62 protein-coding genes and 1 riboswitch (1 of these 63 cut by a window edge) are annotated in these 53,296 nt (G+C 62.6%); of the genes, 35 read left to right on the top strand and 27 right to left on the bottom strand.

All coding sequences use genetic code 11. The features are described from left to right. Positions 1-36 precede the first annotated feature (36 nt). From BM408_RS13520 to BM408_RS13495, 6 genes are all read right to left on the bottom strand, one after another. Positions 37-531 (bottom strand): DinB family protein, encoded by a 495-nt coding sequence (locus BM408_RS13520; protein ID WP_092130417.1) that lies wholly within the window; start codon positions 529-531, stop codon positions 37-39. Between the two features lie 14 nt (positions 532-545). Next, positions 546-755: a DUF1737 domain-containing protein gene (locus BM408_RS13515; protein ID WP_092130374.1), complete on the bottom strand. Its 210-nt coding sequence runs from the start codon at positions 753-755 to the stop codon at positions 546-548. A 70-nt stretch (positions 756-825) separates the two neighbouring features. Then, positions 826-2,139: a D-amino acid dehydrogenase gene (locus BM408_RS13510; RefSeq protein WP_092130416.1), complete on the bottom strand. Its 1,314-nt coding sequence runs from the start codon at positions 2,137-2,139 to the stop codon at positions 826-828. A 226-nt stretch (positions 2,140-2,365) separates the two neighbouring features. Then, a riboswitch (glycine riboswitch) is annotated at positions 2,366-2,454 on the bottom strand. Positions 2,455-2,559: 105 nt separating this feature from the next. Then, entirely contained in the window at positions 2,560-3,042 is a 483-nt protein-coding gene (locus tag BM408_RS13505) for a thioredoxin domain-containing protein (RefSeq protein ID WP_092130373.1), read from the bottom strand. Further along, positions 3,039-3,773: an alpha/beta fold hydrolase gene (locus tag BM408_RS13500; protein WP_092130372.1), complete on the bottom strand. Its 735-nt coding sequence runs from the start codon at positions 3,771-3,773 to the stop codon at positions 3,039-3,041. Before BM408_RS13500 ends, BM408_RS13505 begins: the two co-directional genes overlap by 4 nt. 31 nt (positions 3,774-3,804) lie before the next feature. Continuing rightward, positions 3,805-5,037, bottom strand: coding sequence for a CaiB/BaiF CoA transferase family protein (locus BM408_RS13495; protein WP_092130371.1), 1,233 nt, complete (start codon positions 5,035-5,037; stop codon positions 3,805-3,807). Between the two features lie 315 nt (positions 5,038-5,352). On the opposite strand from BM408_RS13495, the gene BM408_RS13490 reads away from it, so the two are divergent. From BM408_RS13490 to BM408_RS22740, 5 genes are all read left to right on the top strand, one after another. Further along, positions 5,353-5,649, top strand: a complete 297-nt coding sequence (locus BM408_RS13490; RefSeq protein WP_092130370.1) for a hypothetical protein — start codon at positions 5,353-5,355, stop codon at positions 5,647-5,649. Between the two features lie 93 nt (positions 5,650-5,742). After that, positions 5,743-6,702 (top strand): hypothetical protein, encoded by a 960-nt coding sequence (locus tag BM408_RS13485; RefSeq protein WP_092130369.1) that lies wholly within the window; start codon positions 5,743-5,745, stop codon positions 6,700-6,702. Between the two features lie 110 nt (positions 6,703-6,812). Further along, a complete protein-coding gene (locus BM408_RS13480) occupies positions 6,813-7,592 on the top strand; it encodes an RES family NAD+ phosphorylase (protein WP_092130368.1) in 780 nt (259 codons plus the stop codon). A 27-nt stretch (positions 7,593-7,619) separates the two neighbouring features. After that, positions 7,620-8,003 (top strand): DUF1801 domain-containing protein, encoded by a 384-nt coding sequence (locus BM408_RS13475; RefSeq protein WP_254774808.1) that lies wholly within the window; start codon positions 7,620-7,622, stop codon positions 8,001-8,003. Positions 8,004-8,072: 69 nt separating this feature from the next. Beyond that, entirely contained in the window at positions 8,073-8,735 is a 663-nt protein-coding gene (locus BM408_RS22740) for a hypothetical protein (protein ID WP_139237345.1), read from the top strand. 126 nt (positions 8,736-8,861) lie between these two features. Here BM408_RS22740 and cynS read toward each other — a convergent pair whose 3' ends face one another. The 8 genes from cynS to BM408_RS22935 form a co-directional block, all read right to left on the bottom strand. Continuing rightward, positions 8,862-9,305, bottom strand: a complete 444-nt coding sequence (gene cynS / locus BM408_RS13470) for a cyanase (protein WP_092130366.1) — start codon at positions 9,303-9,305, stop codon at positions 8,862-8,864. A 61-nt stretch (positions 9,306-9,366) separates the two neighbouring features. After that, on the bottom strand, positions 9,367-10,230 hold the full coding sequence (locus BM408_RS13465; protein ID WP_371327015.1) for an ABC transporter ATP-binding protein: 864 nt from the start codon (positions 10,228-10,230) through the stop codon (positions 9,367-9,369). After that, entirely contained in the window at positions 10,220-11,086 is an 867-nt protein-coding gene (gene ntrB, locus BM408_RS13460; protein ID WP_092130364.1) for a nitrate ABC transporter permease, read from the bottom strand. The genes BM408_RS13465 and ntrB overlap by 11 nt, the downstream gene beginning before the upstream one ends. 1 nt (position 11,087) lies before the next feature. After that, positions 11,088-12,446, bottom strand: a complete 1,359-nt coding sequence (locus BM408_RS13455; RefSeq protein ID WP_092130363.1) for a CmpA/NrtA family ABC transporter substrate-binding protein — start codon at positions 12,444-12,446, stop codon at positions 11,088-11,090. 128 nt (positions 12,447-12,574) lie between these two features. Next, on the bottom strand, positions 12,575-13,240 hold the full coding sequence (locus BM408_RS13450; protein WP_092130362.1) for a response regulator transcription factor: 666 nt from the start codon (positions 13,238-13,240) through the stop codon (positions 12,575-12,577). Further along, a complete protein-coding gene (locus BM408_RS13445) occupies positions 13,237-14,469 on the bottom strand; it encodes a sensor histidine kinase (RefSeq protein WP_371327014.1) in 1,233 nt (410 codons plus the stop codon). The genes BM408_RS13450 and BM408_RS13445 overlap by 4 nt, the downstream gene beginning before the upstream one ends. A gap of 109 nt (positions 14,470-14,578) precedes the next feature. Further along, on the bottom strand, positions 14,579-16,336 hold the full coding sequence (locus tag BM408_RS13440; protein WP_175541784.1) for a heparinase II/III domain-containing protein: 1,758 nt from the start codon (positions 16,334-16,336) through the stop codon (positions 14,579-14,581). A 118-nt stretch (positions 16,337-16,454) separates the two neighbouring features. Beyond that, positions 16,455-17,015 (bottom strand): hypothetical protein, encoded by a 561-nt coding sequence (locus BM408_RS22935; protein WP_175541783.1) that lies wholly within the window; start codon positions 17,013-17,015, stop codon positions 16,455-16,457. A gap of 167 nt (positions 17,016-17,182) precedes the next feature. Between BM408_RS22935 and BM408_RS13435 the strand changes: the two genes are divergently transcribed. The 10 genes from BM408_RS13435 (at position 17,183) to BM408_RS13390 (ending at position 24,963) form a co-directional block, all read left to right on the top strand. After that, the gene (locus BM408_RS13435) at positions 17,183-17,731 is read left to right on the top strand and encodes a hypothetical protein (protein ID WP_092130414.1); all 549 of its coding nucleotides are present in this window, start codon (positions 17,183-17,185) and stop codon (positions 17,729-17,731) included. 15 nt (positions 17,732-17,746) lie between these two features. Continuing rightward, positions 17,747-19,051 (top strand): MFS transporter, encoded by a 1,305-nt coding sequence (locus BM408_RS13430; protein WP_092130360.1) that lies wholly within the window; start codon positions 17,747-17,749, stop codon positions 19,049-19,051. Then, a complete protein-coding gene (locus BM408_RS13425; protein WP_092130359.1) occupies positions 19,048-19,491 on the top strand; it encodes a PTS sugar transporter subunit IIA in 444 nt (147 codons plus the stop codon). Before BM408_RS13430 ends, BM408_RS13425 begins: the two co-directional genes overlap by 4 nt. Then, positions 19,460-19,729: an HPr family phosphocarrier protein gene (locus tag BM408_RS13420; protein WP_092130358.1), complete on the top strand. Its 270-nt coding sequence runs from the start codon at positions 19,460-19,462 to the stop codon at positions 19,727-19,729. Before BM408_RS13425 ends, BM408_RS13420 begins: the two co-directional genes overlap by 32 nt. Beyond that, positions 19,726-21,495: a phosphoenolpyruvate--protein phosphotransferase gene (gene ptsP / locus BM408_RS13415; RefSeq protein ID WP_092130357.1), complete on the top strand. Its 1,770-nt coding sequence runs from the start codon at positions 19,726-19,728 to the stop codon at positions 21,493-21,495. The genes BM408_RS13420 and ptsP overlap by 4 nt, the downstream gene beginning before the upstream one ends. 135 nt (positions 21,496-21,630) lie before the next feature. Then, a complete protein-coding gene (locus BM408_RS13410; RefSeq protein ID WP_092130356.1) occupies positions 21,631-22,083 on the top strand; it encodes a Spy/CpxP family protein refolding chaperone in 453 nt (150 codons plus the stop codon). Next, positions 22,040-22,531: a DUF4260 domain-containing protein gene (locus tag BM408_RS13405; RefSeq protein ID WP_254774807.1), complete on the top strand. Its 492-nt coding sequence runs from the start codon at positions 22,040-22,042 to the stop codon at positions 22,529-22,531. The genes BM408_RS13410 and BM408_RS13405 overlap by 44 nt, the downstream gene beginning before the upstream one ends. A 5-nt stretch (positions 22,532-22,536) precedes the next feature. After that, positions 22,537-22,890 (top strand): hypothetical protein, encoded by a 354-nt coding sequence (locus tag BM408_RS13400; protein ID WP_254774806.1) that lies wholly within the window; start codon positions 22,537-22,539, stop codon positions 22,888-22,890. Between the two features lie 52 nt (positions 22,891-22,942). Beyond that, positions 22,943-23,626 carry a response regulator transcription factor gene (locus BM408_RS13395; RefSeq protein ID WP_092130353.1) on the top strand — a complete coding sequence of 228 codons (684 nt, stop codon included), beginning with the start codon at positions 22,943-22,945 and terminating at the stop codon, positions 23,624-23,626. A 5-nt stretch (positions 23,627-23,631) separates the two neighbouring features. After that, a complete protein-coding gene (locus BM408_RS13390; protein ID WP_371327016.1) occupies positions 23,632-24,963 on the top strand; it encodes a sensor histidine kinase in 1,332 nt (443 codons plus the stop codon). Between the two features lie 6 nt (positions 24,964-24,969). On the opposite strand, the gene BM408_RS13385 is transcribed toward BM408_RS13390, so the two are convergent. Then, positions 24,970-25,875, bottom strand: a complete 906-nt coding sequence (locus BM408_RS13385) for a LysR family transcriptional regulator (RefSeq protein WP_092130351.1) — start codon at positions 25,873-25,875, stop codon at positions 24,970-24,972. Positions 25,876-26,031: 156 nt separating this feature from the next. Here BM408_RS13385 and BM408_RS13380 point away from each other — a divergent pair, with 156 nt between their 5' ends. Beyond that, entirely contained in the window at positions 26,032-27,492 is a 1,461-nt protein-coding gene (locus BM408_RS13380) for an MFS transporter (RefSeq protein WP_092130350.1), read from the top strand. Positions 27,493-27,510: 18 nt separating this feature from the next. On the opposite strand, the gene BM408_RS13375 is transcribed toward BM408_RS13380, so the two are convergent. Beyond that, positions 27,511-28,350, bottom strand: coding sequence for a DMT family transporter (locus tag BM408_RS13375; RefSeq protein WP_092130413.1), 840 nt, complete (start codon positions 28,348-28,350; stop codon positions 27,511-27,513). Positions 28,351-28,580: 230 nt separating this feature from the next. On the opposite strand from BM408_RS13375, the gene BM408_RS13370 reads away from it, so the two are divergent. Next, positions 28,581-28,787, top strand: coding sequence for a hypothetical protein (locus BM408_RS13370; RefSeq protein WP_092130412.1), 207 nt, complete (start codon positions 28,581-28,583; stop codon positions 28,785-28,787). On the opposite strand, the gene BM408_RS13365 is transcribed toward BM408_RS13370, so the two are convergent. From BM408_RS13365 to BM408_RS13330, 8 genes are all read right to left on the bottom strand, one after another. Then, positions 28,781-29,485: an AraC family transcriptional regulator gene (locus BM408_RS13365; protein ID WP_092130349.1), complete on the bottom strand. Its 705-nt coding sequence runs from the start codon at positions 29,483-29,485 to the stop codon at positions 28,781-28,783. The two genes, BM408_RS13370 and BM408_RS13365, sit on opposite strands and share 7 nt — an antisense overlap. A gap of 10 nt (positions 29,486-29,495) precedes the next feature. Continuing rightward, entirely contained in the window at positions 29,496-30,533 is a 1,038-nt protein-coding gene (lipA, locus tag BM408_RS13360; RefSeq protein WP_092130348.1) for a lipoyl synthase, read from the bottom strand. Between the two features lie 38 nt (positions 30,534-30,571). Next, a complete protein-coding gene (gene lipB / locus BM408_RS13355; RefSeq protein ID WP_092130347.1) occupies positions 30,572-31,282 on the bottom strand; it encodes a lipoyl(octanoyl) transferase LipB in 711 nt (236 codons plus the stop codon). 24 nt (positions 31,283-31,306) lie between these two features. Then, on the bottom strand, positions 31,307-31,624 hold the full coding sequence (locus BM408_RS13350; protein WP_092130346.1) for a YbeD family protein: 318 nt from the start codon (positions 31,622-31,624) through the stop codon (positions 31,307-31,309). Between the two features lie 14 nt (positions 31,625-31,638). Beyond that, the gene (locus BM408_RS13345) at positions 31,639-32,544 is read right to left on the bottom strand and encodes a D-amino acid aminotransferase (protein ID WP_092130345.1); all 906 of its coding nucleotides are present in this window, start codon (positions 32,542-32,544) and stop codon (positions 31,639-31,641) included. A gap of 75 nt (positions 32,545-32,619) precedes the next feature. Further along, complete coding sequence (locus tag BM408_RS13340; protein WP_092130344.1) at positions 32,620-33,153, bottom strand: DUF2062 domain-containing protein; 534 nt, start codon at positions 33,151-33,153, stop codon at positions 32,620-32,622. Next, a complete protein-coding gene (locus BM408_RS13335) occupies positions 33,150-34,217 on the bottom strand; it encodes an MBL fold metallo-hydrolase (RefSeq protein WP_254774805.1) in 1,068 nt (355 codons plus the stop codon). The genes BM408_RS13340 and BM408_RS13335 overlap by 4 nt, the downstream gene beginning before the upstream one ends. 82 nt (positions 34,218-34,299) lie before the next feature. After that, positions 34,300-34,737, bottom strand: coding sequence for a CopD family protein (locus BM408_RS13330; protein ID WP_371327013.1), 438 nt, complete (start codon positions 34,735-34,737; stop codon positions 34,300-34,302). Positions 34,738-34,970: 233 nt separating this feature from the next. On the opposite strand from BM408_RS13330, the gene BM408_RS13325 reads away from it, so the two are divergent. From BM408_RS13325 to BM408_RS22930, 16 genes are all read left to right on the top strand, one after another. Further along, entirely contained in the window at positions 34,971-35,471 is a 501-nt protein-coding gene (locus BM408_RS13325; protein ID WP_092130410.1) for an ATP synthase subunit I, read from the top strand. A gap of 12 nt (positions 35,472-35,483) precedes the next feature. Beyond that, positions 35,484-36,362 carry a F0F1 ATP synthase subunit A gene (gene atpB / locus BM408_RS13320; protein ID WP_092130342.1) on the top strand — a complete coding sequence of 293 codons (879 nt, stop codon included), beginning with the start codon at positions 35,484-35,486 and terminating at the stop codon, positions 36,360-36,362. A 59-nt stretch (positions 36,363-36,421) separates the two neighbouring features. Further along, positions 36,422-36,685 (top strand): F0F1 ATP synthase subunit C, encoded by a 264-nt coding sequence (gene atpE / locus BM408_RS13315; RefSeq protein WP_007868969.1) that lies wholly within the window; start codon positions 36,422-36,424, stop codon positions 36,683-36,685. Between the two features lie 74 nt (positions 36,686-36,759). After that, positions 36,760-37,230: a F0F1 ATP synthase subunit B gene (locus BM408_RS13310; RefSeq protein WP_092130341.1), complete on the top strand. Its 471-nt coding sequence runs from the start codon at positions 36,760-36,762 to the stop codon at positions 37,228-37,230. 12 nt (positions 37,231-37,242) lie between these two features. Then, positions 37,243-37,773 (top strand): F0F1 ATP synthase subunit delta, encoded by a 531-nt coding sequence (locus BM408_RS13305; protein ID WP_092130340.1) that lies wholly within the window; start codon positions 37,243-37,245, stop codon positions 37,771-37,773. Between the two features lie 61 nt (positions 37,774-37,834). Beyond that, on the top strand, positions 37,835-39,388 hold the full coding sequence (gene atpA / locus BM408_RS13300; protein ID WP_092130339.1) for a F0F1 ATP synthase subunit alpha: 1,554 nt from the start codon (positions 37,835-37,837) through the stop codon (positions 39,386-39,388). Positions 39,389-39,451: 63 nt separating this feature from the next. Continuing rightward, the gene (gene atpG / locus BM408_RS13295) at positions 39,452-40,318 is read left to right on the top strand and encodes a F0F1 ATP synthase subunit gamma (RefSeq protein WP_092130338.1); all 867 of its coding nucleotides are present in this window, start codon (positions 39,452-39,454) and stop codon (positions 40,316-40,318) included. Between the two features lie 60 nt (positions 40,319-40,378). Continuing rightward, entirely contained in the window at positions 40,379-41,782 is a 1,404-nt protein-coding gene (gene atpD, locus BM408_RS13290; RefSeq protein ID WP_092130337.1) for a F0F1 ATP synthase subunit beta, read from the top strand. A gap of 39 nt (positions 41,783-41,821) precedes the next feature. After that, the gene (locus BM408_RS13285) at positions 41,822-42,241 is read left to right on the top strand and encodes a F0F1 ATP synthase subunit epsilon (protein WP_092130336.1); all 420 of its coding nucleotides are present in this window, start codon (positions 41,822-41,824) and stop codon (positions 42,239-42,241) included. Between the two features lie 216 nt (positions 42,242-42,457). Next, positions 42,458-43,660 (top strand): ROK family transcriptional regulator, encoded by a 1,203-nt coding sequence (locus tag BM408_RS13280; protein ID WP_254774804.1) that lies wholly within the window; start codon positions 42,458-42,460, stop codon positions 43,658-43,660. Continuing rightward, positions 43,657-45,141 (top strand): sugar ABC transporter ATP-binding protein, encoded by a 1,485-nt coding sequence (locus tag BM408_RS13275; RefSeq protein WP_092130335.1) that lies wholly within the window; start codon positions 43,657-43,659, stop codon positions 45,139-45,141. The genes BM408_RS13280 and BM408_RS13275 overlap by 4 nt, the downstream gene beginning before the upstream one ends. Beyond that, positions 45,122-46,126: an ABC transporter permease gene (locus BM408_RS13270; protein WP_175541782.1), complete on the top strand. Its 1,005-nt coding sequence runs from the start codon at positions 45,122-45,124 to the stop codon at positions 46,124-46,126. The genes BM408_RS13275 and BM408_RS13270 overlap by 20 nt, the downstream gene beginning before the upstream one ends. Positions 46,127-46,201: 75 nt before the next feature. Continuing rightward, positions 46,202-47,170, top strand: a complete 969-nt coding sequence (locus BM408_RS13265) for a substrate-binding domain-containing protein (RefSeq protein WP_092130334.1) — start codon at positions 46,202-46,204, stop codon at positions 47,168-47,170. Between the two features lie 87 nt (positions 47,171-47,257). After that, positions 47,258-48,265, top strand: a complete 1,008-nt coding sequence (locus tag BM408_RS13260) for a sugar phosphate isomerase/epimerase family protein (RefSeq protein ID WP_092130333.1) — start codon at positions 47,258-47,260, stop codon at positions 48,263-48,265. Positions 48,266-48,282: 17 nt separating this feature from the next. Further along, on the top strand, positions 48,283-49,443 hold the full coding sequence (locus BM408_RS13255) for a Gfo/Idh/MocA family protein (RefSeq protein ID WP_092130332.1): 1,161 nt from the start codon (positions 48,283-48,285) through the stop codon (positions 49,441-49,443). 187 nt (positions 49,444-49,630) lie between these two features. Beyond that, positions 49,631-49,774, top strand: coding sequence for a hypothetical protein (locus tag BM408_RS22930; protein WP_175541781.1), 144 nt, complete (start codon positions 49,631-49,633; stop codon positions 49,772-49,774). Between the two features lie 50 nt (positions 49,775-49,824). Here the strand turns inward: BM408_RS22930 and BM408_RS13250 are convergent, their stop codons facing one another. The 3 genes from BM408_RS13250 to BM408_RS13240 are packed head-to-tail and all read right to left on the bottom strand — an operon-like array spanning position 49,825 to position 51,917. Beyond that, complete coding sequence (locus BM408_RS13250; RefSeq protein ID WP_092130407.1) at positions 49,825-50,355, bottom strand: TPM domain-containing protein; 531 nt, start codon at positions 50,353-50,355, stop codon at positions 49,825-49,827. A gap of 5 nt (positions 50,356-50,360) precedes the next feature. Further along, positions 50,361-51,287 carry a TPM domain-containing protein gene (locus BM408_RS13245; RefSeq protein ID WP_092130331.1) on the bottom strand — a complete coding sequence of 309 codons (927 nt, stop codon included), beginning with the start codon at positions 51,285-51,287 and terminating at the stop codon, positions 50,361-50,363. 30 nt (positions 51,288-51,317) lie between these two features. After that, positions 51,318-51,917: a LemA family protein gene (locus BM408_RS13240; protein WP_092130330.1), complete on the bottom strand. Its 600-nt coding sequence runs from the start codon at positions 51,915-51,917 to the stop codon at positions 51,318-51,320. Positions 51,918-51,962: 45 nt separating this feature from the next. On the opposite strand from BM408_RS13240, the gene BM408_RS13235 reads away from it, so the two are divergent. Together BM408_RS13235 and BM408_RS13230 are read left to right on the top strand one after the other, a co-directional pair. Next, complete coding sequence (locus tag BM408_RS13235; protein ID WP_092130329.1) at positions 51,963-52,844, top strand: hypothetical protein; 882 nt, start codon at positions 51,963-51,965, stop codon at positions 52,842-52,844. 35 nt (positions 52,845-52,879) lie between these two features. Next, a protein-coding gene (locus BM408_RS13230; RefSeq protein ID WP_092130328.1) for a YybH family protein crosses the window boundary here: on the top strand, positions 52,880-53,296 show its 5' portion. The gene runs 30 nt beyond the window's last position; the window shows 417 of its 447 coding nt (coding positions 1-417); its start codon is at positions 52,880-52,882; its stop codon lies off the right edge, out of view.

The raw sequence follows: 53,296 nt of genomic DNA, 5'->3' as shown, positions 1-53,296 counted from the left end.
GCTACCGGGGTCGTTACAACTTGCCCTTGTCACTTGCTACGCGCGAGCCGCATCAATCTTCCCCAGCAGCCATTGCAAACCCGCCAAATGCTGCTGGTCGTGGCTACACAGGTAATGCACCAGGCTGCGCAGTGTGAGCGCGCCGTAGCCTTCAAACTCCGCCGTGCGGTCCAGCTGCTGTGGCGTGACGCCTGACAAGATCGCCATCGTCTTCACGCGCGCCGCGCGAAACGCCGCCAGGGCTTCGCGCGCGTCGGCGCCGGCGTAGTTGCGTTCCTTTTCCAGCACATAGCCGTCCAGCGATTCCAGCAGCGGGTTGGCTTCTGTGAGCGTGCGCTGAAGCCGCACGTGGTAGCCGTCGATCTCTATGTCCCGCACATGGCAGATCTGGCCTCGAGCCGAGAAGGTTTCGCTCGGGCAGCCGTCCCATGACAGCGGCGTCCAGTCCCGGTGGCCTTCCGGAATCGCGTCGTAAAACTGCTCCAGCTGGCGCGGGAAGTCCGCCATCGCCTGCAGCGTTGCGGGGTTCAGGGGCAGGGCCTCGCTCATGCCTTGCCTTTCGGGGCTGAAGGCCACAACACCGCCTGCGCCACGATCACTCGCTCACCGTTAAAGGTCGCCGCTGGCGAACCGTGGAGTTCGTAACCCAGCGCAAGGGCTTCGCTCACCCGGTGGCAAAAGCTTGCGTCATCCGGGCCGGTGAGGAGCCGGTAGGTGGGAAGACCGTCGGGAGGCGTGGTGGCTGTGGATGTCATTGGCTGCAGTGGCTGATGAACGGAGGGCGATATTACCGTTTCCGCCCATCCGCTGCTGGCGCCGGCTTGATCAGGCCTTGGCCATCCCGGGCAATGCCATCACGCGCCCCGTCTTTGGCATGCCGGTAAACGCAAAGTCCACCTCCGGCACACGTCCGCTCACGATGTCGGCGATCGCCGCGCCCGAGCCGCAGGCGTGCGTCCAGCCTAGCGTGCCGTGGCCGGTGTTGAGGAAGACATTCGACGCCTTGCTCTTGCCGATGTACGGCACGTTGCTCGGCGTCGCCGGGCGCAGGCCCGTCCAGAACTGCGCGCCTTCGCCGTCCGTCATTTCGGGGAAGAGCTGCTTCACCCGGCGCACGATGGCGTTGCAGCGCACCAGGTTCAGGTCGGTGTTGTAGCCGTTGAGCTCGGCCGTGCCGGCAATGCGCAGGCGGTTGCCAAAGCGCGAGAACACCAGCTTGTACTCATCGTCCGTCAGGCTCACCTGATAAGAGGCGGCTTCATTGATGACCGGCAGCGTGACCGAGTAACCCTTGGCCGGGTAGATGCGCAGGCTTTGCCCCAGCACCTTGGCCCACTGCGCGCTGAAGGCGCCCATGCACATCACATAGGCATCGGCCTTCAGCATTTCGACCTTGCCGCCGGCCTCGCCGCTGCCCATGGCCACTTGCACGCCGTTGAGTTGCCCCTGCGCCGCGTCCAGGCCCAGCACGGTGGTGTTGTACAAAAATTTGACGCCCGCCTGCTCGCAGCGCGCGGCCAGCGCGGCGGTAAACGCACGCGCGTCGCCCGATTCATCGCTAGGCGTCATGCTGCCGCCCACAATGCTGCCGCGGCATTGCGCCAGCGCCGGCTCAATCGCCACGCACTCGTCGGCGGTTTTCATGTCCAGCTCGCAGCCGTGCTCACGCATGATGCGTGCGGGCTCTTGCGCGGCGTCGTACTCGGCCTGGCTGGTGTAGAAGTGCAGGATGCCCTGGGTTTTGGCGTCGTATTGCAGGCCCAGCTCGGCACGCAGCTTTTGCAGCGCGCCGCGGCTGTACATGCCCAGGCTCACGATTTGTTTGATATTTTGTGCGGTGCGAGCCGGCGTGCAGTTGCGCAAAAACTCCAGGCCCCACAGCCACTGGTTCACATCGGCCCGCAGCCTGAAGAGCAGCGGCGCATCTTCACGCGCCAGCCATTGCAATACTTTGAGCGGCGCGCCCGGGTTGGCCCAGGGCTCAGCGTGGCTGACGGAAATCTGCCCGCCGTTGGCAAAACTGGTTTCCATCGCGGCCGCGGCACGGCGCTCGACCACCGTGACTTCATGACCGCGTTGCGCCAAATACCAGGCCGTGGTGATACCCGTGACACCAGCCCCCAAAACCATGACTTTCATGGCGAATCCTTTTTTCAAGCAGAACATTGCAGTTGCGCAAGCGCTGCAGTGCCTTGGGGGTGCTTGAATCAAAAAAGAAACGTGGCAACCGCCAAGCATCACCTGTCAGCATGCTTGCGGCCGCTTCCACTGTCCTTGGTACCTGAGAGATTCAGCCGCTGCTTTGCATCGGCTTTGCTCCTTCGGTGCGCTGCACATTGCGTGCGGCGTCTCTCCAGACGGCTGTGTGTTCCGGGCAGTACGGGACCTGAGCGATTATGGAAGTTTGCGCCTTCGGTGGCTGCTTTTGGGGCAGCGCTCTCCTGCTTGAACGGGTTTGAATTTACCACCGAAGGCCGGTTCATGGTGCGCGCAGGGGGCTTCAGTACAGCTCCAGCGCAGGGATTCGCCGCGTTAATAGTAGGTGGCAGAGCCTGGGGTTCAGCTTAGCGCCGCCACCGCCTTGCGCGCCTGCGCTAGCCGCTCGTCCAGGTAGGCGCCGTAAAAGTCGATAGACGCCAGGCCCACCAGCCGCTCCGCCAGGTCTTGCCCCGCGGGGCCCAGAAACAGCACGGTAGGCGTGAAGCCAGCCTTCCACGCGGCGATTTGCGCGGCGGCCGTCGTCGCCTTGCCGTCAAAGCCGATCAGCGGCGTTGTGCGGTCAGTGATGTTGAGCTGCCAGGCCTGCAGGCTGCCATCACGCTGGGCCGGTAGCAGGTAGTTGCGCCGCACCAGCTCGCAGAACGGGCAGCCCGGCAGGCTGACCAGCAGCACCAGCGGCTCCTTCTTCAAGGCTGCAATGCCTGCTGCCGCCGGCAAAGACGCGGGCACAGGCAGGGCCGTATCTGCTGCCAGCGCCAGTTGCGGCAAAGCCAGGCTGCCCGCCAGTGCGGCGCTGAACTGGCGGCGGCGCAGCGTATTCATTCGGCGCTTTCCAGCAAGATCTTCGTCAGCGCCGCAGGCTCGCTGATCATCGGGTCGTGGCCCGTCTTGATTTCAACCACCCGCGAATTCGGCAGCCACGCGCCATCCCAAAACTTCGGGTCCTGCACACGCAGGCGGCTGGGCGCAATGGTTGCCAGCGCGGGCTCAGTGCAATTGACAAAGGTGCGCGGCACAGACGCCACACGCTTCATATCAAACTGAAGCGGTGCCTGGTAGGTGTTGCCCGGGTGCGGTGTCTGCCGGCGCTTTACCCATTCACGGTCGGCGTCATGCAGGCCAAACACCTCCGGGTCAGGCGCCGGAAAGCTGAAGTTCGGCGAAGCCTGCGCCGCCGCCATGCGCTGCTGCTGTGTCGCGCTGGCCTGCGTGCTGCTCCAGCTCTCGCCCGGCCTGGGCACCACCGCATCCACATACACCAGGTGTTTGATGCGCTCCGGCATGCGGTCAGTCACTGCCGTGCCAATCATGCCCGCGTAGGAATGCACCGCCAGCGTCACTTCATGCAACTCTTCCGCCTCGATCAGGTTGATCACGTCATTGATATGCGTGTCCAGGTTGATGGCCGGCGACAGCAGGTGGGCGCGTTCGCCCAAACCTGTCAGCGTCGGTGTGAACACCTTGTGGTGATCCAGCTGCAAGGCCTGCGCCACACGCCGCCAGCACCAGCCGCCATGCCACGCACCGTGCACCAGAACGAAGTTGTGTTTCATTGCGTCACCTTTTTGCGTTTGTTCTGCAGCATCAAATCGTCTTGCCACTCTTCAGTTCAGACAGCTGGGCATCCGAATAGTTCAGCAGCTCGCGCAGCACTTCATCGGTGTGCTGGCCCAGCAGCGGCGGCGGCAAATCGGTGCGCACCGGCGTCCCGCTCATGCGGATGGGGCTGGAGACCAGCTTCAAATCATTCTTCACCGGGTGTTGCCACTCCGTCACCATCTTGCGTGCTTCAATCTGCGGGTCGGCAAACACTTCGGCCAGGCTGTTGATCGCACCGCACGGCACCTTCGCTGCCTCCAGCGCGCCCAGCCAGTCGGCCTTGCTGCGCGTCTTCATCACAGCCTCCAGAATCGGCACCAGCTTGCCGCGGTTCAGCACGCGGTCGCGGTTCTTGGCAAAGAGCGGGTTGGTAGCCAGCTCGGGGATGTTGGCCACCGCGCAAAACTTCGCATACTGCGAGTCATTGCCCACCGCGAGGATCAAGTGGTCCTTGCTGCCATCCGCGGTCGGTGCGACTTCAAACACCTGGTACGGCACGATGTTCTGGTGCGCATTGCCCGCCCGGCCAGGCGCTTTGCCGCTGACCAAATAGTTGGCGCCCAGGTTGGCCAGCATGGCGACTTGTGTATCCAGCAACGCCATGTCCACCTGTTGGCCTTCACCGGTTTTCTCGGCATGGCGCAGCGCAGCAAGAATGGCCACCGTCGCATACATGCCCGTCATCAAATCCGCCACCGCCACACCCACCTTCTGCGGCCCGCCACCCAGGTCATCACGCTCACCCGTCACACTCATCAGCCCGCCCATGCCCTGGATCGCGTAGTCATAGCCCGCCCGGTCGGCATAAGGCCCGTTCTGCCCAAAACCCGTGACCGAGCAATACACAAGGCGCGGGTTGATGGCCTTCAGCGACGCATAGTCCAGCCCATAGCGCGCCATGTCGCCCACCTTGAAGTTCTCCACAAACACATCGCAATGCCTGGCGAGCTCACGCACCAGCGCCTGGCCCGCAGGCTGGGCAATGTCGCAGGTCACAGACCGCTTGTTGCGATTCGTGCCCAGGTAATAAGCGGCCTCGGTATCCGCCCCCTGCGCATCCTTCAAAAACGGCGGCCCCCAGGTCCGCGTGTCATCCCCCGTGCCCGGCCGCTCAATCTTGATGACATCCGCACCCAGGTCAGCCAGGGTCTGGGTACACCAGGGGCCCGCGAGTACGCGGGAGAGGTCGAGGATGCGGATGCCGGACAGGGAGTTCATGGGAGCATTTTGCCCTTTGCGTGAGCTAAGGTAGCTGGAGGCGAATGGAACTACCGCAGAGCGTGACTATTTGAGTGGTGGTCGGGTAAGCGAGGGGGATAGAGTTCGTAAAAGGCGACACACTCCTTCGATTGGAGGATGGTCCGAACGCGACGGACACCTAGAATTTCCATGCACGGTTGAGTTGGACATTTGTGCATCGATGGCTGTTCGAGAGGTGCACGTACGAGCTAAACCGTAGTCGTCAGATTAAGTGCCGGTCTTTCAGCGCATATCACGATGTATCACGTCAAAAGCAACCCTTTGGGAGGCAACATGAGTTACTTGGTTTTTTGTACTTTTGATCTGAAAAATGCTACCAGCCAAGATTATCAAAATGCCTATGCGGATTTGGCGAACATCGGACTCAAAAAAGTTGTCGTTAACAATAGCGGCGCCCAGGTTGTAATCCCCACCACCGCAGCGATGGGAGCATTCAATGGAAGCGACGCATCGGCAGTGTGTACTGACATTAGAAGCCGTGTGCAGGCTACATTTGCCAAGCGCGGATTTAAGTCGGAAATCTTCGTCGTCACCGGGGGAGATTGGGCGTGGGCTTCAGGCGCTACTTGAAGGAGCTGTTCTTGAGAGCTGCCGACTTGATCATTCGATTCACCCGAGCGCCATCCGCGGTCGGATACCAACGTTAGCCTCAAAGGAAGACCGATGCCAATCGAATCTCAAGACTACGAGGAGGTCGGGTTCCTAAAATACTCTGGCGAGGGAATGCAAAACGGTGTCATCGACGCTGGCAGTGCTGGCTCTGCACTTGTTGGACTGGATGAGGCGCTCCGCTTCTTTAACACCCGGCAGTCGCCTGACTTTGCGATTCTTTCCTATGACATACCGGTACAAACACGAGCTGGCTCCTGGGAGGCACTCATCCTTGCCGGCGCGGCGGTCGGAGGTGCATTTGCGCTTGGCTATGCAAAGAAGGCAGGAGAAAAGTTAGCCGAAAACGACTTTAAAGACATTGGGATTAAGCATGCGCTAAAAAAATCAATGTCGGCGCTTCAGTGGTTGGCGAAGCTCAAAAAGCATACGAGAAGGTCTCGCGGCTGGCAGATTGAGCGGATCGAGCCGGTCGGGCCAATAGACATTGCCGTGGTTATCAATTCAAAGGGCGAAGAACTTCCTGTTCCCCTTGAATATATGAAGTGGTTCCATCAAATGCCGCCACGCCTTCTACTCAAAATGACTTCCGTCATTAGAACAGACAGGCTTTTGACAATAGGCTCAATTGATGGATCTAAGGTTGAGCAGGTGACCATCGTAGAAGAAGACAAGCATCTTTTCGAAAATGTCGAGAACGAGGAATTTGAGGAGGCCGTACTTTTTCCTGAATTGGTAGATGGAGCATGGGCTCAACTAATTGGACGTTTGATCAGAGGAAATGAGGCATCTAACACTGTGGGGCTTGAGTACCAGGGGCATGTCATCAATTGCGTTCCCGAAAGTGGAAGTGTCCGGCAATACAAACTAGCTCTCTTTCTGCGCTGCAAAGTGGAAGGTCGAGTGACTCGCCACGCTAAGAATAGGTTTGTAGCTGATCGCAGGCCTACCCTCATCTTGAGTGGTGTTACCCCTCTGGAGGTAGACGGACAGTTGGGCTTGTTTGGTGGTTAATCGTTCATGGAGGCATGCCTCCATGCATCTAGTCTCCGGTATGGCTACGTAGACGGTCAATCGAGCCGACCGCCGAACGCAGTCACAGATACGTAACGCAAGGGAGTTTGATGGCTGCGACTGCTAAGTTCATTTCTTGGAACGCCTTTTGGGCGTTCTCGCAGGCTGTTCGCTATCGCAGCCGGTTTGTGCATGACAGGAACGTCAACGGATTTCTCCGCGCCGCTACGGCGAGTGCCGCTGGTCGAGTCGTCATGATCGAAACAGGTAAGGCTCTATGGCGTGCGCAGGTCGGACATGACCTTGACCCGCGCGAACAAGATGGAGTTGAATATGACGAACCTGTGCCTTTCTCTGCTGAGCGTATGAGGCCTCTGAGTTACGCAGCGCAAGAAGGTAGGGTCAACCCTCGCGGTATTCCCTGCTTCTATGCTGCGACCAACAAAGAAACCGCTGTTTCGGAAGTTCGTCCGTGGCTTGGTGCTCTCGTCTCAGTAGCTCAACTCACACCGAAAAAACCACTTCGTCTAGTCAACTGTAGTGAGGGTCACGAGAGCAAATTTGATCTATACCTCGAAGAACCCGATCCCGAAATACGAGAGCAAGCGGTGTGGCGCGCCATTGGACGAGCCTTCTCGGAGCCAGTAAGTCCAGATCCAGGTGTTGCTGAGTACGCGCCAACGCAGGTCTTGGCGGAGCATTTCAAGCGCCGTGGTTACGACGGCGTCTTTTACAAAAGTAATCTGGGTTCAGGTTACAACATCGCGGCGTTTGAAATTGACTCCTTGGAAGTGATTGACGTCCGCCTGTACCCAGTAAGGGCTGTACGTTACGAGATCGGGGACATTCAGAACTCCTACGTTGTGAAGCGGAGAAAACTCGAAGCTTAGCCCTTCATTGCATCCGAGCCTGCCATGATGAAGAAGACCATCCCCGCCGCTAACCCAGATGCTTATGTAGTCGCACTGCTCGGCTGGCAGCGAACCACAGTTGAGCAACTTCGGGCGACCGTGCGGGAAGGTGTCGCTCTGGATGAAGTCATCAAATGGGGCCACCTCGTCTATTTTTCGAACGGGCCTGTGCTGCTCATCCGTGCCGAAGAAAGCCGCGTGCTGTTCGGCTTTTGGCGAGGCCGACGTCTTCGCGAAATTGACCCACTGCTAAAACCTAGCGGTAAGTACGAAATGGCGACGAGAGAGTTTGATGAGGGCGATGAGGTCAATGTCGCCTTGTCGCGTCGCGTCGTCAAAGAGGCGGTGCGGCTTAACAAGACGCTTGGCGATCCCACGAAACTCTGGTGAATCCGGGCCGATTGGCGCCTCAGGCGTAAGAGTTAGAAAGTCACATTTCCCTCAAAAGGTCTATTCAAGATGATCTGGAAAAATGCTCTCGATGAATTTAAGCGCTCGCCAATCGCCGCGGCGTCCGGGGCGGTAGGCGTCTTAGTTGGCGCATTAAGTTTGCTGCTTGCTTGGATCCAATTTCAGACTGCACAGCTTGGTACATCATCAAGCTCCGGCGCTGTTAGTTCGTCGGTAGTCGATATAAAACCAGCAAACCTTCTATTGGTCATCGCTTTTTTTCTCGCAACTACGATTGCTTGCGCGTCAGTTGTTCGGCTCCTTGGTCGAAAACATGAATTGGCTGCTCTGTTTGTCTCGGTACCGTTAGCTGCGCTAACTAACTTTGCGACGATGCTTGTTATTTATCTTGCGCCTCCTCGTGTTCTTAGCCAAGAATTATTCACTTCCGCGAATGACTTGGCGCTATATGCATCGGCGGCCATATTCATGTCATTTTGCGGGCAAGCGGTACTGGTCGATATTGCTGCTCCTAGTCGACCACTGGAAAAGGATGGCGAGTCAGGCGTCGAAAAAAAGAACTCTGATGGGATCGGAGTACTGTTTTTGGGAATTATTCTTTTGATAATTTGGACGTCACTTGTATTCGCAGGGCAGATTCGGCTATCGCGAACATTTCTTCCGGAGATTGCTCATCCGGTCGATGCAAAACCGAACAAACCCGCCACCTAGTCCCACTCACGCCGTATGAGCCTAGTTACTTCGCGTCGTGTTGGGTCGTTGGTCTCCAGTTTTGTTAGTTGTACCAGCAAGTCTTAGCGAGAAATCGTTCTTAGTCTGCATGCTCGGTTAGATGACTTAATACGTCTTATACGGCAAAAACTTCCCCGACAACACCACATTCACCCGATCCCCTTTCGGATCCGGCTGGCGCACGATGTCCATGCTGAAGTCAATCGCGCTCATGATGCCGTCGCCGAACTCTTCGTGGATCAGTTCCTTGATCGTCGTGCCGTAGACGCTGACGATTTCGTACCAGCGGTAGATCAGGGGGTCGGTGGGCACGGGGGTGGCGAGTGAGCCTTTGTAGGGCACGACTTGGAGCCATTTCTGCTCTTCAGCCGTCAAGCCAAAGATCTTGCCTATGACTTTGGCCTGTTTGGCGTCAAAGGTCATCTGGCCCAGGCAGCCTGCTGTCGTCCACTCTTTGCTGAGACCGACTTTTTTGGCGACGGATTCCCAGGTGATGCCTTTGCTGACTTTGACGGTGATGATTTTTTCGGTGATGTCGTTGCGGTTCATGGTCTCTTTGCTCCTGTGTTTGAAATGGTTTGGGTGAAGGTGAAAACGTGAAACGGGGCGGTCAATGCGCCTTGGCGCGGGTGACCAAAAAGTCGACGATGTGGTTACGCAGGTCGTAGTAGCCGGGCAGGTGGTGCAGGCCGGCGCGGGTGCGTTCGCGGGGCAGCGGGTTGACGACTTCTTCGGCGATGCGGCCTGGGGTATAGGTACCGTCGTTGTCGGCGCCGTTGCTCATCAGGAGGATGCGGTCGGCCAGCAAGATTGCTTCGTCCACGTCATGGGTGATCATGAAAACGGTTTGCTGCGTCTCGCGCACGATGGCCATCAGTTCGTCCTGGATGGTGCCGCGTGTCAGCGCGTCGAGTGCGCCAAAGGGTTCGTCGAGCAGCAGCATCTTGGGCTGGATGGCAAAGGCGCGGGCGATGCCTACGCGCTGCTTCATGCCGCCTGAGAGTTGCGAAGGCTTTTTGTCAATGGCGGGCAAGAGGCCGACCATGGCGACAAACTTTTCCACATGTGCGTTGACCTGCGCGGTGGTCCAGTCGGGCCAGCGTGAGACGACCGCAAACGCGATGTTCTTGCGCACGGTGAGCCAGGGCATGAGCGCATGGCTCTGGAACACCACGCCGCGCTCCAGGCTGGGGCCGCCTATCTCGCGGTTGTCCATAAAGACATGGCCCGCGGTGGCGCTGTCCAGCCCGGCCAGCACATTGAGGATGGTGGTCTTGCCGCAGCCCGAGTGGCCGATGATGCAGACAAACTCGCCCTTGGCGATGGTGAAAGACACATCGGCAAACACCGGCCGGGCGGGCAGGGTGGTGCTGAAGTCTTTGCTCAGCCCTTCGATCTTGAGGAATCCCTGCATGGTGCGTTCTTTCTGTATGGGCGGTACAGCATGAGTGCGGGTGGCCGTATCACTCCACATAAGTCACCGCCTTCTGCAGCTGCGCAAAAGCCAAGTCCAGCAGCATGCCGACGATGCCGATAACCAGGATGGCAAAGATCACGTTGGTGAGCGAGAGGTTGTTCCACTCGTTCCAGACGAAGTAGCCGATGCCGGTACCGCCCACCAGCATCTCGGCCGCCACAATCACCAGCCAGGCAATGCCCATGGAGATGCGCATGCCGGTCAGGATGGTGGGCGCCGCCGCCGGCAGGATCACCTGGAAGGCCTTGCGCATGGGATTGACTTCCAGCGTGCTCGCCACGTTGAGCCATTCGCGTTTGACGGACGCCACGCCAAAGGCCGTGTTGATCAGCATGGGCCAGACCGAGCAGATAAAGATCACAAAGATGCCGGAGATGGACGAGTCCTTGATGGTGTAGAGCGCCAGCGGCATCCACGCCAGCGGCGAGATGGGCTTGAGCACCTGGATGAACGGATCAAACGCCCGGCGCAGCAGCGGCGACATGCCGATCACAAAACCCAGAGGCACCGCCACCACGCAGGCCAGCAAAAAGCCCAGGCCCACGCGCGCCAGCGAATGCGCCAGCTGGATCAGGATGCCCTTGTCGTTGGGGCCGTTGTCGTACAGCGGGTCAGACACCTGCTTCCAGATCGCCGCACCCATCTGGCCCAGCGTGGGGAAGCCGGTGGTCTTGGTGCTGCCGGGGTCTTTACCCATCATCTTCTGGTACTCGATCTGCTCGGCGTTCAGGCCTGCTGTGCTGGCCACGGGCGCACCAGACGTGGGCAGCGTGGCCACGTACCAGATGCCCAGGAAGGCCAGGAAGATCAGCAGCGAGACCAGGCCCGCCCTGAGGTTCAGCGACTTGAACATGTCAGGCCAGCTTGTTGATGGCGAAGCTCTTGACGTAATCGTCAGGTTTGGCCGGGTCAAACTCCTTGCCCATTACCTTGAACTTCTTGTAAGCGCCCTCAGGCGGCTTGAAGCCGGCCAGCGACATCTGCTTCTTGGCATCCGTCAGCATGAAGACCTTCTCAGCGATCTGGCGGTAGTTCACATCGCCCTTCACATAACCCCAGCGCTTCATCTGCGTGAGCATCCACACCGCCATGCTTTGCCATGGCACGGGGTCGAAGTTGGCGCGGTCGGGCACGTTGCGGATATTGCCCAGGCCGTCGGCGAACTTGCCTGTCAGTACCTGCTGCAGCACGGCTTCGGGCTGGTTGAGGTATTGCGCGGGTGCGATCACCTTGGCAATCAGGTCGCGGTCTTTGGGCTGGCTGGCCATGAAGGACGAGCCCAGCACCGCGCGGTACAGCGCGGCAAAGGTGTTGGGGTTCTGCTTGATGAACTCGTCGCTCACGCCGAAAGCGCAGCAGGGGTGGCCGTCCCAGATTTCTTTGGAGAGGATGTGGATGAAGCCCACCTCGTCGTACACCGCGCGCTGGTTGAAAGGGTCGGGGCCGAGGAAGCCGTCGATATTGCCGGCGCGCAGGTTGGCCACCATCTCGGGCGGCGGCACCACGCGCAGCTGCACATCGGTGTCGGGGTTCAGGCCGTTTTCCGCAAGGTAGTAGCGCAGCAAAAAGTTGTGCATGCTGTACTCAAACGGAATCGCGAACTTGAAGCCTTTCCAGTTCTTCGGGTCGCGGTTGGCTTTGTGCTTCACATGCAGCGTGATGGCCTGGCCGTTGGTGTTCTGGATGCTGGCCACATTCATATTCACCTGGTTGGAGCCCAGGCCCATGGTCATCGCCAGCGGCATGGGCGACAGGAAGTGCGACGCGTCGTGCTCCTTGTTGATCATCTTGTCGCGTATCAGCGCCCAGCCGGCCGTCTTGTTGAGTTGCACGTTCAGGCCTTCCTTCTTGTAGAAGCCCAAGGGGTCGGCCATGATGAGCGGGCTGGCGCAAGTGATGGCGATGAAGCCGATCTTGAGGTCTTTCTTTTCCAGCGGGCCGCGGTCTTGCGCCATGGCCTGCAATGCGCCCAGCGGCAGCACCGAGGCAATCGCCGCGCGCGCCGTGTTGGCGCCCACTGCGCGCAAGAAGCTGCGGCGCACGCTGTCGACGGGGAACAGCGCTTTGACCAGGCTGGCTTCCATAAAGCTGTGCGAGAGCTCTTGCGCGCTGGCGGCGGCGCTGTCGTGTTCGCCGGGCGTGTGGTCTTCACCGCAGGCGCAGCGCAGCATCAGCGGGCGGTCGGCATCATAGGCATCGAAACGGTTGGACATGGAGAACCCCTTTGACAAAGATGCGGGGTTCCATGCAAGCACCGGGCCCATCTGGTGCCAATGTGGGCCGCATGCAGCGATGCGCACGCAAAACGCGGGTCAGCGCCCTAAGGCCTGTAGGGGCAGCCCTACAAATTCGGCGTTCTGGCGTGGCGCTCTGCATACAGCGCCAGCTCCACGTCGTTGCGGGTGCCGGTTTTTTCGAGGATGCGCGCGCGGTAGGTGCTGACCGTGTTGGGCGCCAGGCTCAGCTGCGCACCAATTTCGCCCACGGACTTGCCGGCCGTGAGCAGGCGAAACACCTGGTGCTCGCGGTGCGAGAGCGATTCGGCGCCGCCGCTGCCGCTGCGGGCCGCGCTGTTGCCGACGGCATTGGCCAGCGCTTCAGCGGCCAGGGCAGATACGTAGACGCCGCCCGAGGCCACCTTGCGCACGGCGGCAATCATGTCGTCGGGATTCGCGCTTTTGTTGAGGTAGCCCGCCGCGCCCAGCTTGATGCAGCGCACCGCATACTGCTTTTCAGGGTAGGTGCTCAGCATCAGCACCGGCAGGCGGGGCCAGCTTTTTTTCAGCGCCTGCAATACGTCCAGGCCGTCGCGGTCGGGCAGGGCAATGTCGAGCAACACCGCGCTCAGGCCCTTGTCGCCGCCCAGCGCGTCAACGCGAGTCAGGATGTCGGGGCCTGTTTCCGCTTCGGCCACCACTTCAATCTCGGGCGCGTCGGCCAGCACCTGCTTGAGGCCTTCGCGCACGATGCGGTGGTCGTCGCCGATCAGGATTTTGAGCGTGCTCATAGCTGGATGCGCAGATGAAACAAGGAGCCGTGGCCGACCTGGCTGCTGATCTCCAGGCTGCCGCCCAGATGCCGTGCGCGTTCGCGCATGCCCATCACACCGTAGGCGTTGGCCGCTTCAAAGGCGGCGGCTTCGGCGCCGCGGCCGTTGTCTTGCACGGCGATGCTGATGTGATCGGCGGTGGCCTGGATGGTGATGGCCACGCGGCTGGCCGCCGCATGCCGGCCCACATTGCTCAGCATCTCCTGGAAGATGCGAAACACGGCAATCGCCGAGGGCTCAGGCAGTGGCGCGGCATCGGCCACGTCCATCTGCCAGTCCAGCGCCAGCTCGGCGGATTGCACGAACTCATGCGCCTGCCAGTCCAGCGCGGCCCACAGGCCCTGATGGTCCAGGATGCTGGGGCGCAGGTCTGTGATGATGCGGCCCACGTTGTCGACCGCGCTTTCAATCAGCCGGCCCATGTTCTGGCACTTGCAGCGCATGGTCTCGCGCATGGCTTGCGCCGCGACGGGCTCGCGTTGCTGTTGCTCGCCCAGGCGTTTGTCCAGCCAGCCCACGTCCATCTTCAGCGCCACCAGCAGGCTGCCCAGCTCGTCGTGCACTTCGCGTGCGATGCGGGTGCGCTCTTCTTCGCGCACGGTGTGGGTGTAGGCGGTGAGTTCGCGCAGGTGTTGCAATGCCTCCGACAGCGCCTGCGTGCGTTCGCTCACGCGCTGCTCCAGCACCGCATGTGCCTGGCGCAGTGCGTCTTCCGCCTGGCGGCGCGCCGAGATATCAACAAAGGTGACCACCGCGCCCTGCACCACACCGCCTTCGACGATGGGGTGCGACGAATATTCAACGGCAAACGCACTGCCGTCTTTGCGCCAGAACAGTTCGGTGTCAATGCGGCAGGGCAGGGCCTTGCGAAAGGCGTTGAAGATGGGGCAGAGGTGCTCGGGGTAATGCGCGCCGCCGGCATGGGAGTGGTGGGCCAGCTCATGCATGTTGTGGCCCAGCACGTCGGCAGGGGCATAGCCCAGCTGCTCGGCGCCGGCCCGGTTGATAAAGGTGCAGCGGCCGTCCATGTCGATGCCGAAAATGCCTTCACCGGTGGACTCGAGCAGCTGCGACAGCCGGTCGCGCCACACGGCCTGGCCGGCGCCCGGCAGGTGGGTGGGCGCGGGGGCTGGCAGGGGCGCGATCGGCATGACCGGGATAACGGGTATCGCGATGTCTTCAAACATGCACTGCATTAGCAAGCCGCGTGCCCAGCTTGGTGCGGGCCTGCGCCTGCGGCATGCGCCAAAGCGGTGCGAAACAAAGGTATCGCCGCTCAAGGGCGATCAACCGGCCCTAGCCCCGCGAAAAGCGCGCCCCAAGTTTCCAGCTGCCGTCCGCCCCGGGCTTTCCGGACACCACCAACTGGCGAACGTTGGGATTCGGGTGATCGAAGTCCTGGCGGGGCGTGGAGATATCGAGCACGTCCAGCTGGATTCCGCTCCCTTCAAACTGCACTATCAGGCGCTTGCCCTTTTGCGTCAGAAAGGCGGTAGTGCCCTCCAGCCTGACCTCGGCCTCGGTCGCCATTGCCCAGCGGACTGTGCTGTCAGGGCGGGCGCCGAGAAGCTCGTCGTCGAGTTGCACCGCGTCACCGAGGAAACGGGCGCGGCGGGTAGCTTGCGTGACTTGGCCGGGTAACAGCGCGGCGGTCAGGTCTATCAAGGCCTCGCGCTCGTCAACCATGCGCAGCGTGGCCATGCCGCGGACGCTGTGTGGCTGACCGTACAGCGTCAGTGTGTTGTGTGCTTCGGCCGACAGCCTGAAGACCTGCCAGCGTGACGAATCCGGCTTCATGTTCCACAGGTCTATGCCGCGTGTTTCCAGGCTGCTGTAGTCCTGCATGCCGAGGTCCTTGGCCCATCGCAAGCCATCCACGTCGAGCACAAAACTGCCCGCATCCATGTGCGCATGGCTGTGTGCCGCGCCGCCCGCTTTGATGGCGAACCACCACGCGTTGGGGTCAGACCATGATGAACGCCAGATGGCGAGTGGCTGCGCGCCCTGACCCGAGAAACTTGTAGGCGCGACGGTTCCACCGGTTTTTGTGGGCCACCACAACACCGAGAGCGGCGCGAAGCGGTCAGACAAGCCCTGCCTGTTGCGGATCATCTGGCGCTTGGCCGTCAACAGCGCGGGCTGATCCAGCTCACGGGCCAGGTAGACGATGGCGCATGGCAGTTCCTGCCCTTCGATGCTGTCGGCAAAATCGAAATACTTTCCGGACGGGCCGATGGCGTGTGCATAGAACTCGGCGCTGCGCTTGAATCCGGGCGCGTCCAGCAAGCCCCAGTCGCTGTCTTTGTCGCCGTCCTTGTCGCCGCTCTTGTTGCCGCGCAGTGCGGCGGCCAGCAGCACTGTGTAGCTGGTGCCATAGCTCCAGTAGGCCGGCCCCTCCGGGTAGACCCCATCCGGGCGGTAAGCCCTCAGCCCGATAAAGACGCCTTGACGCGCCGCCGCGAGAAGGTCGGCTGCAAGCGCGGGTTCGTCTTCCTGCACGGCCAGCGCTCCCAGGACCATGCTGCCGATGCAAACCTGGTTCCAGTTGTTGGTGGACCTGAAGGTGATGTGGCCATTGCGCGCCTGGGCGATGCCTTTGTTGACAATCGCGGCGCGCAGGGTGGCACGGTCGTCGGCCGGCAGGTCATTCAAAAGCCAGTTGTAGGAAATGGCCATACCGGTGGTCATCTCAGCGAGGTCCAGGTAGGTATCTGGATGCCAGTCACTGAATGCGGCGACGGCGAGCATTTCCTGCCGGGCGCGGTCCAGAAAACCCCGCTCCTTTGTCACCCGGTAAGCAAAAGCCCACTGCAGGCTTCGGCGAATAAATTCGCGCGAAACACCGAGCAGTCGGCCGTCTTCGAGTTTGTGCTCCAGCGGAGCCAGGGCGATGTCACTGCGGGCGCGTGCCAGCAGGGCTGCGGTGAAACGGTCAAGATCAGGGTCGGCTTTGCGTCGGTCGGGCAGGGAAGACCAATCGGCTTCGCTTGCAAGCAGTAAAGGGCGAACCTGGCGAGCCTGAACCGCCGGGGATGATGCGGTAACCGCCTGCATGCTCCCGCACCCCGTCAACTGGGCTGTGGCTGGAAGCATCGCTGCAAGAAAATCACGGCGGTTAAAAGGCATCCTTTTTGTCCTGCAGTTGTGAGTCGCCGGGTTAATGGAGGTTTGGCTAGTCCGTGAATTCAGTAAACACCGTTTCAGGGCAACGCCCGCTGGAGCCGTTGCGTGTGTAGTAGTTCCAGCGCCAGGCCATTTCGGTGTTGTCCCTGCAGGCCACGCCCTTGTACAGCTTGCCGTAGGTGGCTCTTGCGCCTGAGGAAGACCGGTAGCTGTCATGTGTTTCAGCCACCAGCACGCCATCCTTTGGGTAGACCTTCAACACGCCAAAAGACGCATTGCTCGGGATGTCGTAGTTCACGTAGAGTGCGCTGCGCTCAAGGTCCGGGCGCGCATTGTCTACCAGTATGAAAACCGCATGCTGCTCCGCCACCAGCTCTTGCTGCGTCAAGTGGGTAAATGTCTGGGACTTGATTTTTGCGCCGAATTTCAGCGCCGGGCCCAGCACCAGCAAAGGTTTTGGCTCACCTGTAGCTGCAGGGTTGAACCGGTGCAGAAGCGGCTTTTTAAACCGTGCTACGACCGCCGAGAAAATTTCATCGTCGCTGAAGTTTTGATTCTGCAGCTCCAGAGCCCAGACAGGGCTTGCGGCACATAGCAGCATGGCCGCCATGAAGAGGTGTGCTTTGAAATACATCATCGCCAAGCTTACCAAGCAAGGGCCCGGTCCGGACGCGGACGCCGGCTGGCCCCTGCGAAGTGCGCCAAAGCGGTGCGAAAACCGGCCAAGCTGCGGTGCCGGGCCTGAAGCTGGTGCATGAATCGCGTAAAGTCCAAGGCATGCTTACGATTTGGGACGCTGCCCGTCCACCGCTGCGGCTGACCGCACCGGTTTTATTCATTGCCCTGCTCGCGGCCTGCAGCCCCGCGCTGAACTGGCGCGAAGTGCGGCCCGAAGGCACGCGCCTGGCGCTGCTGCTGCCCTGCAAGCCCGACAAGGCGCAAAAAATCGTACCGCTGGGCGGGCCGGCGACCACGCTGTCCATGCTGGGTTGTGATGCGGGTGGTGCGACGTTCGCGGTTGCTGTGGCGGATATCGGTGATGCGGCGAAAGTGGCGCCCGTGCTCGCGCAGTGGCAAAGCCTCACGCTGGCCAATATGAAGGCGGGCGCCGCGCCGCAGGTGTCACCGCTCAAACTCCCGGGCGCCGCCGCGCTGCCGCCCGTTTCGCTGGTCAAGGCCGAAGGGCAGGGGCCTGACGGCAAACCGGTCAGCGGGCAGGCTGCCTACTTTGCGCAGGGCTCGCAGGTGTTTCAGGTGGTGATGTATTCGCCGCGCATCGCACCCGAGGCGGCCGAAACGTTTTTCTCCAGCCTCAAGTTTGAATAAAAGCGCAGCCCTTTCATGACCACCGCAGACGCGTCCTTGCCCAACTCTCCACAAGCCAGTATCGAGCCGGGCCGGCTGGACGCCAAGACCGGCGCGATTGTGTTCCTGGCCTTTGCGGCTGCGTACTTCTGCTCGGCGCTGGTGCGGGCCATCACGGCCACGCTGGCGCCTGTGCTGACGCAGGATTTCTCGCTGCATGCGCGTGACCTCGGCCTGCTGGCGGGCGGCTACTTTCTGGGCTTTGCCGCCACGCAGCTACCGCTGGGCACCTGGCTGGACCGCCATGGCCCCAAGCGCGTGATCCTCTGCTTCCTCGCGCTGGCGGTGCTGGGCTGCCTGGCGTTTTCGCTGGCCACCAGCTTTGCGTGGCTGCTGGTCTCGCGTGTGCTGGTGGGCATGGGCGTCAGCGCTTGTTTGATGGCGCCGCTGACCGGGTATCGCCGCTGGTATGAGCCGGCCACCGTGTTGCGCGCCAATTCGTGGATGCTGATGACCGGCTCGCTGGGCATGCTGGCCTCGACCTTGCCGGTTCAGTGGCTGATGCCTTTGACGGGCTGGCGGCCGCTGTTCTGGATATTGGCCGCGATGATTCTGTTGTCGATGGCGGCGCTGGCCTGGGTCGTGCCCACCTGGCAGCTCCACAAAAAGAATGAGCCAACCGCACCCGCAACTACAACCACTGCGACAGACGCCGGCTACGCGCCCATTTGGCGCAGCCGCTATTTCCGCAAGATGACGCCGCTGGCCTTCTTCAACTACGGCGGCCTGGTCGCGGTGCAGACCTTGTGGGCCGGTCCGTGGATGATCCGGGTCGCGGGCTACACACCGCTGGAGGCGGCCACCGGCCTCTTTTATATCAACGCCAGCATGCTGGTGACTTTCTGGAGCTGGGGCATGGTCAACCCCTGGCTGGCGCGGCAGGGCTGGCACGCCACGCGGCTGATCACCTGGGGCGTGCCTTTCAGCCTGGTGATGCTGGCGCTCAACATCGCCCTGGGGAGCTCAACCGGCTGGTTGGGCTGGGCGCTGTTTTGCATGGGTTGCAGCGTGATGGGGCTGGCGCAACCTGCGGTGGGCATGGCCTTCAAGCCTTCGCTGGCGGGCCGGGCGCTGTCGGCTTACAACCTCATGATTTTTGCCGGCGTGTTCACCGTGCAGTGGGGTATTGGCCTCCTGATTGATGTGTTTGAGGCCCTGGGCCTGGCCCAGGTGGCGCGCTTTCAGGCGGCCATGGGGGTGTTTTTGTGTTGTTGTATCGCCTCATATGGGTATTTCCTCAGTGTCCGCGCCGATAATTCACCTGAACCCCCAAACCCATGAACGGCATTTTTATCATCGCCCACGCCCCTTTGGCCTCCGCCTTGCGCCAATGCGTGTTGCATGTGTTCCCCGACAACGCCCCCGGCGTGGCCGCGCTCGATGTGCAGCCCAATATGCCGCCCGAGGAAACCCTGGCGCAGGCCCGCATCATGCTGGCGCAACTGGGCACCTCGCATGCGCTGGTGCTGGCCGACGTCTTCGGCGCCACGCCCTGCAATGTGGCGCAAAAGCTGGTCGACGGCGTTCATTCCAAACTCATTACCGGCATCAACCTGCCCATGCTGCTGCGCACCGTGTCTTACCGCCACGAGTCGCTCGATGCGCTGGTGGCGCGCGCGCTCATAGGCGCTACGCAGGGTGTGATGCAGGTGGCCATCACGGCGCCGCAAAACCAGGTACGCAGAAATCATGATCAAGACCAGCACGACCATCAGCAATAAGCTGGGCCTGCACGCCCGCGCCTCCGCCAAGCTCACCAAACTCGCGGGCAGCTTTGGCTGCGAGGTCTTCATGAGCAAGGGCGAGCGCCGCGTCAATGCCAAAAGCATCATGGGCGTGATGATGCTGGCCGCCGGCCTGGGCAGCAATGTCGAGGTGGAAACCAACGGCAATGACGAGCAGGCAGCGATGGACGCCATCCTCGCCTTGATCGCCGACAAGTTTGGAGAGGGCGAGTGACTTTCTCTGTCCACGGCCTGGCTGTCTCTCGCGGGATTGCGATCGGCCGTGCCGTGCTGGTGGCGTCCAGCCGCGCCGATGTGGCGCACTATTTCATTGACGACGCCCGAACGGCGGACGAGATCACGCGGGTGAGGGTGTCGCGCAATGCAGTGGTTGAAGAGATCACGCGCCTGCAGCAAGACCTGCCCAAAGACGCGCCGCATGAGCTGGGCGCGCTGCTGGACGTGCACCTGATGCTGCTGCAGGACGAGCAGCTCATCAGCGGCGTCAAGCACTGGATCACCGACCGTCACTACAACGCCGAATGGGCGCTGACCACGCAATACGAAATCATTGCGCGCCAGTTCGACGACATGGAAGACGAGTACCTGCGCGAGCGCAAGGCCGATCTGGAGCAGGTGGTCGAGCGCATCCTGCGGCACATGAAGGGCGTGGCCTCGCCGGTGCAGCCCGCGGGCCAGGCCGGCGCCGGCCGCAAGCTGTCTGAGCAGGATCTGCTGCTGGACGACACCACCGATGTGCCGCTGGTGCTGGTGGCGCACGATATTTCGCCGGCCGACATGCTGCAGTTCAAGCAGAGCCTCTTTGCCGGCTTTGCCACCGATGTGGGCGGCAAGACCTCGCACACCGCCATCGTGGCGCGCAGCATGGACATCCCGGCCGTGGTGGGCGCGCGCAGCGCCAGCCAGCTGATCAAGCAGGACGACTGGGTCATCATCGACGGCGATGCGGGCCTCCTGATCGTCGACCCCTCGCCCATCATCCTGGCCGAGTACGGCTTCAAGCAGCGCCAGGGCGAGCTCGAGCGCCAGCGGCTGAACCGCCTGAAGAACACGCCTTCGCTCACGATAGACGGGCAGCGCGTCGAGCTGTTGGCCAATATCGAAATGCCCGAAGACACCGCGGGCGCCGTGGCGGCCGGCGCTGTCGGCGTGGGGCTGTTCCGCAGCGAATTCCTCTTTATGGGCCGCACCGGCAAGCTGCCCGACGAGGAAGAGCAGTACCAGGCCTACCGCAAGGCGATTGAAGGCATGCACGGCCTGCCGGTGACGATACGCACGGTGGACATAGGCTCCGACAAGCCGCTGGACAAGCTCGCCGGCCGCGCACAGGACGGCCAGCTCAACCCCGCGCTGGGGCTGCGCGCCATCCGCTGGAGCCTGGCGGACCCGCCTATGTTCCTCACGCAGCTGCGCGCCATCCTGCGCGCGGCGGCGCACGGCCAGGTCAACATGCTGGTGCCCATGCTGGCGCACGCCAGCGAGATCCGCCAGACCATGTCGCTGATCGACCATGCGCGGGTAACGCTGGACAACCAGGGCATCCCCTACGGCCCGGTGCAGCTGGGCGCGATGATTGAAATCCCGGCGGCGGCGCTCACGCTCAAGCTGTTTTTGAAGTACTTCGACTTCCTGTCGATAGGCACCAACGATTTGATCCAGTACACGCTGGCAATTGACCGCGCCGACGAGGCGGTGTCACACCTGTACGACCCCTGCCACCCGGCCGTGCTGCGCCTGGTGGCCGACACGATTGCCGAGTGCAACGCGCAAGGCAAGGGCGTGAGCGTGTGCGGCGAAATGGCCGGTGACACCGCCATGACGCGCCTGCTGCTGGGCCTGGGCCTCCGCAGCTTTTCCATGCACCCGTCGCAGATCCTGGCGGTCAAGCAGCAGATCCTGCGGGCCGACGCCTCCAAGCTGCAGGCCTGGGCCGACCAGGTGCTGGCCAGCGAGGACCCGGCGACCTTGTTGCAGGCCTGACCGGCTCCGGTTTTCGGCTTTGCGGGCAGGCGCGCCGCCGAAACAAAGCGAAACACGCCGCAACCGGCCCGAAAACACGCGCCGGCCCCGCATGGGCACCATGGGAAACCTCAAAACTTCCTTCAGGGTTCGCTCATGAAACACCGCATCAAAAAACTCCTGCTCGGCCTTTTCGGCGGGGCGCTTATCGTCGGCAGCCTGGGCGCCTGCTCGCACGGCGGCTGGCACGGCGACCCGGGCTCGCCCGAGGCGCGTGCCCGCATGGTCGAGAAAGTCGGCTCCCGCCTGGACCTGGACGCCACGCAAAAACAAAAGCTGGCCGTGCTGGCCGACAAGCTGCAGGCGCAGCGCACCGCCTTGCGCGGCACAACCGAGCCGCGTGAGGCCTTTCGCGGCCTCTTTGCCGGCGCCAAGCTCGACCGGGCCGGCGCCAAAAAACTGATCGATGAAAAAACCGCCGCCGTGCAGGCCGGCAGCCCCGAGGTGATTGCCGCGGCGGCCGATTTCTTTGACAACCTCAAACCTGAACAGCAGCAAAAAGTGCGTGAGTTCATGGAGCGCGGCCGCCGCTGGGGTTACCGTGGCTGAGGCGCTGCTCTTCCCAACCGTCCGCCCGCGGCGGGCGGTGCAGCGCATCAGCACCGTGGCCGAGCCGGGCAGCGCCAGCGGCGGCGTGCGACTGTTGCTGCGCGCCGAAGGCCTGGTGGTGCTGACAGCGGCCGTGGCGGCTTATGCGCAGTTCGGCGCGGGCTGGGGCTGGTTTGCGGCGCTCTTCCTGCTGCCGGATGTGTCTTTCCTGGCTTACCTGGCCGGGCCGCGCGCGGGTGCCTGGGCCTACAACGCCATGCACTCTTACCTGGGCGCTGTGGCTTTGCTGGCCGCAGGCGTGCTGGGCGGCATGCCCATGCTGCTGGCGGTGGGGCTGGTCTGGTGCGCACACATCGGCTTTGATCGTCTGCTGGGCTACGGCCTCAAATACAGCTCGGGCTTTGGCCACACCCACCTGGGCCGCCTGGGGCGCCGGGATCCATGGTGAAGCCGGTGCTTCGCGGTTTTCTGCTGCTGGAGGCTGGTTTGCTGGTCGCGGCCTCGCTGGTGCATGGCGGCATGTTGCTGCAGGGCCATGCCCACAGCCAGGCCCGCATCGCCGAGGCGGTGATCGCGGCGGTGCTGCTGCTGGCCTGGGCGCTCAGCCTGGTGTGGCCGCAGCGCACGCGCCGGCTGGCGCTGTGGGCCCAGGCTTTTGCCTTTGTGGGCACGCTGGTGGGGCTGTCCACCATCCTCATCGGCATCGGCCCGCAGTCGGCGCCCGACAAGGTGTTTCACTTCGCCTTGCTGGGCTTGTTGCTGGCTGGCCTGCGCTTTGCGCGCCGTGCGCCAAAGGGCGTTTCGTGAGCGTTGCCCGCAAGCTTTATCCGCCACCGCCGCAGTTTCATATGATGGCCGCATGCCCCGCATCCTCCTGATCGACGACGACGAGCACCTGGCCGCGCCGCTGGCCGCCTACTTCGCACGTTTTGACTTTGTGCTGGACAGCGCCCTGCGCCCCGGCGAAGGCCTGGCCAAGCTGCGCGCCGGTGTGTACGACGCAGCCATCCTGGACGTGATGCTGCCCGAGATGGACGGCTTTGCCCTGTGCCGCGAGATCCGCAAGCAAAGCGATATCCCGGTCATCATGCTGACGGCGCGCGGCGACGTGATGGACCGGGTGGTCGGCCTGGAGCTGGGCGCCGACGACTACCTGCCCAAGCCCTTTGAGCCGCGCGAGCTGGTGGCGCGCGTGCAGACCATCCTGCGCCGCCAGCGCGCCGTGCCCGCCGCCGGCCAGCGCCGCGAGTTCCAGGGCCTGGTGATTGATTTGCAAACGCGCGAGGTGCAGCGCCTGGGTGAGAAGGTCGAGCTCACCGGCACCGAGTTCGAGCTGCTGGCGCTGCTGGCCGCAGAGCCGGGCAAGGTCTTTAGCCGCGACGACATCCTCAACCGCCTGCGCGGCCACGAGGCTGAGCTGTACACCCGCGCGGTCGACATCGTGGTGAGCCGCCTGCGCAAAAAGCTTGAGCCGTTGGACTGCATCAAGACGCTGCGCAACGCGGGCTACGCATTGGCCGTCAGCAAAACGGGCGCGCCATGAAGGGCATGAGGCGCTGGCGGCGTAACGGCCCCGGGCCGATGTACGGCTGCCCGCCGCGGCCCAAGCGCTGGCGCCACCGCTGGGGGCATTCGCTGCGGCTGCGGCTGATCACGGTGTTTTTGCTGCTGGCGCTGTGCATGGGCGCGGTGTTTATGGGCGGCATGCAGCGCGCTTTTTCCACCGGCTGGCGCGACGCGGCCAAGCCGCTGATCACCGACTACATGGACAGGCTGGTGGCCGACCTGGGCTCGCCGCCCGACATAGGCCGCGCGCAGGCGCTGGCGTCGCGGCTGCCGATTTCCATTCGCATCGAGGGGCCGGAGGTGAACTGGCAGTCGCACCCCGACCAGAAGCCGAAATTTCTGGACAGCCGCACCAATGACTGGCTCAGCCGCACCACCGCCGACGGCCACCGCGTCATCTTCGGCCCCGGCACCATTCCCTGGCAGGGCGCGCCGCACGGCAGCATGTTCGGCTGGATCACGCTGGCGCTGCTGCTGGGCCTGCTGATAGGTGCGTATGCCTATGTGCGCCGCCTGCTGCGCCCGCTGGACGACATACGCGCCGGGGCCGAGCGCTTTGGCCGCGGTATGTTCGACACGCCCATCCCGCTGCGTCGGCGCGACGAGCTCGGCGACCTGGCCGCGCGCATCAACACCATGGCGCATGACATTGAAGACATGCTGAACGCCAAACGCGGGCTGCTGCTGGCGCTCAGTCATGAGCTGCGCTCGCCGCTGACGCGCGCGCGGCTCAATGCCGAGCTGCTGCCGGCCTCGGGCGAGGGCAGCGCGCCGCGCGAGCGCGACGCACTGCTGCGCGACCTGGGCGAGATGCGCGACCTGATCAGCGACTTGCTCGAGAGCGAACGCCTGGCCAGCTCGCATGCGGCGCTGCAGCGTGAAGCCGTGGACCTGGCCGCGCTGGTGCGCGAAGTGGCGGCCGAAATGCCGAACGCCGCCGAAGTGCAGCTCGACCTGGCGGCTGACCTGCCCATGCTGGCGCTGGACCGCATGCGTGTGCGCCTGCTGGTGCGCAACCTGCTCGACAACGCACTGCACTACGGCGCAGGCGCCGGCCAGCCGCCGCAGGTGTCATTGCAGGCGGCGGAGGGTGGCGCACTGCTGGAAGTGCGCGACTTCGGCCCGGGCGTGGACCCGGAGCAGTTAGACCACCTGACCGAGCCCTTTTACCGCACCGACGGCGCACGTCAGCGCGCCACGGGCGGCGTGGGGCTGGGCATGTATTTGTGCCGGCTGGTGGCCGAGGCGCACGGCGCGCAGCTGCAGGTGCGCAATGCCGCGCCGGGGCTGGCGGTGCAGGTGCTCTGGCGTTAGCCGGGGCTAGGCATCGGTCGCGGGCGCAGCGCAGACATCACGCACACAGCCGCGCAGCCAGCGGTGTGCCGGGTCGGCGTCCAGCCGCGGGTGCCACAGCAATGACACGGTGATCTCCGGCGTGGCAACGGGCAGGGCAAAGCTGTGCATGCCGGCGCGCAGGTTGCCGGTGTGCCGCTCGGGCACGGTGGCGACCAGGTCGCTGGCCCGCGCCAGGGCCAGTGCGGCCGAGAAACTGCCGACGATGGCGGCAACTTCCCTTTGCAGGCCCAGCGGGGCCAGGGCGTCATCGACCGGCTCCGCGCCCAGGCCACGCCGCGAGACGGCGATGTGCCGGGCGCCGGCATAGCGTGCAGGTGTGAGTTCACCCTGGGCCAGCGGATGGCCCAGGCGCACAACGCCTGTGAAGCGGTCGCGGAACAAGGCCTGCACGCGCAGCTCGGGCGCTGTCGCCTTGCCGATCACGCCGGTCTCCAGGTCGACCGCACCGTCGCGCAGCGGCGTGCTGTCTTTGTCGAGCTTTTGCACAAAGCACAGGCGCACGCCGGGCGCCTCGCGGCTGACGCGGGCAATCAGCGCCGGGCCGAAGTTCTCGACAAAGCCTTCGCGGGTGCGCAGGGTGAAGGTGCGCACCAGCTGTTTGAGCTTGAGCTTTTCGGTGGGCCGCAGCACGGCTTCCGCGTCCTGCACGAGCTGGCCGACCTGCTCGCGCAATTCGATTGCCCGCGGTGTGGGCACCAGGCCGCGTCCGGCCCTGACCAGCAACGGGTCGCCGGTGGTTTCGCGCAAGCGAGCCAGCGCCCGGCTCATGGCCGACGGGCTGAGCCGCAAACGCCTGGCGGCGCCGGCGACGCTGCCTTCGGCCAGCAGCACATCGAGCACAGGCAGCAGGTTGAAATCGGGGGTGGACATGCCCGCACCATAGCGCATTTGCCCGTGAGATGGCGTCAGACGCACGAATAAAGTGCAAATGCTGCGCCTTCCGCTATGTGAGGCAAAGAACTACGCTTCAGACAGCCCTATTTCGTGGGCTGTCACAGGACGAAAAAGCAAGAGAAAGCGGAGTTCATGCTGAAACCAATCAATGCAAAAGGGAATGAAAACGTGGAGCCGCCACAGCCCCCACTGCCTGCCGCAGTCCGCTGGGTGCTCGCCAGCCTGTCGCTGTCCATGCTGCTGTCCTCGCTGGGCACCAGCATCGCGAATGTGGGCCTGCCGGCGCTGGCGCAAGCCTTTGATGCATCTTTTCAGCAAGTGCAGTGGATCGTGCTGGCCTATCTGCTGGCCATCACCACGCTGATCGTGGGCGCCGGGCGGCTGGGCGATGTGATGGGCCGGCGCCGCCTGCTGCTCGCGGGCATCTCGCTGTTCACGGCGGCATCGGTGCTGTGCGCGGCCGCGCCCACACTGGGGTGGCTGATCGCGGCCCGCGCGGCGCAGGGCCTGGGCGCGGCCGTCATGATGGCGCTCACCATGGCTTTTGTGGGCGAGACCGTGCCCAAGGCCCGGACCGGCAGCGCCATGGGCCTGCTGGGCACAATGTCGGCGGTGGGCACCGCCCTGGGCCCCTCGATGGGCGGCGTGCTGATCGCCGGCTTTGGCTGGCGGGCGCTTTTTGTGGCCAATGTGCCGCTGGGTTTGCTCGCGCTGTTTCTGGCCTGGCGCCACCTGCCGGCGGACCGCCAGGCCAAGGCCGGTGCGGCCGGCTTTGACCCTGTGGGCACGCTGCTGCTGGCCCTGGCGCTGGCAGCCTATGCGCTTGCAGTGACTTTGGGGCGCGGCAGTTTCGGTGCGCTCAACATGGTGTTGCTGGCGGCAGCCGCCTTGGGTGCGGGTCTCTTTGTGTTTGCGCAAACGAAGGTCGCATCGCCGCTGCTTCGCCTGGCGATGTTCCGCGACCCGGTGCTGAGCGCGAGTCTGGCAATGAATGTGCTGGTCTCTACCGTGATGATGGCGACGCTGGTGGTGGGGCCGTTTTACCTGTCCCGTGCGTTGGGGCTCAGCCCGGCGCTGGTGGGGCTGGTGCTATCGGCCGGGCCGGTGATTGCCGCGCTGAGCGGTGTACTGGCGGGCCGGCTGGTCGACCGCCTGGGCGCGGCTCGCATGGTCATCACCGGGCTGGCCGCCATGGCGGCGGGTGCCTTGGGACTGGCGGTGTTGCCGGCGATGTTCGGTGTCGCGGGTTACATCGCTGCCATTGCCGTGTTGACGCCTGCGTACCAGCTGTTCCAGGCCGCGAACAACACAGCAGTGATGGCGGACGTGCCGCCCGACCGGCGCGGTGTGGTGTCGGGCATGCTGAACTTGTCGCGCAACCTGGGGCTGATCACCGGCGCGTCTGTTATGGGCGCGGTGTTTGCCTGCGCCACGGCGGCCAGCGACATCACGGCGGCGAGCCCCGAAGCGGTGGCCGGCGGCATGCGGGCGACCTTTGTGCTTGCGGCTGTGCTGGTGGTGCTTGCGCTGGTGATGGCGCTGGCAGGCCGCGCGCTGGCGGCGCGCCACGCACGCCTTGCGAGCGTGACGTGAAGGCCTCGTGAGCGCGGGCTAGCGGGCCCGGGTGCCCAGCAGCGCCGCGCCTATGATCATCACCGCCGCCAGGCCTATGCTCCAGCTCAGCGCGCGGCCGGTCACCAGCATCAGCAGCGTGGTGGAGCCCAGCGGCGTGAGGTAACTCAGGATGCCGATCTGCCGCGCATTGCCCAGCTTGAGTGCCCTGTCCCACAGGAAGAAGGCCGCGCCCAGCGGGCCCAGGCCCATCACGGCCAGCAGCAGCCAGTCTTGCGCCAGGAGCGTGGCGGCTGGCTCCAGCGCCCAGTGGCACAGCAGCGAGAGCACGCCCGACACCAGGCCGAAGAGGCCGATGGCTGCCGTGGGAAATGCCGGCACGCGCTTCGTCAGCAAGGAGTAGCTGGCCCAGATAAAGGCCGAGCCGAGCGCCGGCAGGTAGCCCCATGACCAGCCAGCCGAAGCAGCACCGCTTGCAGCACCGAGGATGGCAATCGCGGCGCCGACAAAACCCAGCAGGGCTGCGATTACATGCACGGTGCGTAAGTGCACATCACGCAGAAAGAGCGGCGCCAGCACCACCATAAAGAGTGGCCAGAGATAGTTCACCAGATTGGCTTCGACGGCAGGCGCATGCCGCAAGGCGATGAAGAGCAGGAAGTGAAAGCCGAAGAGGCCGTACACGCCGAGCGCCAGCGTGGCGGCGGGAATTTTCCATTGCGTGCGGTCCCGCGCGACAAAGGGCAAGGCCAGCACGCTGCCTATCAGCAGCGCAATGCCGGTGAGCAAAAAAGGCGGCACGTGTTTGAGCAACACCCCGAGTGAGGCAAACGTGGTCCAGAGGGCGATGGCGCCCAGTGCATAAAGATTGGCTGACATGCCGGCAAGCATAAAAGCCGGTGCGGGCTGCGTCGTCGCGCAGCAACGGTCTGCCGGTGCGCAACGATGGTTTGGCCTTTAAACCTTGCCGCAAGCAGGTGCGCGCACCGTCCTACAGGAAGGGCTACATCCGGTAACCAGCTTCACGTTTCAGGCGCAAGCTGGACACCTCACCGGCATGGCTCGCGCGTTGAATGAGGGTGCAGATGTTTGTACACAAGGAGACCCTCATGAAAAAGCTTTCCATCCTCTTGCTCTCGCTCTTGGGCTTTATGGCCTTGTCGGGCTGTGTGGCCTATCCGGTCTATGACGGCCACGGGCCGCAGTACCGCGGCGGGCCGGCGCCTGGCCCTGGTTATGGCTCACGTTATGACCGCGACGGTGACGGCGTGAGCAATCGCTATGACCGTCGGCCGAACAACCCCTATCGTTATTGAGCGGATTCGCCTGATTGCCGCCTGAGTGCGGCAGTCAGCGCCGAGGGCGAGTTGTAGCCGCAGTGCAGCGCGGTGTCGGCCACGCTCATGCCGCGGCGGCGCAATTGCAGGGCCAGTGCCAGGCGCTGGCGGCGCAGCCACTGCATCACGCTCAGGCCCGTCTCGCGGCGGCAGCGCGTGGCGAACTGGGTTGGGCTCAAGAACACTTGTGCCGCGAGTTGCGCAACGCTGAGCGGTTCGTGCAGGCGTTGCTGCGTCCACGTTGCCAGTTGCTCCCAATGGATGGGGCGTTGGTAGCGCGCGGGCGCTGGAAGCTGCGGCAGCGGCTGCCAGGCCTCCAGCAACAAGGCCGGTCCGTAGTGTTGTGCCAGGTTGCCTCGCTGCTGCAGGGCATGCGCCAGATAGTTGCCGAGCGCCAGGGCCTGCGCGCTGTGGGCCGGGTCGTAAGCGCAGCGGGCCCAGCCGGCGTGCGGGGTGTCCAGCACCAGGCAGCGGGCGCCTTCGCGGGATTCAAAATCATGGTGTTCACCGGGCGCGATCACGCAGCCCTGGCCGGCCGCGATGCGATGCCCGCGGCCTTGCACTTCAAGCTCGAGCACGCCGTCCAGGCTTAGCAGTACCTGGAAGTGCTCATGCGCATGGCTGCTGTGCGAGGGGCCGTAGTGGCGCAGCGTCAGGGAGCTTTGCGGCGCGAGCATCACGCGAAACTCAAATGGCGGCGGTGGCCGCGTCTGCCTTGTCGGCCACACCTGCCGCGTGAGCCTGCTGGTCGGCGTGGTAGCTGCTGCGCACCATGGCGCCTACGGCCGCATGCGTGAAGCCCATCTTGTAGGCTTCTTCTTCAAACATCTTGAAGGTGTCGGGGTGCACATAGCGGCGCACCGGCAGATGGCTGGTGGAGGGCGCGAGGTACTGGCCTATGGTCAGCATGTCGATGTTGTGCGCGCGCATGTCGCGCATGACCTGCAAAATCTCTTCGTCGGTCTCACCCAGGCCCACCATGATGCCGCTCTTGGTCGGCACATCGGGGTGCAGCGCCTTGAACTTCTTGAGCAGGTTGAGGCTGAACTGGTAGTCGCTGCCGGGGCGTGCTTCCTTGTAGAGGCGCGGCGCGGTTTCGAGGTTGTGGTTCATCACATCGGGCGGCGCGGCTTTGAGGATCTCAAGCGCACGGTCGTCACGGCCGCGGAAGTCGGGCACCAGGATTTCAATCGTGGTGCTCGGCGAGAGTTCGCGGATCTTCTGTATGCATTCGACAAAGTGGCCGCTGCCACCGTCGCGCAGGTCGTCGCGGTCCACGCTGGTGATCACCACGTATTTCAGCTTTAGCGCCGCAATCGTTTTGGCCAGGTTCAGCGGCTCGTTCACGTCCAGCGGGTCGGGCCGGCCATGGCCCACATCGCAAAACGGGCAACGGCGGGTGCACTTGTCGCCCATGATCATGAAGGTGGCCGTGCCCTTGCCGAAGCATTCACCGATGTTGGGGCAGCTGGCTTCTTCGCACACCGTGTTGAGCTTGTTCTCGCGCAGGATCTGCTTGATCTCATAAAAGCGCGTGGTCGGGCTGCCGGCCTTGACGCGGATCCAGTCGGGCTTTTTGAGCATCTCGCCCTGCACCACCTTGACGGGGATGCGCGACAGCTTGGCCGCGGCCTTTTGTTTGGCCAGCGGGTTGTAGCCTTCCAGGGTCTGGACGTCGCGGACCACCGGGTTGGCCGTGGCTTGGAGGGGGTCAGGTGTGCTCATGAAGTGTGTTTCGTGTTGGCGGCAGGTGGCTTTGCGTCTTAAGGCGCCAGGTAGGTGACGAGCTTGCGGCCCAGCACGTCTGCGGCTTCCTGCCAGCTTGCCGATACCCCGATTGTAGAAAGGTCTGTGGTTTTCAGTCCCACATAGCCACAAGGGTTGATGCGCGAGAAGGGTTCCAGGTCCATCGCCACATTCAGCGCCACCCCGTGGTAGGTGCAATGCCGGCTGACTTTGATGCCCAAAGCGGCGATCTTGCCCAGGCCGCGGAAGGGGTCTATCGGGTTGGCGGGGCCGGTGAGCGCAGCGTGCGAGGTGGGGTCGTCCAGCCGCACATAAATGCCGGGCGAGCCGGCTACGCGGTGCCCGGTGACGCCGAAATGCGCCAGGGTTTTGATCACCGACTCTTCAATGCGGTAGACGTACTCCTTGACGTAGTAGCCCGCCCGCTTCAGGTCGATAAGCGGGTAGGCCACCACCTGGCCGGGGCCGTGGTAAGTCACCTGGCCGCCCCGGTTGGTTTGCACCACCGGGATGCTGCCGGGGTTCAAAACATGGTCGCTTTTACCCGCCAGTCCCTGGGTGTAGACCGGCGGGTGCTCACAAATCCATAGCTGGTCGCGCTCATTCTGCGGGGGCTGCAGCCCGTTTTCGGCCAGAAAACCGGGGTTGCGCGCCGCCGTGAAGGCCTGCATGGCTTCATAGGTGGGCAGGTAGTCGACCCTGCCCAGGGTACGTGTTTCGGCCTGCATGTGCGGCGGCTTACCCGGCTCTATTTAAAGAACGACCTTGACCATCGGGTGCGTCGACAGCGTGCGGTACAGCTCATCAAGCTGCTCGCGGCTGGTGGCCGTGACGGTGATGGTCACGCCCAGGTAGTTGCCGCCCTTGCTTTCGCGCAGCTCGATGGTGGAGGCGTCGAAGGCCGGGTCAAACTGGTGGGCGATGGCGGTGACGGCCGCGACCATGCCGTCGACTTTCTGGCCCATCACCTTGATGGGGAATTGCGACGGGTAGTCGATCAGCGACTCCTGGCGCGATGGCTCGGTGCCGGGGACGCCGATGATTTTCGGGAGGTCTGGGGAAGTCGTCATGGCAAGGGGTCCTTTCAGGCCTGTTTGGCGCGCTGGTATTCAGCGTACAGCTTTTTGTAGATGGGGCCGGGCCGGCCTTTTTCCACTCCGTGGCCCACGGGCTGGCCGTCCAGCAGGGTCACCGGCAGCACCTCTTTGGTGGCGGATGACAGCAGGACTTCATCGGCGTCCAGCACCTCGGCGCGCGTGATGCGGCGCAACTCAAACGGGATGCCGGCGGCGCGGCACATTTCCTCGATCAGACCGAAACGTATGCCTTCTAGCACCAGGTTGTCCTTGGGCGGGCCCATGAGCTTGCCGTTTTTGGCGATCCAGACATTGCTGGAGGCGGCTTCGCTCAGGTAGTCGCCGCGGAACATCACGGTTTCGGTCGCGCCGGCGTCCACGCTGATCTGGCGCGAAAACACCGCGCCCAGCAGGCTGGTGCTTTTGATGTGGGCTTTTTCCCAGCGGAAGTCGTTGGCGGTGACGCAGGCCACGCCTTTTTCGCGCACCGCTTCGCCCGGCAGCTTCATCGCGTTGCACATCACAAACACAGTGGGCGTCAGGCCTGGCAGCATGGGATGGTCGCGCATGGCCACGCCGCGGGTGATCTGGATGTACACCAGTTGATTGCCTTCTTCGGCTGGAGCGCCCGTGGAATCAGCGCAGGCAGCTATTAATTTCAGAGCAATAGCCCGCCACTCGTCACGGCTCAAGGGGTTGGCAATGCGCAGTTCGGTGAGGCTGCGTTCGAGCCGCGCCATGTGCTGCTCAAAGCGAAAGGGCTTGCCCGCATAGGCCGGCACCACTTCATAAATACCGTCGCCGAAGATGAAGCCGCGGTCCATCACGCTGATCCTGGCGTCTTTGAGTGGGGTGAATTCGCCGTTGAGGTAGCAGGGGGTGTCGGGAAGCATGCTGGCGGGAGGCGTTGTCATGGTGAGGTGTGAAAGGAGGAATAAAAGTGCTGCGGTGCCGTGATGGCCGTCAGCCGATTGTCCGCGTGTCCAGGGCTATCGGCGGCGGCGTTTGAACCAGATGCGCAGGCGCCAGGCCAGCTTGACCAGAAAATACGCACTGGCCGAGCCGGCCACGGCAAAAATACCCATGCCCAGTATGGCAGGCCCGCCAAAAGACGCCAGCCAGGCCACCACGCCCGCGCTTTCGGAAATGGCCACCGGCGGCGGCGCATCGAGAATCAAACCGCCCACCTGGTAGGCCAGCCAGAGCCAGAAGCCCACGGTGAAGGGGTTGGTGATAAAGGTAATGCCGACGGCCACCGGGATGTTGGCGCGCCACCAGACGCTGTGGGCCGCGGCCGCGACGATTTGCGCGAACGGCAGGGCAAAGGCCCAGAAGATGCCGATGGCCGCGCCGCGCGCCACGGCCTCGTGCTGCAGGCGCCACAGCTGGGGGTCAAGCAGCCGGTGCGCGACCGGCCTGAGCCAGGGGTTGGCTGCCAGCACTTCGCGGCTGGGTATCGATGCCTTGATGCGGTCCGTCCAGTGCGCCTCGCCGGGCTCGCGTTTCTTGCGGCGGGCCTTCATGGCGCCGGCCTGGGCGGCAAAAAGCGGGTTTCACCAACGGCCATGACGCTGAAGTCCTCGTCCTTCAGGCCTTTGGCCGTGCGGGCTGCGGCCAGGTCTTGCGGCGGCTGGTCCAGCGGCTCGTTGGTCAGCTCGAAAGTGCCCCAGTGCACACCCACGCTGCGTTTGGCGCCCAGGTCCTGGTGGATTTGCACCGCTTCGGCCGGGTTGACGTGCTGGCCCGACATGAACCAGCGCGGCTCGTAGGCGCCCACGGCAATCAGGGCCAGGTCAAAGCCGCCACCCTGGCCGGCGGCCTGCCGGCTGGCAAAGCGCGCGCGGGTATCCAGAAAGTCTCTGGAGTAACCGGTGTCGCCGCTGAAATACCAATGAAGGTCGGGCGCGAACACGGCATAGCCGCCCCAGAGCGTCTGGCTGCGGTCACCGAAGCTGCGGGCGGACCAATGCTGCACCGGCGTGAAGTTGAACTCCACACCGCGGTACACATGGCGGTCCCACCAGTCCATCTCGATGACGTGCGTGATGCCGCGGCTGGCAAACCATGATTTGACGCCCAGCGGCACCAGAAAGAGCGTGGGTCGGCCGGCCGCAGCCGAGCGCGCGGCGATGGCCTGTACGGAGTCGGTGTCGAGGTGGTCGTAGTGGTTGTGCGAGACCACCACCACGTCAATGGGTGGCAGGTCGGTCAGCGAGATGCCGGGCGGCTGTGCGCGTGACGGGCCGACGAATTGCACGGGGCTGGCCCGTTGCGAAAACACCGGGTCCGTCAGCACATTGAGCCCGCCGGCTTGCACCAGCATGCTGGCGTGGCCTACCCAGGTGATGGCGGGGCGGGCGGCTGCCGGCCCGGATGCCGCATACGTGGGAGCGTAGGCCTGGATGGCTTTCAGGTCGGGCGCTTGTTGCGGGATGGGCGCTGCGGGTGGCTTGGGCAGGCCTTGCTGGCGCTTTTCCCATTGCCAGCGCATCAGCGCGCCAAAGCCCTGGTTGACCGAGGCGGTGTAGTTGTTTTTGAAGCCTTCGCGGGTGTGGTGCGGTTTGGCGGGGTCGTAATAAGGGTTCACGGCTGAGCAGCCTCCCAGCAGAAAAAGCAGGCTGCTATATACAAGGCTTGCACGCATGGTTGCGGCACGGGCGCCCAAGGCCTCACGCCAGGAAAACGACGGCCGCGATGGCCAGCGCGCCCAGCGCAAGGTTGGCCAGGGCCAGTGTGGCGATCTGCCCGACGCGGCGGCCGCCTTCCGGCCAGTCGGATGCGGAGACGGCCAGCTTGAGGCGGCGAAAGGGGCCGAAATACAGGTGACCGAAGAGCGCGAACATCAGCAGGCCGATGCCGAACATCAGGTGCCAGCCGAGGGGTGCGTTTTTCATGCCGACGGTCAGCAGCATGGCCAGGCCTGTCAGCAAGAGGATGGCGATGGAAGCCCAGACCCATGCAAAAAAACGCGTCAGTACCTGCACGATGAGGGGCAGGCGTTGCGGCGGCGCAAGTTGCCCGGCCGCCAGGGCCGGCCGCAGCGCAAACAGCATAAAAGCCGCGCCGCCCAGCCAGGTGACGGCGGCGGCAATGTGCAGAAATTTCATCAGGGCGTGCATGGCTTCTTTCAGTGGGTGCGGTTCGCGGCTGGCCCCTCTTTGGGGCCGCCTTTCAGCGGTGATTGTGAACCAGCCCCCTGCGTTTCAGGCTGAAAACCGCCAATCGCCCCTAATCCGGATTCAAACCCGGGATTTTGCGGATGTGCGGGGGTTTCTACGTATAATCAAGGGCTTTGCTAATAACGGCCCCTGTAACTTTCCCGTAATTTGTGATGACCAAAATGGGAAATTCTGCGAATACGGCGGTAAACCCGGGAGACCGGGTTGTTGATCAGGAGCTGGAGGCGCAGGAGGAGAGTTTCAAGACCCTGACTCGCGAAGAAGCCCAAAAGCTTCGGGAAGCGAAGCCTCAGGTATCTCCCTGGTCGGTATTGGCGGGGCAGTTGGTGGCCGGAATCGTGGTGGCATGTGTCGCCTGGGCCCTGACGGGGCAGCGGTCAGTCGGATGGTCGGCGTTCTATGGAGCGCTGGCGGTGGTGATTCCGGGAGCGCTGTTTGCGCGCGGTTTGACCGGCAAAGTTTGGTCGATGAACCCAGGCACTGCGGTGGTTGGGTTCTTCTTGTGGGAAATGGTCAAGATCGCTTTGACGGTGGCAATGCTTTTTGCCGCCCCGAAGCTGGTTTCGATGCTGAGTTGGCCGGCAATGCTGGTCGGCCTGGTGGTGACAATGAAAGTGTCCTGGCTCGCGTTAGTGTTCGCGGCCAGGCGCAATAAACTTTGAGGCGAGCAATAAATGGCTGCTGAGAATGCTGCTGGACATGGTGGTCAGACCGCTGGTGAATACATCGTTCACCATTTGACGCATTGGCGTAACAAAGAACTGGTTGGCCCGTTCGATCTGAGCGTCATCAACTATGACTCGACGATTTTCAGCATTTTGCTGGGCGTGATCGGTTGCTTCCTGCTCTGGAAGGCCGCCCGCAAAGCCACTTCCGGCGTTCCCGGCCGCTTCCAGGCTGCCGTCGAAATCCTGGTCGAAATGGTCGACGCACAAGCCAAGGGCATCGTGCACAACGCCGAAAGCCGCAAGCTGGTGGCCCCGCTGGCCCTCACCGTGTTTGTCTGGATTTTCCTGCTCAACGCGATGGACTTGCTGCCTGTCGATCTGTTGCCTGCGATCTGGGCCGCCATCTACGGCGCTGCCGGGCATGACCCACACCACGCTTTCATGCGCTCCGTGCCAACGGCCGACCTCTCGGTCACCATGGGCCTGTCGCTCGGCGTGCTGATCACCTGCCTGATTTACAACGTCAAGATCAAAGGCGCTGGCGGCTGGATCCATGAGCTGTTCACGGCGCCTTTCGGCAACCACTGGGCCCTCTACCCCTTCAATTTCCTCATGCAGATGATTGAGTTCGTCGCCAAGACCGTCTCGCACGGCATGCGACTCTTCGGCAATATGTATGCCGGCGAACTGATCTTCCTGCTGATCGCCCTGATGGGTGGCGCTTTTGCTTCCGTCTCGCTCGGCACCGGCATTGCGCTGGCCATCGGCCACATCATTGCGGGCTCGGCCTGGGCGATTTTCCACATCCTGATCATCACGCTGCAAGCGTTCGTGTTCATGATGTTGACCCTGGTGTACATCGGCCAGGCGCACGATCACCACTAATCAGTTATCCCTGTTTTCGTTTTTCTTTTTCTCTCGTAACCAAGTCCTAAGGAGTCATCATGGAAGTTATTAGTTTTGTCGCTCTGGCCGCCGGCCTCATCATCGGTCTCGGCGCTGTCGGTGCCTGTATCGGTATCGGCATCATGGGCAGCAAATACCTCGAAGCAGCTGCACGCCAGCCTGAACTGATGGGCGAACTGCAAACCAAGATGTTCCTGCTGGCCGGTCTGATCGACGCGGCTTTCATTATCGGTACGGGTATTGCGCTGTGGTTTGCCACCGCCAACCCATTCCTGGCGCAAATCGCCAACCTGCCTAAGTAAGCAATCATCAAAGTCCCAAGAATGTCATTCCTTCGGGTCGGCTATTGGCCAGGCCCCAAGGGAAAGGATGAGCAGTGAGCATTACCGGTACCCTTATTGTCCAGATGATCGTGTTCCTGATTTTGGTCGGGTTCACGATGAAATTTGTATGGCCACCCATCGCGGCGGCCCTGGACGCGCGTGCGCAAAAAATCGCTGACGGCCTTGCTGCTGCCGATAAAGCCAAGTCTGAACTCTCCGTCGCCAACAAGCGCGTGGAAGAAGAGCTGGCCAAGTCGCGCAATGAAGCGGCCGTGCGCCTGGCTGAAGCCGAGCGCAGGGGCCAGGCCCTGGTTGAAGAAGCCAAGGCACGGGCAACCGAAGAAGGCAGCAAGATCATTGCCGCCGCCAAGGCCGAAGCCGAGCAGCAAACCGTCAAGGCTCGCGAAACCCTGCGTGAGCAGGTCGCCGCACTGGCCGTCAAGGGCGCCGAGCAGATTCTGCGCAAGGAAGTCAATGCCAGCGTGCATGCCGACTTGCTGGGCCGCCTGAAGACCGAACTCTAAGCGAGCATCAACATGGCCGAACTAGCCACTATTGCCCGTCCTTACGCCGAGGCCTTGTTCAAGGCCTCCGGCTCCGACCTGGGCGGCACCGCCGTCTGGCTCGATGAGCTGGCCGCCATTGCTGCCAATGCGCAGCTGCAGCAGTTCGCCGGTAACCCCAGCGTGACTTCGGCACAGGCGTTCGACGTGATTTCAGGCGTTGCCAAGACGAAACTGCCCGATGCCGCGAAGAATTTCCTGCGCACGGTGATCGAGAACGGCCGCCTGAGCGTCCTGCCGGAAATCGCCGCGCAGTTCCGCACCCTGAAGAATGCGCAAAGTGGTTCATCCGATGCGATTGTCTACAGCGCTTTTGCGCTGGATGGTGCGGCGCTGGCCGACCTGTCGGCAACGCTGGAAAAGCGCTTTGGCAGGAAGCTCAACCTTCAGGTTGAGCTGGAGCCGGCCCTGATTGGCGGCGTACGAGTCGTGGTGGGTGACGAGGTGCTGGACACCTCGGTGAAAGCCCGTTTAGAGCAAATGAAAGTGGCGCTGATTTCCTGAGCCTGGTGCCCAGGCGCCATTACAGGTTTTTAGCCAACAACATAGAAAGAAGGAAAGAGTCATGCAACTCAATCCCGCAGAAATTTCTGAACTGATCAAGAGCCGTATCGAAGGCCTGGCCGGTAGCAGCGACATTCGCAACCAGGGCACTGTGGTGTCCGTGACCGACGGTATCGTCCGTATCCACGGCCTGTCCGACGTGATGCAAGGCGAAATGCTGGAATTCCCCGCAACCGCCGATGGCACCCCCACCTACGGCCTGGCGCTGAATCTTGAGCGCGACTCCGTCGGCTCCGTGATTCTGGGCGAGTATGAGCACATCGCCGAAGGCGACACCGTGAAGTGCACGGGCCGCATTCTGGAAGTGCCTGTGGGTCCTGAGCTGCTTGGCCGCGTGGTCAACGCACTGGGCCAGCCGATTGACGGCAAGGGCCCGATCAACGCCAAGATGACCGACGTGATCGAAAAGGTTGCGCCCGGCGTGATCGCCCGTAAATCCGTTGACCAACCCCTGCAGACCGGCCTGAAGTCCATCGACTCCATGGTGCCCGTCGGCCGCGGCCAGCGCGAACTGATCATCGGTGACCGCCAGACCGGCAAGACCGCCGTGGCCATCGACGCCATCATCAACCAGAAGGGCAAAGGCGTTTCCTGCGTCTACGTCGCGATCGGCCAGAAGGCTTCTTCGATCAAGAACGTGGTGCGCGCACTGGAACAAGCCGGCGCGATGGAGTACACCATCGTTGTGGCTGCTGCCGCTTCCGAGTCCGCCGCCATGCAATACGTGAGCGCGTACTCTGGCTGCACGATGGGCGAATACTTCCGCGACCGCGGTGAAGATGCGCTGATCGTGTATGACGATTTGTCCAAGCAGGCTGTGGCTTACCGCCAGGTTTCGCTGCTGCTGCGCCGTCCACCAGGACGCGAAGCCTACCCCGGCGACGTGTTCTATCTGCACAGCCGTCTGCTCGAGCGCGCAGCGCGCGTGAACGAGAAGTACGTTGAAGACTTCACCAAGGGCGCCGTCAAAGGCAAGACCGGTTCGCTGACCGCGCTGCCTATCATTGAAACGCAAGCCGGCGACGTGTCCGCTTTCGTTCCAACCAACGTGATCTCGATCACCGACGGCCAGATCTTCCTGGAAACCAGCCTGTTCAATGCCGGTATTCGTCCCGCCATTAACGCCGGTATCTCGGTGTCCCGCGTCGGCGGCGCCGCCCAGACCAAGCTGATCAAGAACCTCTCCGGCGGTATCCGTACCGACTTGGCCCAGTACCGTGAACTGGCTGCCTTCGCGCAGTTCGCTTCCGACCTGGACGAAGCCACCCGCAAGCAGCTGGACCGCGGCGCCCGCGTGACCGAACTGCTCAAGCAGGCCCAGTACTCGCCTTTGTCCATCTCCAACATGGGCGCCACGCTGTACGCAGTGAACAAGGGCTTCATGGACGACGTGGAAGTCAAGAAGGTTCTGGCTTTCGAGCACGGCCTGCATGCCTTCCTGAAGGACAAGAACGCGGCCCTGATGGCCAAGCTCGAAGCCAACAAGGCCATGGACAAGGACGCTGAGGCGGAACTGAACGCGGCTGTGACCGAGTTCAAGAAGTCGTTTGCCTGATCTCGCCTGACTCAAAGTCAAGCAAGTAATTAAGCAACCCTCAGGAACCCCTTAGGAATCCATATGGCAGCAGGCAAGGAAATACGCGGCAAGATCAAATCGGTGGAAAACACCAAGAAGATCACCAAGGCCATGGAGATGGTGGCCGCCTCCAAGATGCGCAAGGCGCAGGAGCGGATGCGCGCTGCCCGTCCTTACAGCGACAAAATCCGCAATATCACCGCCAACCTGAGTCAGGCCAACCCCGAGTACACCCACGCGTTCATGGAGTCCAACGACGCCAAGGCCACCGGGTTCATCGTGGTGACGACTGACAAGGGTCTGTGCGGCGGCATGAACACCAACGTGTTGCGCGCCGTGACCGGCAAGCTCAAGGAAGTGCAGGCCGCAGGCCATGATGCGAAGGCAGTGGCCATCGGCAACAAGGGCCTCGGTTTTCTGAACCGGGTCGGCGCCAAGGTGGTGTCGCATGCGACGCAACTGGGCGACAAGCCGCACCTGGAAAAGCTGATCGGCCCCGTCAAGGTCCTGCTCGACGCATACAGCGAAGGCAAGATCAATGCGGTGTACCTGTGCTACACCAAGTTCATCAACACCATGCGCCAGGAGCCTGTGGTCGAGCAGCTGCTGCCTCTGACGGCCGCACATCTGCAGGCCGACAAGGACCAGCACGGCTGGGACTACATCTACGAGCCCGACGCGCAGACCGTCATTGACGACCTGCTGATTCGCTACGTGGAAGCGCTGGTGTATCAGGCGGTTGCCGAGAACATGGCGTCCGAGCAGTCTGCCCGCATGGTGGCCATGAAGGCCGCCACGGACAACGCTGGCAGCGTGATTGGCGAACTCAAGCTGGTTTACAACAAAACGCGTCAAGCGGCGATCACGAAAGAACTTTCGGAAATCGTTGCCGGTGCTGCAGCGGTCTGATCGTGGTTTAGGCCGCCACACCCGATTTAAAGATTTAAAGAAACGAAAGAGGATTCAATCATGGCTCAAGCTCAAGGCAAGATTGTTCAGTGTATTGGTGCGGTGGTTGACGTGGAATTCGCACGTGACCAGATGCCCAAGATCTATGACGCGCTGAAAATGGAAGGCTCCGCGCTGACGCTGGAAGTCCAGCAGCAGCTGGGTGACGGCATTGTGCGCACCATCGCGCTGGGCACGTCCGACGGCCTGCGCCGCGGCAACGTCGTGTACAACACCGGCGCCAACATCACGGTTCCCGTGGGCAAGGCCACGCTGGGTCGCATCATGGACGTGCTGGGCGCGCCCATCGACGAACGCGGCCCGGTCGACCAGACCCTGACCGCACCGATTCACCGCAAGGCGCCTGCGTATGACGAACTGTCGCCATCGCAAGAGCTGCTGGAAACCGGCATCAAGGTGATCGACCTGGTTTGCCCGTTCGCCAAGGGCGGCAAAGTGGGCCTGTTCGGCGGCGCCGGCGTCGGCAAGACCGTGAACATGATGGAACTCATCAACAACATCGCCAAGGCGCACTCGGGCTTGTCCGTGTTTGCCGGTGTGGGTGAACGTACCCGCGAAGGCAATGACTTCTACCACGAGATGGCCGACTCCGGCGTCGTGAACCTCGAGAACCTCGGCGAATCCAAAGTGGCCATGGTTTACGGCCAGATGAATGAGCCCCCAGGAAACCGTCTGCGCGTGGCGCTGACTGGCCTGACCATCGCCGAGTCCTTCCGTGACGAAGGCCGTGACGTGCTGTTCTTCGTGGACAACATCTACCGCTACACGCTGGCCGGTACCGAAGTGTCCGCGCTGCTGGGCCGTATGCCTTCCGCCGTGGGCTACCAGCCTACGCTGGCCGAAGAAATGGGCCGCCTGCAAGAGCGTATTACCTCCACCAAGGTGGGCTCCATCACTTCCATCCAGGCCGTTTACGTTCCTGCCGATGACTTGACCGACCCATCGCCTGCCACGACCTTTGCCCACCTGGACTCCACCGTGGTGCTTTCGCGTGACATCGCTTCGCTGGGTATCTACCCCGCTGTGGATCCGCTTGACTCGACCAGCCGCCAGCTCGACCCGAACGTTGTGGGCGAAGACCACTACGCCACGGCCCGCGCCGTGCAGGGCACGCTGCAGCGCTACAAGGAACTGCGCGACATCATCGCGATTCTGGGCATGGACGAACTGGCCCCTGAAGACAAGCTGGCCGTGGCCCGCGCCCGCAAGATCCAGCGTTTCCTGTCGCAGCCTTTCCACGTTGCTGAAGTGTTCACCGGCTCCCCCGGCAAATACGTCAGCCTGGCTGAAACGATTCGCGGCTTCAAGATGATTGTGTCCGGCGAGTGCGATCACCTGCCAGAACAAGCGTTCTACATGGTTGGCACGATTGACGAAGCTTTCGAGAAAGCGAAGAAGGTCTAAGGCTCCCGCCCCAAAACTTTTTTCCATTAAGGAACGCTTATGTCAACAACCATCCACGTCGACGTTGTCTCTGCAGAAGAGTCCATCTTCTCGGGTGAAGCGCGCTTTGTGGCCTTGCCCGGCGAGGCTGGCGAGCTGGGGATTTACCCGCGCCACACGCCGCTGATCACCCGCATCAAGCCCGGCGCCGTGCGCATTGAAAAAGCCGACGGCAGCGAAGAGTTTGTGTTCGTGGCCGGCGGTTTGCTCGAAGTGCAACCCAACTGCGTGACGGTCTTGAGCGACACCGCCATTCGCGGCAAGGATCTGGACGAGACCAAAGCCAGCGAAGCCAAGGCTGCCGCTGAAGAAGCCCTGAAGAACGCAAAGAGCGACATCGACATCGCCATGGCGCAGTCCGAGTTGGCCGTCATGGCCGCGCAGATTGCCGCCTTGCGCAAATATCGCCAGAAAAAATAAGAACCGACGGTGGCTCCGGCCTCCGCCGCAACCTTCGCCGGTTGCATCAAGCCCCTGCCGCAAGTCAGGGGCTTTTTTATTGGCCGGTCCCAAGTAATGGCCACTAGCGGCGTAACTTCAGCCAAAAAAAGGTCTAAGTTAAGTCTTGCGTGGCTGAAGTGAGCGTCCTACGATCTTCAAAGACACCGAACAGGTGCAAGACTGGAGACAAGGGCTTTGTTGACCTGGCAAAACCGCAGTGCGGATGATCTCGACTTGCTGACGACCATTTTCTGGTCCGCCGGCGTGTCGCGCCATGCTCTGGCAGAACGGCTGGACTACTCCAAGAGCAAGGCCAATGCGATGGTGGCCTCCCTGCTGGATGAGGGTCTACTGGACGAGGTCGGCTTACAGGACTCATCAGGCGGCCGCCGCGCGGAAACACTTCAGCTCAGCACGTCGCTGGGCGTCCTGATAGGCGTAGACCTTGGCGCCACCGGCATGCAGCTGGCGGTTCTCAAGCCCGACCTGACCGTGCTCGCACGCCATGCCGAGGCTGTTGATGTACGCCAGGGACCGGGCGTGGTGCTGGCGCGCATGCGAATACTGATGCGGGAACTGCTCGACCGCTGCGCACTGACTGCGCAGCAGGTGATCGCGATTGGCATCGGTGTGCCCGGCCCGGTTGACTTTGAGCGGGGCCAATTGGTGAATCCGCCGCTGATGCCCGACTGGGGCGGCTTCTCGATCCGTGATTACCTGCGTGAAGACTACGCCGCGCCCGTCTTTGTGGACAACGACGTCAACCTGATGGCCCTGGGCGAACTGTGGCGGCTTCAGCGCGGCCTGCAGAATTTTCTGGTGATCAAAATCGGCACCGGCATTGGCTGCGGCATTGTGGTCCATGGCGAGGTGTACCGCGGGGCCAACGGCTCGGCGGGTGATGTCGGGCACATCTGTGTTGACCGTTCCGGGCCGCTCTGCCATTGCGGCAACCGGGGGTGTGTGGAGGCCATGGCGGGTGCGCAGGCCATTTCACGCATGGCGGCAGAGGCGGCCGGCGACGGGCGCAGCCCATTGCTGGCCGAACGATTGGCGGCTCAAGGTGTGCTGACCGCCGAAGACGTTGCCCAGGCCAGCCGGTCCGGCGATGTTGCGGCCAATGCCATCATCCAGCGCGCCGGAAACCTGGTCGGAGAGATGCTGGCCTCGGTGGTCAATTTTTTCAACCCGTCCAATGTCTTTATCGCAGGGCGGATAGCCGCAATGGGACCCCTGTTCCTGGCCTCGGTCCGCCAGAGCGTCTATCAACGCTCTCTTGCACTGTCCACCCGGCAACTGGAAATCCAGTACACGCCCCTGGCCGACGACGCGGGGTTGGTGGGGGCGGGCGTTCTCGCCATGCAGGAAAGTCTCAAGGCATCGGGAGTGGCGCGATGAGTGTCGCCATCGAATTTCGTGAAGCCGTCAAGGAATTCGGGCCGGTGCGGGTGCTGCATGGTGTGAGCCTGGCATTGGAGCCCGGCCGCATCTATGGCTTGCTGGGAGAAAACGGCGCCGGCAAATCCACGCTCATGAAGATTCTTGCCGGTTACGAGGGCCTGACGGCAGGCGACCTGCTGGTGGACGGCACGGCGCGCCGTTTCAGCGGCTCACGCCAGGCGGAAGACCTCGGCATTGTGCTCATCCATCAGGAGTTCAATCTTGCGGAAGACCTGACGGTGGCGCAGAACATCTTTCTTGGCCACGAACTCAAGCGGGGCTTCTTCCTGGACGATGGGCTGATGCGCCGCGAAGCCCGCAAAGCGCTGGCCCAGGTCGGCTTGCAGATCGATCCCGATACGCGAGTGCGCCAGCTGATCGTGGCGGAAAAGCAGCTGGTGGAAATCGCGCGTGCGCTGGCGCGCCATGCACGGCTCCTCATCATGGACGAGCCCACCGCGACACTGACGCCCGGCGAGACCGAACGCCTCTTCGAGCTGATGGCCTCGCTCAAGGCGCTGGGCACCACCATCATCTATATCTCGCACAAGCTAGATGAAGTCGAACGCACGACGGACGAAGTCATCGTCATGCGCGATGGAAGGCTGGTCGCGCGGGAACCGACACCGTCACTGACGAAGCACGAAATGGCCAACCTGATGGTGGGCCGCGAACTCGCCGACCTCTTCCCGTCCAAGCTGGCGGCGCCTCAAGCGGCGCCTGCCTTGAAGGTCACCAACCTGACCGTGCCCGGTTGGGCAAGCGAAGTGAGCTTTGAAGTAAAGCCTGGGGAAATTTTCGGTTTTGCCGGTCTGGTCGGTGCGGGGCGTACCGAACTTTTTGAAGGTCTGCTCGGGATTCGTGAGCGCAGTAGCGGCCAGGTTGAACTCAAAGGCAGCAAGGTGAATCTGCGAAGCCCGCGCGATGCGGCGCGCCTGGGCTTGACCTACCTCAGCGAAGACCGCAAAGGCAAGGGCCTGCACGTCAACTTCGGCCTGCGGCAAAACCTGACCTTGATGGCGCTTGAGCGATATGCCACGCCGTGGCTCAAGCCCAAAGCAGAACGCGATGCCTTGCAGCAGGCGACGACGGAGTACGGCATCCGCGCCGGGTCACTGGAGGTCAATGCAAGCGCTTTGTCGGGCGGTAACCAGCAGAAGCTTGCCCTCGCCAAAGTCCTGCACCCCGCGCCGTCGGTTGTCGTGCTGGATGAGCCCACGCGCGGTGTCGACGTCGGCGCCAAGCGCGATATCTACAGTCTGGTGCAGCAGTTGGCATTGCGTGGACTGGCCGTCATCGTGATTTCGTCCGAACTGATGGAGCTGATCGGGCTGTGCCACCGCGTCGCCGTGATGCGCGCCGGCCGCCTTCAGTGCACCCTGCAGGACGGCCAACTGACAGAAGAGGAGTTGATAGCCCATGCAACAGGAACCCGCTGACACGCCGCGCCCGGCGCACTCGACGGCCCACTGGTCAGGTGCACTGCACGGACTTGGTCCGGTCGCCGGCCTGGTGCTGCTGTGCATTGCCGGCACGCTGCTCAATGGCAACTTCGCCACTTACGACAACCTGATGAACGTGCTCACCCGCACGGCCTTTATCGGCATCATCGCCGTGGGCATGTGTTTTGTAATCATCTCTGGCGGCATTGACCTGTCGGTGGGTTCCATGGCTGCACTGATCGCCGGGTCAGTGATTCTCTTTATGAATGCCATGGCGCCTGCCCTGGGCTCGCCCTTCATGGCGGTCGCGGCGGGCATGGTCCTTTCGGTGGTGCTGGGCGCGGCCTTCGGGCTGGCGCATGGCCTCTTGATCACCAAGGGCCGCATTGAGCCATTTATCGTCACGCTGGGTACGCTCGGCATCTTTCGCGCCTACCTGACCTATTTTTCCAACGGCGGCGCCATCACGCTGGACAACGAGCTGTCGGATATTTACAGCCCTGTGTATTACGCCAATCTGCTGGGCGTGCCTTTTCCTGTCTGGATCTTCCTGTTGGTTGCACTGGTGGGTGGTGTCATCCTGAACCGTACCGCCTATGGCCGTTATGTACAGGCCATCGGCTCCAACGAGCAGGTTGCCCACTACGCCGCGGTTGATGTCCATCGCATCAAGATATTGACCTACGTGCTGCTGGGTGTGTGTGTTGGCATTGCCACCCTGCTCTATGTGCCGCGGCTCGGTTCTGCCTCGCCAACCACGGGCCTGCTGTGGGAGCTGGAAGCCATTGCGGCAGTGATTGTGGGGGGCACCGTGCTCAAGGGCGGCGCGGGCAGCATCACCGGCACGGTGGTCGGCGCCATCCTGCTTTCGGTGATCAGCAACATCCTCAACCTCACCAGCATCATCAGCGTCTACCTCAACGCCGCAGTGCAGGGTTTTGTCATCATCGCCGTCGCTTTCATGCAGCGCGGCAAACGTTAGATTTTCTTGCTGGTTTTTCCCCGCCGGTGGTGCAAGCTGCCATTTCTTTTAACGATATTCAAAGGAGACAGACAAATGAAAGCAATTACCCGCAGGCTGGCCTTGTCAGCGATGAGCGCAGCCGCGCTCGCGGTGAGCGCACCCTCCATGGCGCAAGCCAAGAAGGAAGTGCTGGGTGTGTCCATGCCAGCTGCCACGCATAGCTTCATGGCCGGGGCCGTGTACTGGGCCAATGAAGCCAAGAAGGACCTGGAGAAAGCCAATCCCGGCATACAGGTCATCGTCAAGACGGCCGCTAACGCTTCTGAGCAAGCCAACCAGCTGCAGGATCTGGTGACGGTGAACAAGATTACCTCGCTGGTTGTGTTCCCGTTCGAATCCGCAGCGCTCACGAAGCCGGTGGCCCAGGTCAAGGCTAAAGGCATCTACGTGACGGTGGTCGACCGCGGCCTGACCGACACCAGCGCGCAGGACGCGTACGTGTCCGGCGACAACACGGCCTTCGGCAAGATTCCGGCCGAGTACCTCGCCAAGACCTTGGGCGGAAAAGGCAACATCGTCGCCTTGCGCGGCATCCCGACCACGCTGGACAACGAGCGCATGGATGCCTTCAATGCCGTGATGAAACAGCACCCGGGCATCAAGCTGCTGGACGCCAAGCACGGCAACTGGAACCGCGACGACGCCTTCAAGGTAATGCAGGATTTCCTGACGCGCTTCAAGGAGATCGATGCGGTGTGGGCCGCCGATGACGACATGGCGGTGGGCGTGCTCAAGGCCATCGAGCAGGCCAAGCGCAAGGACATCAAGATTGTGTTCGGTGGCGCCGGCGCCAAGGGTGCGATCAAGACGCTGATGGATGGCAGCGACCCGCTGATTCAGGCCAACGTGTCCTATTCGCCCAAGTTCATGTACGACGCGATCAAGATGACCGGCGAGGCGCGGTTGAAGGGCCAGAAGTTGCCGGCGAACAACATCGTTCCGTCGGTGCTCATCACCAAGCAGAATGCCAAAGACTTCTACTACCCGAACTCGCCGTTCTGAGTGCGGCCTGAATGTCTGAATCTCGGGGTTCTGGCATCGCGCCAGCCCTGAGCCGGTGTTAACTTTTCAATATCTTTCGAGGACAGCATGGCCAGACCCGTCACCCTGTTTACCGGCCAGTGGGCCGATTTGCCGCTCGCGGAGCTGGCCCCGCTGGCCAAGCGCATGGGCTATGACGGGCTGGAGCTTGCATGTTGGGGAGATCACTTCAACGTGCAGGAGGCACTTGCCTCCGGCACCTACGTCAAAGACAAACGCGCCTTTCTGGAGGCGCACGGTTTGCAGTGCTTCGCCATCGGCAATCACCTGGTCGGCCAGGCGGTGTGTGACCTGATTGACGAGCGCCATCAATCCATTTTGCCGGTTCATGTATGGGGCGACGGTGATCCGGAAGGCGTGCGCAACCGCGCGGCCATCGAACTGCAGGACACGGCCAGGGCGGCCGCCAGCTTTGGCGTGAAAACGGTTACCGGCTTTACCGGCTCCTCCGTCTGGCATTCGATTTATGCCTTTCCACCGACGACGCAAGCCTACTGGGACAAGGGCTTTGCCGATTTCGCGCGGCGCTTTTTACCCATCCTCGACGTGTTCGAAAAGCACGACATCAACTTCGCGCTCGAAGTGCATCCCACGGAAATCGCGTTTGACATCGCCTCGGCGCAGCGTGCCATTGAGGCGGTCAAGGGCCACAGGCGTTTCGGCTTCAACTTCGACCCCAGCCATCTGGGCTATCAAGGCGTGGACTACATCAAATTCCTGCGGCTTTTTCCGGACCGCATCTACAACGCGCACATGAAAGACGTCTGGTGGGGCCGCGGCGACGGCACCGTCGGTGTGTTTGGCGGCCACACCAGTTTTGGCGATGCGCGCCGGTTCTGGGACTTTCGCAGTGTGGGCCGCGGCATGATCGATTTTGAATCCATCATTGTTGCGCTCAACGACATTGCCTACCAGGGGCCGTTGTCAGTGGAGTGGGAGGACAGCCGCATGGACCGTATCCACGGTGCCACTGAGAGCGCGGCTTTTTGCAAACGGCTGGACTTTAAGCCCGCCGCCGGCGCGTTTGACGCCGTGTTTGCGCGAGACCGGTCGTAAAGAGCGAAGTGGGCACCATGACATTTGAAAGAAAACTACGTTGCGCGATGGTCGGTGGGGGCCGCGATGCATTTATTGGTGCGGTTCATCGCAAGGCGATGGCGCTCGACGGGCAGATTGAACTCGTGGCGGGCGCGTTGTCATCCGAGCCCGGAAAGGCCCGCGCCTCAGGGCAGGACCTGGGACTGGCTGACGACCGCAACCACGGCAGCTGGCAGGAGTTACTGGCCGATGAGCAGCGCCGCCCACCCGGAGAGCGCATCGATTTTGTGAGTATCGTCACGCCCAATCATGTGCACTACGAGGTGGCAGCCGCGTTCGTCGAAGCGGGCTTTCATGTGGTCTGCGACAAGCCGCTGGTGCATGACAGCACGCAGGCCGAAGCGCTGGTGAAGCTTGTGCGCAAAGGCGGCACGGTTTTTGGCGTGACCTACAACTACACCGGCTACCCCATGGTGCGTGAAGCCCGCCATCTTGTGCGCACCGGTGTGCTCGGCGAAGTACGCAAGGTGACCGTGGAATACAACCAGGGGTGGCTGGCCACGGCGGTAGAAGAGCAAGGCAACAAGCAGGCCGGCTGGCGCCTGGACCCGGCGCGCAGCGGCAGCGCAGGCACCATGGGCGACATCGGGTCGCATGCGGAAAATCTCGCCGCCACGGTCACGGGGCTGTCGCTTGAGAGTATTTGCGCCGACCTGACCGCTTTTGGCAAAGGCCGGCAACTCGATGACGACGGCCATTTGTTATTGCGGTACAGCAATGGCGCGCGCGGCGTGATCATCGCCTCACAAGTTGCGGCCGGCGTTGAAAACGACTTGCGCCTTCAGGTCTCTGGCACGCTGGGAACGATCACCTGGAGGCAGGAAGAGCCCAACCAGCTTGTGCATTCACCCATTGATGGGCCGCGCCGCATTCTCACGCGCGGCTCGCCGTGGCTGTGCGAATCGGCCCGGCTCGCTGGCCGGCTGCCTGCGGGGCATCCGGAGGCCTTCATTGAGGCGTTTGCCAACGTGTATCTGGGAGTCGCGGCGGATATCCGCGCGCATTTAGCCGGGCTGAAAGCCGATCCGCTGGCTGCGGACTATCCGCGCATTGAAGACGGTGCGCGGGGCGTGCGCTTCATCGAAAAAGTGGTGGAGTCGGCACTCAGTGAACGCAAGTGGACGGCGTTTACCTGAATTGGAACCCTGTTTGGTGCATTAGCCCGGCTGTGGGGCCGTGGCAAGTGGGGAGATCGCTGACGGGAGGCGCCGGATGTGGCGCAAACGCCTCAAGTAACAACTCGATACCCTAAATGACAGCGGGGACCGCCAGCCGCGCCTTATCGTCAGCACAGGAGTTCAACCGAACTGACAAGGTGAAAACATGAACAGCATGCTGGACAGTCTGATGTGGGGGGAAGAAGCTTCGTCTCAACCCGGCAAGGCAGACTCGCGCAAGAGATGGTTGCGCCGTGCATTTTTGGTGCTGACGGCACTGTTTGCCCTGGCTGTTCTGATGTCGTCGTGAGCGGCTGCCTTCAGGCGCCGTGCATCGGGCATTTGCGGTATTTACGGCGGTTACTGCAGCAGCGGCGTGTCGGACAATTCGTTGGGCTTGCCTGACGAAGACTGTTCTGCAAAGTGCGCCATCAGCAGCGCAGAGGTTTCTTCCAGCGCCTGCGTGAGGCCGTCCTCATAGCGATTCTCCCGGAAAGCGCCCGCCATGCGCGCCACCATCGCCTGCCACTGCGCCTGGCTCACGTGCCGCGCCACGCCGCGGTCGGCCACGATTTCAATGGCGTGTTCTGCCAGCAATACATAGATCAGTACACCGTTGTTGTGCTCGGTGTCCCACACCCGTAGCTTGCCGAACATGGTGACGGCCCGCTGACGCGTGAGCTGGGCTATGGAGTGGTGCTTGCCCAGCCGCCAGAGGTAACTCATGGGCAACGAGGCTTCCACACAAATACGAATCTCGCCGCTGTGGCGCCGTTCGCTGGCCGCCACACGCTGCGCCAGGCGTTTGAGCATGTCCGCCGGAATGGCGCGCTTTGTATCAGCAGCGTCCAGCCACAGGTGTTTGATGAAGGTGTTGAGCTTGCCGAGCATGATGCCTACCAATCCCCCGAAGCGCCGCCGCCGCCAAAATCGCCGCCACCGCCGCTGCTGAAGCCGCCGCCATCGCTGCTGCTGCCGCTGCTCCAGCCACCTCCGCCGCCGCTGCCAAAGCCGCCCGTCGTCCAGCCGCCCGAAGAGCGTCCGCCCCGGCCGAAAGAACCCAGACTGGCCACCAGCGCAAACACCGTACCCACCAGAACCGCCAGGCCCGCCACGATCAGGCTGCTGGTGAAGATCCAGGCCAGTACACCGACCACGCCACCGGTGGCGACCGATCCGAACTTGCGCCCGAGCGCGCCCGCCGCGATGCGCCCGGCGATCGGCACGGCAAAAAAGAGAAACACCGCCAGGTCGGTCCACTCGAAACCGTCATTGCCGCCGCCACTCCTGCCCGTCTGTTCGGGCTCCGGCAGGTTCTCTCCGCTGATCAGAGCAATGAGCTGGTCGGCCGCCGCATCCAGACCGCCGGCATAGTCGCCTTGTTTGAAGCGCGGCGTGATGGCGGTGTCTATCACCTGGCGCGCGGCCAGGTCGGGAATCGCGCCTTCGAGTGCCTTGGTGGTTTCAATGCGAACCTTGCGGTCGTTCTTGGCCACCACCAGCAAGAGGCCGTCACCGATGTTTTTGCGCCCGATCTTCCAGGTGTCACCCACGCGCTGCGCATAGGCGGCAATGTCTTCGGGCTGGGTGGTCGGCACGATCAGCACCACCACCTGCGCGCCACGGCTTTGCTCAAAGGCGGTGAGCTTGGCTTCCAGCGCGCTGCGCTGTGCGGCGTCCAGCGTGCCCGTGCTGTCCATGACGTGCGCCGTGAGCGCAGGCACGGCTTGCACGCCCTGCGCCCAGGCCGTTAGCGGCAAGCAGACGGCCAGCAGCAGCGCCAGCATCCAGCGGGCGCCGCGGTGGCACGTCAAAGAAACCATTGGTGGCTGCACAGCCAGGCCGGTTGCTGTTTACTTCTTGTTGAAGTCAACCACCGGCGGCGTGGAGATCTGCGCTTCGTTGGCAACGGTGAAGTTCGGCTTGACGTTGTAGCTGAAGATCATGGCCGTCAGGTTGCTCGGAAAGCTGCGCGCGAGCACGTTGTATTCCTGCACGGTCTGGATATAGCGGTTGCGCGCCACGGTGATGCGGTTCTCGGTGCCTTCCAGTTGCACGCGCAGGTCGCGAAAGCCCTGGTTGGCCTTGAGGTCGGGGTAGCGTTCGCTCACCACCATCAGGCGGCTGAGCGCGCTGCCCAGCTCGCCCTGCGCTGCCTGGAACTTGCTGAAAGCGGCCGGGTCGTTGAGGGTTTCAGGGGTGACCTGGATGGACGTGGCCTTGGCGCGCGCCTCCACCACCTTGGTCAGCGTATCCTGCTCAAAAGCGGCCTCACCTTTGACGGTGGCCACGATATTGGGCACCAGGTCGGCGCGGCGCTGGTACTGGTTCAATACTTCAGACCAGGCCGATTTGGTTTGCTCGTCCAGGCGCTGGAAGTCGTTGTAACCGCAACCCGTGAGCAGCAGGCCCAGCAAGCCGACGATGAGCAAATTGAAAAAGCGGGATTTCATGGTGCTACCTTCTGAAAATGCAGGTTGCAACACTAACATAGTCGAATGTCCCTGATCCCTCATTCACCGGGCGCGGCAAGTCCATTGCAGGCCATGAAGGCTTCTTTGCATCCGGCCGCCGTATCGGCTGCCAAACCGCGTCTGCTGGTCGCGGGTGCCACCGGCGTGCTGGGCAACGAAGTGCTGCGCCGTCTGGTGGGCAGCGGCCGTTATGCCCACACCGAAGTGTTAGCGACCGAGGCCATGGCCACCAGCCTGTCGGGCGTGGGCATTGCGCTGGCGGGCGCCCCTGCACCCATTGAAGCGTGGGCCGTGAGGCCTTTGCCCGCCCATACTGGTCTCATCATGTTCGAGCCACCGCGGTTGTATTACGGACGTGAGCGCACGCTCTGGACGCCGACACCGGCGCAAATGCCCGAGCTGGCCCGCTGGCTCCAGCGCTGTGGCGTGCAAACCCTGGTCGTGGTGGTTCCCCACGCATCGGGCCGGCTGCCCGATGCGCTCAAGCGCGGCCTGGCCGACCTGGATGAACACGCGGTTGCCGCGATGGGCTTTGAACGCGTTCTGCTGGTGCGTTCAGCGCGCAAGGAGCAAGCTGCATCAGGCAAAAATCTTTTCGAGAGAACCGCCGCATGGATGCTGTCGGTCCTCAAATTCATGATTCCGGCGGCTGAGCAGCCGGTGCGGCCCGCCAAGCTCGCTGAATTTATCGACACCGCCCTGGCAATGCTGCCTGTGGGCACCCACGTAGCCGCGCCTGAGCTGCTGTGGCAAGCCAACCAGAGCACCGCAGCCGGATGGGGCGGCCAACGCGACGGAGCCATAGGCGGCAATACCATGCGCCAGGTCGTTCTGGCATGGCTTGCTGCAACGCACAATCCCGAGCAAAATTCACCCACAGATGCAGTACCGGCCAGGCCGGACTGACGCCATTTCGGCCCCGGCCCCTTTCGATCGCCTTCATGCCCAAACCCAAAGTCCCGCCCGCCAGCACCGGAAACGCCGACGACATCGAAGCGGCTTTCTATGAGGCGCTGCAAAACGGTGACATTGAAAAGCTCATGGCCTGCTGGGGCGATGAGGACGACATCATCTGCGTGCACCCGGGCGGCGCCCGCCTGGTGGGCCCTGCGGCCATACGCGCGACCTTCGACGCAATGTTTTCCAACGGCACCATACGCGCCCAGCCCATTAAGGTGCGCAAGGTGGAAACCATGAGCGCCAGCGTGCACAGTGTGCTCGAGCGCATCGAGGTGCTGACTGAAGAAGGCCCGCGCCATGCCTACGTCATTGCCACCAACGTTTATCACAAGACAGCCCAAGGCTGGCGCATGGTGGCCCACCATGCCAGCCCCGGCACGCCGCGCGAAATGCAGGAA

The organism is Polaromonas sp. YR568 (genome assembly GCF_900116715.1).
Classification (GTDB): Bacteria; Pseudomonadota; Gammaproteobacteria; order Burkholderiales; family Burkholderiaceae_C; genus Polaromonas.
Note: the sequence above shows the minus strand (reverse complement) of the source record. Positions and strands in the feature narration are given on the sequence as shown.

What these genes read in the sequence shown, in the direction of transcription:
- BM408_RS13515 (WP_092130374.1), bottom strand. Translation starts at nt 755, where the DNA reads ATGACATCCACAGCCACCACGCCTCCCGACGGTCTTCCCACCTACCGG.
- BM408_RS13510 (WP_092130416.1), bottom strand. Translation starts at nt 2,139, where the DNA reads ATGAAAGTCATGGTTTTGGGGGCTGGTGTCACGGGTATCACCACGGCC.
- BM408_RS13505 (WP_092130373.1), bottom strand. Translation starts at nt 3,042, where the DNA reads ATGAATACGCTGCGCCGCCGCCAGTTCAGCGCCGCACTGGCGGGCAGC.
- BM408_RS13500 (WP_092130372.1), bottom strand. Translation starts at nt 3,773, where the DNA reads ATGAAACACAACTTCGTTCTGGTGCACGGTGCGTGGCATGGCGGCTGG.
- BM408_RS13495 (WP_092130371.1), bottom strand. Translation starts at nt 5,037, where the DNA reads ATGAACTCCCTGTCCGGCATCCGCATCCTCGACCTCTCCCGCGTACTC.
- BM408_RS13490 (WP_092130370.1), top strand. Translation starts at nt 5,353, where the DNA reads ATGAGTTACTTGGTTTTTTGTACTTTTGATCTGAAAAATGCTACCAGC.
- BM408_RS13485 (WP_092130369.1), top strand. Translation starts at nt 5,743, where the DNA reads ATGCCAATCGAATCTCAAGACTACGAGGAGGTCGGGTTCCTAAAATAC.
- BM408_RS13480 (WP_092130368.1), top strand. Translation starts at nt 6,813, where the DNA reads ATGGCTGCGACTGCTAAGTTCATTTCTTGGAACGCCTTTTGGGCGTTC.
- BM408_RS13475 (WP_254774808.1), top strand. Translation starts at nt 7,620, where the DNA reads ATGAAGAAGACCATCCCCGCCGCTAACCCAGATGCTTATGTAGTCGCA.
- BM408_RS22740 (WP_139237345.1), top strand. Translation starts at nt 8,073, where the DNA reads ATGATCTGGAAAAATGCTCTCGATGAATTTAAGCGCTCGCCAATCGCC.
- cynS (WP_092130366.1), bottom strand. Translation starts at nt 9,305, where the DNA reads ATGAACCGCAACGACATCACCGAAAAAATCATCACCGTCAAAGTCAGC.
- BM408_RS13465 (WP_371327015.1), bottom strand. Translation starts at nt 10,230, where the DNA reads ATGTGGAGTGATACGGCCACCCGCACTCATGCTGTACCGCCCATACAG.
- ntrB (WP_092130364.1), bottom strand. Translation starts at nt 11,086, where the DNA reads ATGTTCAAGTCGCTGAACCTCAGGGCGGGCCTGGTCTCGCTGCTGATC.
- BM408_RS13455 (WP_092130363.1), bottom strand. Translation starts at nt 12,446, where the DNA reads ATGTCCAACCGTTTCGATGCCTATGATGCCGACCGCCCGCTGATGCTG.
- BM408_RS13450 (WP_092130362.1), bottom strand. Translation starts at nt 13,240, where the DNA reads ATGAGCACGCTCAAAATCCTGATCGGCGACGACCACCGCATCGTGCGC.
- BM408_RS13445 (WP_371327014.1), bottom strand. Translation starts at nt 14,469, where the DNA reads ATGTTTGAAGACATCGCGATACCCGTTATCCCGGTCATGCCGATCGCG.
- BM408_RS13440 (WP_175541784.1), bottom strand. Translation starts at nt 16,336, where the DNA reads ATGCAGGCGGTTACCGCATCATCCCCGGCGGTTCAGGCTCGCCAGGTT.
- BM408_RS22935 (WP_175541783.1), bottom strand. Translation starts at nt 17,015, where the DNA reads ATGGCGGCCATGCTGCTATGTGCCGCAAGCCCTGTCTGGGCTCTGGAG.
- BM408_RS13435 (WP_092130414.1), top strand. Translation starts at nt 17,183, where the DNA reads ATGCTTACGATTTGGGACGCTGCCCGTCCACCGCTGCGGCTGACCGCA.
- BM408_RS13430 (WP_092130360.1), top strand. Translation starts at nt 17,747, where the DNA reads ATGACCACCGCAGACGCGTCCTTGCCCAACTCTCCACAAGCCAGTATC.
- BM408_RS13425 (WP_092130359.1), top strand. Translation starts at nt 19,048, where the DNA reads ATGAACGGCATTTTTATCATCGCCCACGCCCCTTTGGCCTCCGCCTTG.
- BM408_RS13420 (WP_092130358.1), top strand. Translation starts at nt 19,460, where the DNA reads ATGATCAAGACCAGCACGACCATCAGCAATAAGCTGGGCCTGCACGCC.
- BM408_RS13410 (WP_092130356.1), top strand. Translation starts at nt 21,631, where the DNA reads ATGAAACACCGCATCAAAAAACTCCTGCTCGGCCTTTTCGGCGGGGCG.
- BM408_RS13395 (WP_092130353.1), top strand. Translation starts at nt 22,943, where the DNA reads ATGCCCCGCATCCTCCTGATCGACGACGACGAGCACCTGGCCGCGCCG.
- BM408_RS13390 (WP_371327016.1), top strand. Translation starts at nt 23,632, where the DNA reads ATGAGGCGCTGGCGGCGTAACGGCCCCGGGCCGATGTACGGCTGCCCG.
- BM408_RS13385 (WP_092130351.1), bottom strand. Translation starts at nt 25,875, where the DNA reads ATGTCCACCCCCGATTTCAACCTGCTGCCTGTGCTCGATGTGCTGCTG.
- BM408_RS13380 (WP_092130350.1), top strand. Translation starts at nt 26,032, where the DNA reads ATGCTGAAACCAATCAATGCAAAAGGGAATGAAAACGTGGAGCCGCCA.
- BM408_RS13375 (WP_092130413.1), bottom strand. Translation starts at nt 28,350, where the DNA reads ATGTCAGCCAATCTTTATGCACTGGGCGCCATCGCCCTCTGGACCACG.
- BM408_RS13370 (WP_092130412.1), top strand. Translation starts at nt 28,581, where the DNA reads ATGAAAAAGCTTTCCATCCTCTTGCTCTCGCTCTTGGGCTTTATGGCC.
- BM408_RS13365 (WP_092130349.1), bottom strand. Translation starts at nt 29,485, where the DNA reads ATGCTCGCGCCGCAAAGCTCCCTGACGCTGCGCCACTACGGCCCCTCG.
- lipA (WP_092130348.1), bottom strand. Translation starts at nt 30,533, where the DNA reads ATGAGCACACCTGACCCCCTCCAAGCCACGGCCAACCCGGTGGTCCGC.
- lipB (WP_092130347.1), bottom strand. Translation starts at nt 31,282, where the DNA reads ATGCAGGCCGAAACACGTACCCTGGGCAGGGTCGACTACCTGCCCACC.
- BM408_RS13350 (WP_092130346.1), bottom strand. Translation starts at nt 31,624, where the DNA reads ATGACGACTTCCCCAGACCTCCCGAAAATCATCGGCGTCCCCGGCACC.
- BM408_RS13345 (WP_092130345.1), bottom strand. Translation starts at nt 32,544, where the DNA reads ATGACAACGCCTCCCGCCAGCATGCTTCCCGACACCCCCTGCTACCTC.
- BM408_RS13340 (WP_092130344.1), bottom strand. Translation starts at nt 33,153, where the DNA reads ATGAAGGCCCGCCGCAAGAAACGCGAGCCCGGCGAGGCGCACTGGACG.
- BM408_RS13330 (WP_371327013.1), bottom strand. Translation starts at nt 34,737, where the DNA reads ATGAAATTTCTGCACATTGCCGCCGCCGTCACCTGGCTGGGCGGCGCG.
- BM408_RS13325 (WP_092130410.1), top strand. Translation starts at nt 34,971, where the DNA reads ATGGGAAATTCTGCGAATACGGCGGTAAACCCGGGAGACCGGGTTGTT.
- atpB (WP_092130342.1), top strand. Translation starts at nt 35,484, where the DNA reads ATGGCTGCTGAGAATGCTGCTGGACATGGTGGTCAGACCGCTGGTGAA.
- atpE (WP_007868969.1), top strand. Translation starts at nt 36,422, where the DNA reads ATGGAAGTTATTAGTTTTGTCGCTCTGGCCGCCGGCCTCATCATCGGT.
- BM408_RS13305 (WP_092130340.1), top strand. Translation starts at nt 37,243, where the DNA reads ATGGCCGAACTAGCCACTATTGCCCGTCCTTACGCCGAGGCCTTGTTC.
- atpA (WP_092130339.1), top strand. Translation starts at nt 37,835, where the DNA reads ATGCAACTCAATCCCGCAGAAATTTCTGAACTGATCAAGAGCCGTATC.
- atpG (WP_092130338.1), top strand. Translation starts at nt 39,452, where the DNA reads ATGGCAGCAGGCAAGGAAATACGCGGCAAGATCAAATCGGTGGAAAAC.
- atpD (WP_092130337.1), top strand. Translation starts at nt 40,379, where the DNA reads ATGGCTCAAGCTCAAGGCAAGATTGTTCAGTGTATTGGTGCGGTGGTT.
- BM408_RS13285 (WP_092130336.1), top strand. Translation starts at nt 41,822, where the DNA reads ATGTCAACAACCATCCACGTCGACGTTGTCTCTGCAGAAGAGTCCATC.
- BM408_RS13275 (WP_092130335.1), top strand. Translation starts at nt 43,657, where the DNA reads ATGAGTGTCGCCATCGAATTTCGTGAAGCCGTCAAGGAATTCGGGCCG.
- BM408_RS13270 (WP_175541782.1), top strand. Translation starts at nt 45,122, where the DNA reads ATGCAACAGGAACCCGCTGACACGCCGCGCCCGGCGCACTCGACGGCC.
- BM408_RS13265 (WP_092130334.1), top strand. Translation starts at nt 46,202, where the DNA reads ATGAAAGCAATTACCCGCAGGCTGGCCTTGTCAGCGATGAGCGCAGCC.
- BM408_RS13260 (WP_092130333.1), top strand. Translation starts at nt 47,258, where the DNA reads ATGGCCAGACCCGTCACCCTGTTTACCGGCCAGTGGGCCGATTTGCCG.
- BM408_RS13255 (WP_092130332.1), top strand. Translation starts at nt 48,283, where the DNA reads ATGACATTTGAAAGAAAACTACGTTGCGCGATGGTCGGTGGGGGCCGC.
- BM408_RS22930 (WP_175541781.1), top strand. Translation starts at nt 49,631, where the DNA reads ATGAACAGCATGCTGGACAGTCTGATGTGGGGGGAAGAAGCTTCGTCT.
- BM408_RS13250 (WP_092130407.1), bottom strand. Translation starts at nt 50,355, where the DNA reads ATGCTCGGCAAGCTCAACACCTTCATCAAACACCTGTGGCTGGACGCT.
- BM408_RS13245 (WP_092130331.1), bottom strand. Translation starts at nt 51,287, where the DNA reads ATGGTTTCTTTGACGTGCCACCGCGGCGCCCGCTGGATGCTGGCGCTG.
- BM408_RS13240 (WP_092130330.1), bottom strand. Translation starts at nt 51,917, where the DNA reads ATGAAATCCCGCTTTTTCAATTTGCTCATCGTCGGCTTGCTGGGCCTG.
- BM408_RS13235 (WP_092130329.1), top strand. Translation starts at nt 51,963, where the DNA reads ATGTCCCTGATCCCTCATTCACCGGGCGCGGCAAGTCCATTGCAGGCC.